General features: G+C 68.8%; 48 protein-coding genes and 8 pseudogenes (1 of these 56 running past the window's edge). 24 read left to right on the forward strand and 32 right to left on the reverse strand.

The features are described 5' to 3' along the window. Positions 1–678: 678 nt before the first annotated feature. Together AC07DS_RS30700 and AC07DS_RS30705 are read right to left on the reverse strand one after the other, a co-directional pair. On the reverse strand, positions 679–3048 hold the full coding sequence (locus AC07DS_RS30700) for a trypsin-like peptidase domain-containing protein (protein ID WP_479150527.1): 2370 nt from the start codon (positions 3046–3048) through the stop codon (positions 679–681). A gap of 17 nt (positions 3049–3065) precedes the next feature. After that, complete coding sequence (locus tag AC07DS_RS30705; protein ID WP_479150529.1) at positions 3066–3458, reverse strand: CU044_2847 family protein; 393 nt, start codon at positions 3456–3458, stop codon at positions 3066–3068. 70 nt (positions 3459–3528) lie between these two features. On the opposite strand from AC07DS_RS30705, the gene AC07DS_RS30710 reads away from it, so the two are divergent. Further along, positions 3529–5844 carry a hypothetical protein gene (locus AC07DS_RS30710; protein WP_479150531.1) on the forward strand — a complete coding sequence of 772 codons (2316 nt, stop codon included), beginning with the start codon at positions 3529–3531 and terminating at the stop codon, positions 5842–5844. Positions 5845–5980: 136 nt separating this feature from the next. Here the strand turns inward: AC07DS_RS30710 and AC07DS_RS30715 are convergent. The 4 genes and pseudogenes from AC07DS_RS30715 to AC07DS_RS30730 all read right to left on the reverse strand — a co-directional run. After that, a pseudogene (locus AC07DS_RS30715) lies at positions 5981–6079 on the reverse strand (IS21-like element helper ATPase IstB); the annotation flags it as partial. Positions 6080–6398: 319 nt separating this feature from the next. Beyond that, complete coding sequence (locus tag AC07DS_RS30720; protein WP_479150532.1) at positions 6399–9407, reverse strand: AAA family ATPase; 3009 nt, start codon at positions 9405–9407, stop codon at positions 6399–6401. Continuing rightward, complete coding sequence (locus tag AC07DS_RS30725) at positions 9407–10606, reverse strand: exonuclease SbcCD subunit D (protein ID WP_479150533.1); 1200 nt, start codon at positions 10604–10606, stop codon at positions 9407–9409. Before AC07DS_RS30725 ends, AC07DS_RS30720 begins: the two co-directional genes overlap by 1 nt. Before the next feature lie 367 nt (positions 10607–10973). Further along, complete coding sequence (locus AC07DS_RS30730; RefSeq protein ID WP_479150535.1) at positions 10974–12797, reverse strand: ATP-dependent nuclease; 1824 nt, start codon at positions 12795–12797, stop codon at positions 10974–10976. Between the two features lie 1287 nt (positions 12798–14084). Between AC07DS_RS30730 and AC07DS_RS30735 the strand changes: the two genes are divergently transcribed. From AC07DS_RS30735 to AC07DS_RS30755, 5 genes are all read left to right on the forward strand, one after another. Beyond that, entirely contained in the window at positions 14085–14702 is a 618-nt protein-coding gene (locus AC07DS_RS30735; RefSeq protein ID WP_479150536.1) for a helix-turn-helix transcriptional regulator, read from the forward strand. 115 nt (positions 14703–14817) lie between these two features. After that, on the forward strand, positions 14818–15435 hold the full coding sequence (locus tag AC07DS_RS30740; protein WP_479150537.1) for a hypothetical protein: 618 nt from the start codon (positions 14818–14820) through the stop codon (positions 15433–15435). After that, entirely contained in the window at positions 15432–16595 is a 1164-nt protein-coding gene (locus tag AC07DS_RS30745; protein ID WP_479150538.1) for an MAB_1171c family putative transporter, read from the forward strand. The genes AC07DS_RS30740 and AC07DS_RS30745 overlap by 4 nt, the downstream gene beginning before the upstream one ends. A 63-nt stretch (positions 16596–16658) precedes the next feature. After that, on the forward strand, positions 16659–17813 hold the full coding sequence (locus tag AC07DS_RS30750; RefSeq protein ID WP_479150540.1) for a DUF6545 domain-containing protein: 1155 nt from the start codon (positions 16659–16661) through the stop codon (positions 17811–17813). A gap of 32 nt (positions 17814–17845) precedes the next feature. Then, positions 17846–19294 carry an NAD(P)/FAD-dependent oxidoreductase gene (locus tag AC07DS_RS30755; RefSeq protein WP_479150541.1) on the forward strand — a complete coding sequence of 483 codons (1449 nt, stop codon included), beginning with the start codon at positions 17846–17848 and terminating at the stop codon, positions 19292–19294. 615 nt (positions 19295–19909) lie between these two features. On the opposite strand, the gene AC07DS_RS30760 is transcribed toward AC07DS_RS30755, so the two are convergent. The 6 genes and pseudogenes from AC07DS_RS30760 to AC07DS_RS30785 all read right to left on the reverse strand — a co-directional run. Continuing rightward, entirely contained in the window at positions 19910–20629 is a 720-nt protein-coding gene (locus tag AC07DS_RS30760; RefSeq protein WP_479150542.1) for a helix-turn-helix domain containing protein, read from the reverse strand. Further along, positions 20629–20976, reverse strand: a complete 348-nt coding sequence (locus AC07DS_RS30765) for a hypothetical protein (protein WP_479150543.1) — start codon at positions 20974–20976, stop codon at positions 20629–20631. The genes AC07DS_RS30760 and AC07DS_RS30765 overlap by 1 nt, the downstream gene beginning before the upstream one ends. A gap of 260 nt (positions 20977–21236) precedes the next feature. After that, positions 21237–21650: an endonuclease domain-containing protein gene (locus tag AC07DS_RS30770; protein WP_479150545.1), complete on the reverse strand. Its 414-nt coding sequence runs from the start codon at positions 21648–21650 to the stop codon at positions 21237–21239. 140 nt (positions 21651–21790) lie between these two features. Next, positions 21791–22306: a hypothetical protein gene (locus AC07DS_RS30775; RefSeq protein ID WP_479150547.1), complete on the reverse strand. Its 516-nt coding sequence runs from the start codon at positions 22304–22306 to the stop codon at positions 21791–21793. 858 nt (positions 22307–23164) lie between these two features. Further along, positions 23165–23443 carry an ATP/GTP-binding protein gene (locus AC07DS_RS30780; protein WP_479150743.1) on the reverse strand — a complete coding sequence of 93 codons (279 nt, stop codon included), beginning with the start codon at positions 23441–23443 and terminating at the stop codon, positions 23165–23167. Positions 23444–23689: 246 nt separating this feature from the next. After that, positions 23690–24229 (reverse strand): annotated as a pseudogene (locus AC07DS_RS30785) (RNA polymerase sigma factor); the annotation flags it as partial. An 811-nt stretch (positions 24230–25040) separates the two neighbouring features. Between AC07DS_RS30785 and AC07DS_RS30790 the strand changes: the two are divergent. Continuing rightward, the gene (locus AC07DS_RS30790) at positions 25041–25511 is read left to right on the forward strand and encodes a hypothetical protein (RefSeq protein WP_479150549.1); all 471 of its coding nucleotides are present in this window, start codon (positions 25041–25043) and stop codon (positions 25509–25511) included. Positions 25512–25622: 111 nt separating this feature from the next. Here AC07DS_RS30790 and AC07DS_RS30795 read toward each other — a convergent pair. Both AC07DS_RS30795 and AC07DS_RS30800 read right to left on the reverse strand, forming a co-directional pair. Then, positions 25623–25971: pseudogene (locus tag AC07DS_RS30795) on the reverse strand (IS5/IS1182 family transposase); the annotation flags it as partial. Positions 25972–26035: 64 nt separating this feature from the next. Then, the gene (locus tag AC07DS_RS30800) at positions 26036–26749 is read right to left on the reverse strand and encodes a DUF4232 domain-containing protein (protein WP_479150551.1); all 714 of its coding nucleotides are present in this window, start codon (positions 26747–26749) and stop codon (positions 26036–26038) included. 720 nt (positions 26750–27469) lie between these two features. On the opposite strand from AC07DS_RS30800, the pseudogene AC07DS_RS30805 reads away from it, so the two are divergent. After that, positions 27470–27637: pseudogene (locus tag AC07DS_RS30805) on the forward strand (WGR domain-containing protein); the annotation flags it as partial. Here the strand turns inward: AC07DS_RS30805 and AC07DS_RS30810 are convergent. Next, positions 27580–27747 carry a hypothetical protein gene (locus AC07DS_RS30810; RefSeq protein WP_479150760.1) on the reverse strand — a complete coding sequence of 56 codons (168 nt, stop codon included), beginning with the start codon at positions 27745–27747 and terminating at the stop codon, positions 27580–27582. The pseudogene AC07DS_RS30805 and the gene AC07DS_RS30810 sit on opposite strands and share 58 nt — an antisense overlap. A gap of 177 nt (positions 27748–27924) precedes the next feature. Here AC07DS_RS30810 and AC07DS_RS30815 point away from each other — a divergent pair, with 177 nt between their 5' ends. Then, positions 27925–28644 (forward strand): YoaK family protein, encoded by a 720-nt coding sequence (locus AC07DS_RS30815; RefSeq protein ID WP_479150553.1) that lies wholly within the window; start codon positions 27925–27927, stop codon positions 28642–28644. Between the two features lie 126 nt (positions 28645–28770). Here the strand turns inward: AC07DS_RS30815 and AC07DS_RS30820 are convergent. After that, a pseudogene (locus tag AC07DS_RS30820) lies at positions 28771–29037 on the reverse strand (helix-turn-helix domain-containing protein); the annotation flags it as partial. Positions 29038–29090: 53 nt separating this feature from the next. Further along, positions 29091–29699 (reverse strand): annotated as a pseudogene (locus AC07DS_RS30825) (helix-turn-helix domain-containing protein); the annotation flags it as partial. A gap of 1007 nt (positions 29700–30706) precedes the next feature. Between AC07DS_RS30825 and AC07DS_RS30830 the strand changes: the two are divergent. Next, the gene (locus AC07DS_RS30830) at positions 30707–31576 is read left to right on the forward strand and encodes a transposase (protein WP_479150555.1); all 870 of its coding nucleotides are present in this window, start codon (positions 30707–30709) and stop codon (positions 31574–31576) included. After that, positions 31573–32010, forward strand: a complete 438-nt coding sequence (locus AC07DS_RS30835; RefSeq protein ID WP_479150557.1) for a hypothetical protein — start codon at positions 31573–31575, stop codon at positions 32008–32010. The genes AC07DS_RS30830 and AC07DS_RS30835 overlap by 4 nt, the downstream gene beginning before the upstream one ends. Positions 32011–32227: 217 nt before the next feature. On the opposite strand, the gene AC07DS_RS30840 is transcribed toward AC07DS_RS30835, so the two are convergent. Next, positions 32228–32530 (reverse strand): hypothetical protein, encoded by a 303-nt coding sequence (locus tag AC07DS_RS30840; RefSeq protein ID WP_479150559.1) that lies wholly within the window; start codon positions 32528–32530, stop codon positions 32228–32230. Between the two features lie 425 nt (positions 32531–32955). Between AC07DS_RS30840 and AC07DS_RS30845 the strand changes: the two are divergent. Together AC07DS_RS30845 and AC07DS_RS30850 are read left to right on the forward strand one after the other, a co-directional pair. Continuing rightward, positions 32956–34143, forward strand: a pseudogene (locus tag AC07DS_RS30845) (IS110 family RNA-guided transposase). Further along, positions 34140–34799 carry a CHAT domain-containing protein gene (locus tag AC07DS_RS30850; RefSeq protein ID WP_479150560.1) on the forward strand — a complete coding sequence of 220 codons (660 nt, stop codon included), beginning with the start codon at positions 34140–34142 and terminating at the stop codon, positions 34797–34799. Before AC07DS_RS30845 ends, AC07DS_RS30850 begins: the two are co-directional and overlap by 4 nt. A 235-nt stretch (positions 34800–35034) precedes the next feature. Here AC07DS_RS30850 and AC07DS_RS30855 read toward each other — a convergent pair whose 3' ends face one another. The 4 genes from AC07DS_RS30855 to AC07DS_RS30870 are packed head-to-tail and all read right to left on the reverse strand — an operon-like array spanning position 35035 to position 36807. After that, on the reverse strand, positions 35035–35352 hold the full coding sequence (locus tag AC07DS_RS30855; RefSeq protein WP_479150562.1) for a hypothetical protein: 318 nt from the start codon (positions 35350–35352) through the stop codon (positions 35035–35037). Beyond that, on the reverse strand, positions 35343–35702 hold the full coding sequence (locus AC07DS_RS30860; protein WP_479150565.1) for a hypothetical protein: 360 nt from the start codon (positions 35700–35702) through the stop codon (positions 35343–35345). The genes AC07DS_RS30855 and AC07DS_RS30860 overlap by 10 nt, the downstream gene beginning before the upstream one ends. After that, on the reverse strand, positions 35699–36115 hold the full coding sequence (locus AC07DS_RS30865; RefSeq protein ID WP_479150567.1) for a hypothetical protein: 417 nt from the start codon (positions 36113–36115) through the stop codon (positions 35699–35701). The genes AC07DS_RS30860 and AC07DS_RS30865 overlap by 4 nt, the downstream gene beginning before the upstream one ends. Next, complete coding sequence (locus tag AC07DS_RS30870; protein WP_479150744.1) at positions 36112–36807, reverse strand: tyrosine-type recombinase/integrase; 696 nt, start codon at positions 36805–36807, stop codon at positions 36112–36114. Before AC07DS_RS30870 ends, AC07DS_RS30865 begins: the two co-directional genes overlap by 4 nt. Positions 36808–36830: 23 nt before the next feature. Between AC07DS_RS30870 and AC07DS_RS30875 the strand changes: the two genes are divergently transcribed. After that, the gene (locus AC07DS_RS30875) at positions 36831–37541 is read left to right on the forward strand and encodes a hypothetical protein (RefSeq protein WP_479150569.1); all 711 of its coding nucleotides are present in this window, start codon (positions 36831–36833) and stop codon (positions 37539–37541) included. A 998-nt stretch (positions 37542–38539) separates the two neighbouring features. On the opposite strand, the gene AC07DS_RS30880 is transcribed toward AC07DS_RS30875, so the two are convergent. Next, positions 38540–39127, reverse strand: coding sequence for a TetR/AcrR family transcriptional regulator (locus AC07DS_RS30880; protein WP_479150571.1), 588 nt, complete (start codon positions 39125–39127; stop codon positions 38540–38542). Between the two features lie 110 nt (positions 39128–39237). Here AC07DS_RS30880 and AC07DS_RS30885 point away from each other — a divergent pair, with 110 nt between their 5' ends. The 4 genes from AC07DS_RS30885 (at position 39238) to AC07DS_RS30900 (ending at position 43472) form a co-directional block, all read left to right on the forward strand. Beyond that, complete coding sequence (locus AC07DS_RS30885; protein WP_479150572.1) at positions 39238–40857, forward strand: CocE/NonD family hydrolase; 1620 nt, start codon at positions 39238–39240, stop codon at positions 40855–40857. A 92-nt stretch (positions 40858–40949) separates the two neighbouring features. After that, positions 40950–41186 carry a hypothetical protein gene (locus AC07DS_RS30890; protein ID WP_479150574.1) on the forward strand — a complete coding sequence of 79 codons (237 nt, stop codon included), beginning with the start codon at positions 40950–40952 and terminating at the stop codon, positions 41184–41186. A 252-nt stretch (positions 41187–41438) separates the two neighbouring features. Beyond that, positions 41439–41906, forward strand: a complete 468-nt coding sequence (locus tag AC07DS_RS30895) for a cupin domain-containing protein (protein ID WP_479150575.1) — start codon at positions 41439–41441, stop codon at positions 41904–41906. Positions 41907–41972: 66 nt separating this feature from the next. Continuing rightward, complete coding sequence (locus AC07DS_RS30900; protein ID WP_479150577.1) at positions 41973–43472, forward strand: long-chain-fatty-acid--CoA ligase; 1500 nt, start codon at positions 41973–41975, stop codon at positions 43470–43472. A 386-nt stretch (positions 43473–43858) separates the two neighbouring features. Here AC07DS_RS30900 and AC07DS_RS30905 read toward each other — a convergent pair whose 3' ends face one another. Together AC07DS_RS30905 and AC07DS_RS30910 are read right to left on the reverse strand one after the other, a co-directional pair. Next, the gene (locus AC07DS_RS30905; RefSeq protein ID WP_479150578.1) at positions 43859–44284 is read right to left on the reverse strand and encodes a hypothetical protein; all 426 of its coding nucleotides are present in this window, start codon (positions 44282–44284) and stop codon (positions 43859–43861) included. Then, positions 44285–44446: a hypothetical protein gene (locus tag AC07DS_RS30910; protein WP_479150580.1), complete on the reverse strand. Its 162-nt coding sequence runs from the start codon at positions 44444–44446 to the stop codon at positions 44285–44287. A gap of 167 nt (positions 44447–44613) precedes the next feature. Between AC07DS_RS30910 and AC07DS_RS30915 the strand changes: the two are divergent. Then, positions 44614–45709: pseudogene (locus tag AC07DS_RS30915) on the forward strand (IS630 family transposase). Here AC07DS_RS30915 and AC07DS_RS30920 read toward each other — a convergent pair. Continuing rightward, positions 45701–46372, reverse strand: a complete 672-nt coding sequence (locus AC07DS_RS30920) for a rhomboid-like protein (protein ID WP_479150582.1) — start codon at positions 46370–46372, stop codon at positions 45701–45703. The pseudogene AC07DS_RS30915 and the gene AC07DS_RS30920 overlap by 9 nt on opposite strands. A 154-nt stretch (positions 46373–46526) precedes the next feature. After that, positions 46527–46739 carry a hypothetical protein gene (locus AC07DS_RS30925; protein ID WP_479150583.1) on the reverse strand — a complete coding sequence of 71 codons (213 nt, stop codon included), beginning with the start codon at positions 46737–46739 and terminating at the stop codon, positions 46527–46529. Positions 46740–47869: 1130 nt separating this feature from the next. On the opposite strand from AC07DS_RS30925, the gene AC07DS_RS30930 reads away from it, so the two are divergent. Further along, positions 47870–48073, forward strand: coding sequence for a hypothetical protein (locus AC07DS_RS30930; RefSeq protein WP_479150585.1), 204 nt, complete (start codon positions 47870–47872; stop codon positions 48071–48073). Between the two features lie 64 nt (positions 48074–48137). Continuing rightward, positions 48138–49055: a transposase gene (locus tag AC07DS_RS30935; protein WP_479150746.1), complete on the forward strand. Its 918-nt coding sequence runs from the start codon at positions 48138–48140 to the stop codon at positions 49053–49055. 236 nt (positions 49056–49291) lie between these two features. Here AC07DS_RS30935 and AC07DS_RS30940 read toward each other — a convergent pair whose 3' ends face one another. After that, positions 49292–50089: a bestrophin-like domain gene (locus tag AC07DS_RS30940; RefSeq protein ID WP_479150586.1), complete on the reverse strand. Its 798-nt coding sequence runs from the start codon at positions 50087–50089 to the stop codon at positions 49292–49294. Between the two features lie 869 nt (positions 50090–50958). Here AC07DS_RS30940 and AC07DS_RS30945 point away from each other — a divergent pair. After that, positions 50959–51489 carry a hypothetical protein gene (locus AC07DS_RS30945; RefSeq protein WP_479150587.1) on the forward strand — a complete coding sequence of 177 codons (531 nt, stop codon included), beginning with the start codon at positions 50959–50961 and terminating at the stop codon, positions 51487–51489. Between the two features lie 162 nt (positions 51490–51651). Here the strand turns inward: AC07DS_RS30945 and AC07DS_RS30950 are convergent, their stop codons facing one another. Beyond that, a complete protein-coding gene (locus tag AC07DS_RS30950) occupies positions 51652–51888 on the reverse strand; it encodes a hypothetical protein (RefSeq protein WP_479150589.1) in 237 nt (78 codons plus the stop codon). 466 nt (positions 51889–52354) lie between these two features. Here AC07DS_RS30950 and AC07DS_RS30955 point away from each other — a divergent pair, with 466 nt between their 5' ends. Next, positions 52355–54367, forward strand: a complete 2013-nt coding sequence (locus tag AC07DS_RS30955; protein ID WP_479150591.1) for an NACHT domain-containing protein — start codon at positions 52355–52357, stop codon at positions 54365–54367. On the opposite strand, the gene AC07DS_RS30960 is transcribed toward AC07DS_RS30955, so the two are convergent. After that, entirely contained in the window at positions 54249–55388 is a 1140-nt protein-coding gene (locus tag AC07DS_RS30960; RefSeq protein WP_479150592.1) for an outer membrane protein assembly factor BamB family protein, read from the reverse strand. The two genes, AC07DS_RS30955 and AC07DS_RS30960, sit on opposite strands and share 119 nt — an antisense overlap. A 96-nt stretch (positions 55389–55484) precedes the next feature. After that, positions 55485–56534: a Tn3 family transposase gene (locus tag AC07DS_RS30965; protein ID WP_479150748.1), complete on the reverse strand. Its 1050-nt coding sequence runs from the start codon at positions 56532–56534 to the stop codon at positions 55485–55487. An 86-nt stretch (positions 56535–56620) separates the two neighbouring features. On the opposite strand from AC07DS_RS30965, the gene AC07DS_RS30970 reads away from it, so the two are divergent. Further along, positions 56621–57238: an NUDIX hydrolase gene (locus AC07DS_RS30970; protein ID WP_479150595.1), complete on the forward strand. Its 618-nt coding sequence runs from the start codon at positions 56621–56623 to the stop codon at positions 57236–57238. Positions 57239–57376: 138 nt separating this feature from the next. On the opposite strand, the gene AC07DS_RS30975 is transcribed toward AC07DS_RS30970, so the two are convergent. Next, positions 57377–57671, reverse strand: partial view of an SMI1/KNR4 family protein gene (locus tag AC07DS_RS30975; protein WP_479150597.1) — the 3' portion only. It continues 149 nt past the right edge of the window; the window shows 295 of its 444 coding nt (coding positions 150–444); its start codon lies off the right edge, out of view; it ends in the stop codon at positions 57377–57379.

A 57671-nucleotide genomic window follows, 5' to 3' on the forward strand; every position in this document is an offset into this window, starting at 1 on the left:
GGCCGCTGAGACACCAGTACGAACCGGCCACAGCCACACACCAAACTGATCACCCCACGCCAGAACACCCACCCTTAGACCAAAAACACCACTCCTGGACACCGCACTCGTCGAACTGGGAGTCGAATGGGTACAACCGGGCCAGTGACCATCACCTTGCCGCGTGTCCCCAACGTCGGCAGGGGCCGCACGACGACGATGATCGTGTGCCGGCATCACTGGTGCCGGGCTTCCGGGAACTCTGCACCCCCCTGGCGATCGGATACCTCTACGGCCTGGCCCTCTGTCTGCTCTTCGGAGACAAGATCCCGGCCAAGGCCGGGGCCGGGCAGCACCTCAGGCCGCTCTACGACGTGGCGCAGTGGCTGGGAAAGCCGGGAGCACTGGCTGCTGGCGCCTTCCTCGCCTGCCTCATGGGATGTGTGCTGGGAATCTCTGCCCAGACCCTCAACTTCGGGGTGCGGGTCATCACATCGAAGCCGCTCGTGGACAGGTTCCTAAACGTCCTCGCCATGGACTATCCGCGGCTCTACCGCTGGCTTTTCCAATGGCTAAGCGCTCTCTCAGGCTCACTGAATGAGTTCACGGCCAAGAGAATCCATCGGTACAGCGAGGAAAGGATCGCCCGCGCGCTGCGGCGGCCGCCAACAGACAAAGAGATGGGTGACCACTGCGGGCTCACCGTCCGGGGTCCGTCAACTCCAGCCCCTTGTGGCAGAGTTGGGCAACAGGAGCGGCAGCGACCCTCGCCGCCGCCCACTCCGGCCAGCCGGGGGCCGTCGGCAGGTCCGGGGAGCGCCGGGTTGGGGGCACGCCCGGCTTCGCCTTGCGGGCCCAGCGTTCCAGCGCACGCACGGCGGCCCGCGCCAGCTCCGGCGGCACCGGTGCCGCCTCCGCCGCCAGCTTGGTGATCATCACCGCCGCCTGATTGCGACGCCGCGTGGACCAGGCGCCGAGCTCGTCGGCTATCAGGCGGGGAGCGGTCGTCAGCAGATGGGCCGCCCGGAAGAGGGCGTAGGACTCCCTGTCGCGCTTCATGCAGTCCTCGGCGACCTGCCGTACCGTCCTGCTGTCCACGGGCGTTGCACTCGCCCACCGGCATGCGGCGAAGTAGTCGACGAGCAGCTCATGGCTGAAGGGCTGGTTGTCGGGCGCATCGGGGGCCAGCAGTCCCGCCTGGCGCAGGTGCGTACGCACGTCCTCGACCCGTGAATCGTCCTCGGGCTGCCCCGCCTGCCGCGACGGGATCTGACGGATCAGCTCGTCCAGGCTCGGCCGCAGTCCCGACTGTGGCTCGCGCAGCTCGCCCGCATGGGCCTCGAGAATCCGGCGGAGGTCCTCGCTGGGGAGGGGGGCAGTGCCCTGCTGTGCTTCCGCCCCGGCCAGCAGGATCCCTGTCAGCCGTTCAAAGAGCTGGAAACGGCCGCCCTGCAGTCCATGCGCGCCACTTGTCACAAACACCGCACACAGGACCACGCAGAACATCGGCCGCATCGCCAGTTCCGAGAGGCCAAGGCGTTCGAGCTCGTCGAGGAACGCGTCGACCTCGGCGACGGCATCGACGCCGAACGCGGCGAGTGATTTCTCGGCCAGCTCACGACGCACCTGACCACTGAGCCGGCACAGCCGCAGATTCTCCAGGCTCGCCTTCCCGATGTCCTTGATCCGGAACGGGTCGCGGCTCGTCACCACCAGCGTGAACTGCGCGGAGTTGGCAAATAGGGCCAGCGCCCGCTGCACCTGCGTGCGGCGCATCCTGTTGGCCACCTCGTCCACACCGTCGATCAGCACCAGCCACTTCCTGGCCGGGTACGGTGGCTTCCCGAAGACCTCCGGCGCAGGCAGCACCTGGTCGAACTCCACCTCGCCTGCGCACCGGCTGGCAGCCGAGCTCAGGTCCCAGCTGACGGCGTACGAGAGCCAGCGAAAGGGATTCCAGGGATCGTTGCCGATGGCCTCGGCCAGGAGCGATGCCGGGGCGTACACCGGTACGTAGTCCCCGACCGCGCCGTCGAGCCACTCCTGCGCCCAGTCGCGGGCGACCGTGCGCAGCAGAGTCGACTTTCCGGTGCCCGCCTCGCCCACAATGTGTGCGCCCGGCAGCAAGGCCCTCGCATCCACCGGCCGGCAGCCAGCGCCGCCGTCCTCCGCGTCGTGGCCCGGCTTGGCGCGGACGGGAACGCGCAGGCCGGACGCCGGCAGTGGGCCGCCGGAACCTCGTCCGTCGCTGAGCATCGTGTGCAAGGCGTCCACGGGGCCGAGTTGTGCGGTGGCCTCGCGCAGCAGGGTCAGATATCCGGTCCGCGTCGGCCCGGCCTGGCGCCAGTTGCCCTCCTGCAACTGCTCGTCGGACAGCAGCGCGAGCCAGTCGTCGAGCGGGCCGTAGCCCGTCCGCTGCTCCCGGCCGATCAGCGCAAAGGTGTCCCACACGACATTCGCAGGCACCAGACGCGCCTCATAGTCCGCCGTGGGGGCCGTCTTGCGCTGTTTGGCGCGTACGACTCCGATGACACAGCCGGAGTCCTCGTCGATCACCGGCGAGCCGCTGGCCCCGGCCCACAGCTCCGAGCCGCCCACCTTGAGAAGCTCGGCCCCGCTCTTGTGCCAGGAGGAGCCGACTATTTCCAGGGTGAAGCTGTCGCCGCCGGAGTAGTCATGGCGGGGGTGCCCGTACACGTACAGCTTCTGGCCGTCGCGCGGGCGGTCGGAGCCTCGGGACAGTGCCACGCACGGCTGGTCGCGCAGTGGCCCGCCAGTCACCCGCAGCAGCGCCAGATCGGGTCCGCGCCCGTCGTCGAACGGTCTGACGTCGATGTCGTCCACGCAGAAGGCGAGCGGGACCTCCTCCGTGCCCCGGCGCCAGATGCCTTCCACGTTCTGCGCGGCACGGTTGCCGGGCAGTACGACATGGGCGCAGGTCAGGACGAGGCCGGGGCCGACGAAGAAGCCGGTGCCGTGCTCCTTCGCACCCGCCCGGGAGCTGTGCAGGGACACGGTCGTGCCGTTGAGTGTCGACTTGAGGCGCTCCCACGCCTGTGCCGGGTCCATCGCGCCGCCCGGCGAGCTCAGTTGTCGCCGCCGGAGCCGTCCGGCAGTTGCACCTGCTGTGCCGTCCAGTCCCACTCCATCGTGACCGTCAGGTTCGCGTCCACGGAACCCTTGGTGATCAGAGCGACCAGACCGCTGGTCTCGACACCGACCTGACAGCCGAACTGAACGGTGAGGCGATGGGGTCTGGCCCGGCGCAGCGCGCTCGTGACGCTCTGTGCGAAGGTTCCGAGCGCCTCGGTGACCTCGTCGAGGTCGAAGGTGAGGAGGCCGATCTCCTCGTCGACCGGCTCGTCCTCCTGGCCTTCGGGTTCCGCCGACGCCTGCCGGGGCGCGACATTGACCGCCTGCAGCATCAGCCGCGTCCCGTCCGGGAGTTCGACTGCTGTCAGGACTTCCTCACCGGCCATCAGGTCCCCCCTACCCGCACTCCGTTCCTGTGCGGCAGAGTAGCGGTCACCAGGGGGCCGAGGGGGGACAGTGAGCGAAGCGTGGGGCGGGATCCGTCGGCGGGGCGCCTTCGAGCCCATGACCCTCGAGCTGATCGTCCCCGGTACCCAGCCGGCCTCTCCGGAGCAGTTGCTCGGGGAACCCCGGACGATCCAGATCGGCGGCGACCGCAGGACCCGGCTGCACCGGCGTGCCGACGACGTCGACGCCGAGCAGCATCCCGACGACTACCGGGGCCGCCCCATCTCGGAGACGTACACCTGGGGTTCGGGGCCGGGGGACGCTCCGGCACGCGGGCTGTGGCTTCTCCTGCTGCCTCTTTTGCTGGTCAATCTGGCTGCCTGGATGGGGCCCCCGGCCGACGGCACCCAGGGCCACCGGTCGCGCGCCGCCCGGAATTACGCGGTGCTGATGCGGCTGCTCGCGGCGGCCCTCACCGTGCACATGGTCGTTGCCATCGCGGAGATCGCCATGGATCTGGCGGTGTGGCAGTGCGCGGCGACCGGCGGGGCCTGTGCGGAGGAGAACACCTGGCTGCTGTTCATCAGCCCGGCGAACGGCAGTTGGTGGGGGAGGCCGGGGCCTTCGCTCGCGCTGGGCGCGATCGTTCCGCTGTCCGTCATCGCGCTGCTGACCCGGCTGAGCCAGCGCACCTGGGCGCGGACCGAGGCGCTGCGGCCCGCGGTCTCCGCCTCCGGGGCCTTCGACGGAGATGACGCAGATGCCTTTGGCCCGGCACTCTCCCGGCCGGGGTTCTGGTACGGCCGCAGGCAGGTCTCGCGGCTGCGCTCCGCGCACACCACTCTGGCACTCTCCACCGTGTCCCTGTTGCTGCTGACCGCGTTCCTCGGCTCCCGCCGGGAGCATGACGGCGCCCTGGTTGCGGGCTTCGAGTGGGCTCTGGGCGCTCTGGTGCTGCTGACTGCCGCCGCCGCGGTCTCGGAGGTCGTCAGAGCGGGCCGCAGCGAGCGCAGGGTCGACGAGAGGCGGAGCCGGATCGCGGCGTACTCCCCGCTTGTCTCGATGGGACTGCTCGTCCTCATCCTGGCCGACGCCTTCCTGGCGCGGCCGGGGTGGCGGGCCTCCGGCCGGCTCCCTGGTGTCGAGGAGTTGTTCGTCGGGCTTCTCGTGGTCGAAATGGCCCTGGTTGTGGGGCTCTTCGCCTGCTGTGCGCCTCGCAGTGCGAGGGTTGTGCACCTCCGGATGGTGCTGCGGGGATTCGGTGGGCCGGTCGTGGCCCTGATCACCTGCTGGCTGGCCACCGTCTGGTCGGCGGGTGCGGCCGCCATGGCCGCGGACGTCCTGGACGGAGGCCGCACCCCGGGTACGGGCTCCGTCGCGGGGCCGCCGCCGCTCGTCCGTATCGGGGCCTGGGGCGCGGTGCTGGTGGTGTACCTGGCTGTCGTGTTCGCCGTGGTGGTCAGCGTCAGACATGCACGCAGGGTCCGGCATCTGCGGTTCGTGGTCGAGCAGGAGTATGTGGGCGAAGCTCCGGATCAGCTGCGCAGCGACGAGATCGCCCGGGCCCACAGCTCGGCGGCCCTGACCGAGATCGTTCCGGTGCTGCTGGCGACAGCCGGAGTCGTGGCGTCCTTGCACCTCGCGGTGATGGCGGCCGGCGTATCGGACGCCTTCGCCCGCAGCGCGGTCGGCGAAGCCGTCGATGTGCTCACCGGGCTGGGAACCTGGTTCGGCCCGATCATCGAAATCCTCCTGGTCCTGGCCGGGTGGACGGCGTACGCATGGCCCGCTGCCCGTCGCTCGGTCGGGCTGCTGTGGGACCTCAGCACATTCTGGCCGCGCGCCGCTCATCCGTTCGGTCCGCCCTGTCTCGCGGAGCGGGCCGTGCCCGATCTGCAGTGGCGCATGCTGACCTGGATGCACAGCACCGGCGGGCGCGTGCTGCTGTCCGGTCACGGGCAGGGCTCGGTCCTCGCGGCAGCCGCCGTGTTCCAGCTGGAGCCGAAGTACCGCCATCGCATCACGCTCTTCTCCTACGGGTCCCCTCTGGCGCGGATCTACGGACGCTACTTCCCCGCCTATTTCGGACCGGCCCAACTGCACTGGATGGAACGGGAGGTGGGCGCCTGGAGAAATCTGTGGCGGCGTACCGACCCCATCGGCGGTCCGATCGCGCTGAATTCTGAATTCGCGGTAGTGGACAGCAGTCCCTTGCGCGACCCGATCGCCTTCGGCCGCACTCCCGAGCACCCGCTGTACGCGCCCATCCTCCGCCACGAGGACTACCAGGCGGACCCGGTGTTCGACGCGGACCGCGGCATGCTGCTCGCCAGGCTCGCTCCGCACGTGCCGCCCACGAGAACGGCTGACCCGCAACTGCCGTGACAGGAGGCTGCGAAAGAAATGATGGTCGGCGTGAGAATGACATGGCCCTTCGCCCCTCATGCCAGCAACGAGTGAGCACCACCAGTCAGCGGCAACGACCAGGTCACCGCGCCTGCGCCACTGATGCTCAGACGACGTCGATGTTGGGGTTGGCGTCGAAGCCGAAGGCCCCCAAGGACTTCTCGCGGGGCAAGCCGACTGCCTTGATCCGCCGTTCCGAACGGCGACGGGCCTGCTTTGAGTCCGCGGCGCCACTCGGCGCTCTTGGGGGCCAGGACCCGAAGTGCGAGAGCAGGTCCAGGGTCGGCAGGACCACCAGGACCCGACCGCGGGGAGCGATGCGGACCGTGGTGCGGGCGGCGATCAATGATTTGCCAGTGCCACAGGCGATCACGCTCGCGCGTGACTGCCGGCCGAGGATGCGGGTGGCCGCGGTGACGGCGTCCTTTGGGTGGAGCCGTGGCTCGATGTCGGAGGCCATGGAGGTGTACCGCTCCGTGGGGGTGGGCTGGGTGCTCCAGGAGGGCGGGAGCCCCGCCCTCTCGGAGTGCAGGTTATTCGGCTGCTTCGGTCAGGTGGGCGAGGGTGGAGCCGGTGGGGCCTTTTCGGACGTGGAGGCGTTGGGTGATGCGGCGGCGCAGTTCGGGGACGTGGCTGATGACGCCGACGGTGCGGTCGTGGGCGCGCAGGGAGTCCAGGACGTCGAGGACGTTGTGGAGGGTGTCGTCGTCGAGGGTGCCGAAGCCTTCGTCGATGAAGAGGGTGTCCAGCGGGTTGCCGCCGGCTTCGTGGGTGACGACGTCGGCCAGGCCGAGGGCGAGGGACAGGGAGGCGAAGAAGGATTCGCCGCCGGAGAGGGTGTCGGTCTTGCGGGGGCGGCCGGTCCAGGAGTCGGTGATTTCCAGGCCGAGGCCGGAGCGGGCGCCGTGGGCGGCTTGGTGGTCGGAGTGGCGGAGGGTGTAGCGGCCTTCGGACATCAGGCTCAGGCGGGTGTTGGCAGCGGTGACGACCTGTTCGAGGCGGGCGGCCAGGACGTAGGCCTCCAGTTGCATGCGGACCCGGGTGCCGGAGGCGTTGCCGGTGGCCAGGTCGGCGAGGTGGCGGGCGGTGCTGTGGGCCTGTTCGAGTGCCTCCAGGCGCTCGGCGACTCCGGCCAAAGTGGTGGTGAGGCCAGCGAGTTGGGTGGTGCGGGCCCGGGCGGTACTGGCGGTGGTGACCGCTTGCGCGTGCTGGTCGTCTGCTGCGGCGCGCAGGGCTGCCGCAGCTTCGACGTCGGCGGCCGGCTGTGCGGCTGCTTCCTGCAGGACGGGGTCGTCGAGGACGGCTTGGTGGGAGGCACGGGCCTCGCGCCATTGGTTGATCTCTTCCTCGAGGTCGCTCAGGTCCTGCTCGCCGAGCACGGCCTGTTCGGCGGCAGCGAGCGTGTCGAAGCCCTGGGATGTGGCGGCGTCGGCGGCTTCGCTGGTGCGGGAGTGCAGGGCCTGGGTGGCGGTGGTGGCGGTGCGGGATGCCTCGGCTGCCTGCTCGAGGTGGTCAGCGGTGCGGGTGAGGTCGTCGATGCGGGCCGCCAGGGTGGGGGCGGTGCCGCGGGCGGCGTCGAGTTTCCCGGTGAGCTCTGCGTGCCGCTGGGACAGGGTGTCGTAGCCGGCGTTGCGGGCGGACAGGCCGGCGGTGGCGACACTGTCCTGCTCGGTCATGGCGGTGTGTTCGCGGTCCAGGGCGAGGAGTTCCTCCTCGACGGTCCTGCGATCGGCGGCACGCTGGAGGGCGTCGGCCAACTGGGCGGCGAGTGACTCGTGTTCGGTCTTGAGGCCGGCCAGCGGGGTGTCGCCGGCTTCGCCGGTGGCGCCGGCGGCGTTCTCGCGAAGCTGCTGCAGCTCGGCCGTGATCGCGTCGCGCTGGTGCTGAGCGCGCTGGTGGGTCTCCTCGGCGGCTTGTTCGTCCTCGCGGGTGGGTTGCCCGTCGGGAGCCTGGGCGGGAGCCGGGTGGGAGCACGAGCCGCAAACCGGGCACGGCGCGCCGTCGGTGAGGGCGGCGGCGAGTTCGGCGGCCATGCCCTCGGTGCGTCGGCGGCGGATGCCGATGTGGGCCTCGGCGGCCTGTTCGGTTTCTTTCCGTGCGGCGGCCAGGCGCTGCTCGGCGGTGGTGATCTGTGCAAGGTGGGCATCGCGGCGTTCGGCGGCCGCCACGCGGCCGTTCAGGGTTTCCAGCCGGGTCTGGTGGCGACGGCTTTCTTCCTCGGCCTCGCGGGCGGCCTCCCGGCGGGTCTCCAGGGCGGCGTGCCGGGTGGTCTCCTGCTCGAGCCAGTCGCGGGCGGTGCGTTGCTGGACGGTGAAGTCCTGCCGTTCGGCGTCGATCCGCTTCAGTTCGGCGGTGAGTTGGCGCAGGGTGGCTTCCTCGGGAAGCAGGGTGTTCAGCACGGCGATGTCGTCGCGCATGCGTTGCCCGGCCGTGGCGAGGTCGGTGGCCTGAAGCGTGGCGTGCTCGGGGAGCAGCCGGGTGCGGGCGGTGCTTTCGGTGTCCTGGGCGTGGGTGTGGGTGGCCCGGGCGGTGCTGGCGGCGTGCAGGAGCGGTGCCAGTTGCTGGGCGCGCCGGGCTTGTTCCCGGCGTCGGCCAAGGGCTTGTTGGTGGGGGCTCTGCTCGTCGAGCCGGTCCAGCTGTTCGCGGGCGGTGGTGTGGGTGGTCTGCCGCCGGTGGAGTTCGCGGGTGGCGGCTTCCAGGTCCTGGTGGGTGCGCTGGTTCTGCTTTGCCGTCTCGGCGTCGGCCTGGGCTGTGAGGGCGTCGGCCTGGCCGGCCTGGATGAGGTCCTTGGCCCAGGTCAGGGCGGGGCCGGTCAGGGCGTGCGCGGCGTCGGGGGTGGGGGCGTCGTACTGGGATTTCAGGTCCGGGCCGGCGGCCTGGTGGATGCGGGCCGCCAGGTGCAGCACCTCGTCGCGAGCGGCGTCGCGGTTCTTCTGGGTGGTGCGGCTGTGGTCGTTCAGCCAGCGTTCGATGAAGGCGTACCGGTCGGTGTGGAAGAGCTTGCCGAGGAGTTCGCGGCGCTGGGGCGCGGCGGCGTAGAGGAACTTGGTGAACTCGTTCTGGGGCAGGAGGACCACCTGGCAGAACTGGGTACGGCTCATGCCGAGCAGGTCTTTGATCTCCTTGCCGGCTTCTTGGTGGGATTTGCTGGAGGGTTCCCAGTGGCTCTGCCCCGGGGAATCGGAGGTCCACCGGCTGAGCCGGGTCTCGGCCTTCTGGACGGTGTCGCCCGTGCCGTTCTTCTTGGGGCGCGTCTGCTGGGGGACGCGGTCGATGAGCAGCCGGTGGCCGGCGATGGTGACGTCCAGGGTGACCTGGGTGAGCAGGTCGGCCGGGGCATGGTGGCTGCGCAGCATCAGGTCGCGGTCTACCGGGGGTTCGCCGTACAGGGCGAAGCAGATGGCGGTGAACAGGGTGCTCTTGCCGGCGCCGGTGTCGCCGTGCAGGAGGAACAGGCCGTCGGCGCAGAGAGTGTCGAAGTCGACGGTGTGGGTGCCGGCGAAGGGGCCGAATGCCTGCAGGGTGAGGTGGTGCAGGCGCATCAGACGGTTTCCTTGTGCAGTTCGTTCACGCGGGCGGCGTCGACGGCCTTCTGGAGCAGGGCGTGTTCGTCGGGGGTAGGGGCGGTGCCGCGCATGTCGGTGATGAAGTCGCCGGCGATGTCGAGTTCGCTGCGGCCGCGGAGGCGTTCGGTGTAGGTGGGGGTGTCGGTGGCCTGGGCGGGGATGAAGACACGCTGGTGCTTGAGGCTGAGTGTGTGGGGGAAGCGACGGCGCAGCCGGGCCATGGCCTCGAAGGGCAGGGCCGCATCGGTGAGCGTGACCTCGAGCCAGGCGTCCTTCAGCGCTTCGTGGGCGGGGTGGGTGAGGAGGTCTTCGAGGAGGCCTTCGATGCGTCCCAGGCGGTGGGGGGTTGGGCAGGGCAGATGCCTCAGGGCGGGGGCCGTGCCGGAGGAGGTGAGGTCGGCCAGGGTGAAGGACTTGGTGTGGGCGGCCTCGGAGAAGGAGTAGGCCAGCGGGGAGCCGCTGTAGTGGACTCGGTCGGTGACCTTCTGGGGGCCGTGGAGGTGGCCGAGGGCGGCGTAGTCGATGCCGTCGAAGACATCCGCGCCGACGTGGGCGACACCGCCGACGCTGAGGTCGCGTTCGCTGTCGGACTCCTGCGCCTGCTCTTCCCCGCTCTGGCCGGTGCCGGGGGTGACGAAGGCGTGGGCGATGACCACCGAGCGGGTTCCGGCCGGCTGGTGGCGTGTGAGGTCAGCGTGGATCCTGTCCAGGGCTGCGGTCAGCACCGCGTGGTGGGAGGTGGCCTCCGCCTCCAGCTGGGTGCGGACCATCGACGGCTCGAGGTAGGGGATGCCGTACACGGCGACCGGGCCCTGGGCGTCGTTGAGGAGGACCGGGACGTCGCAGGTGGCCGGATCGGTGCGCAGATGGATCCCGGCGCGGGCGAAGAGGCCGGATCCGACACCGAGACGGTGGGCCGAGTCGTGGTTTCCGCTGATCATGATGATCGGCACGTCGAGGTCGGCGAGCTGGTGCAGGGCGCGGTTGAACAGGCGCACAGCGTCCAGACTGGGGATGGCCCGGTCGTAGATGTCGCCGGCCACGAGGATGGCGTCGACGTTCTCGGTGCGAGCTGTGTCGACCAGGTGGTCGAGGAAGGCACGCTGGGCGGGCAAAAGATCTTCTCCGTGGAACCGGCGGCCCAGGTGCCAGTCCGAGGTGTGCAAGAACCGCATGAGCACAGACCGTAACCACTGTGGGGACAGCTGCGGGCGGTTTTACTGATAAAGGGTGCCTCGGGTGGGAGTGCGGCGGCAGGTGGTGAATGGTTCCTGTGGCCGTGGCTGCGTGCGGGGCGGCGCCACCGGGTGATTGTCAGTGGCAGGGGGCAGGATGTGCGGTGGGGGAAGGAGGATGTGATGTCGTTATCGCGTTCTGCCAGCAGTGGATCCATGGCGGCGCCGAGCGGTTGCCGCTGGTGCGGGATCGAGGCACGGGGTCACGGTCGACAGCATGTGGCGGGGGTGGGATGGCATGCGTGGACGGCTCCGACGCTGCAACAGCGCAAAGAGCGCATGCTGCAGCGCCGCGCCGGGCGAACTGTCAGGAAGCCAGGGCCTGGATGTCCCTGAAGACGTCCCTCAGCTGTGACGGGACGTCCTCGGCCCTGGTGAGGGTGGTCACCAGCGAGTAGAGCATGTCGTCCTTGCCGTCGGGGCTCGTCCGCTCGGCACCCTCTTTGATCATGGTCAGAACGCTGCCGCTGAACTTGCCGCCGCGGTGCGCGGTGAAGTCTTCGGCGGTCCACGGCCTGTCTTCGGGACGCGGCCAGTGAGTGTTGGCGGCCGCGGCCCACTGGGGGTCGGTGAAGAGTTCCTCGAGTTCGTTGAGGCCGTCCGCCTCGCCTACGTAGGTGACCTGGGTGGCGAGGTCGAGTCCGCTCCGGATGAGCCGTTCGGTCTTGAAGTGCTTGTTGGTGCGGCTGTCGGCGTCGACCATCAGCATGACCGTGCGGCGGTTCTTGACGAGGTAGCCGGCCAGGTGGAGGGCTCCTTCGTTGTTGCCGCAGGCCCACAGGGCGATGCCGGCCGCCTGGAGGGAGAGGCCCTGGGAGAGGCGGAACAGGAGCGGCAGGCACTGCTGTTCTGTGGGTCCTTCGACGGCGAGGAAGCAGCGTTCGTGCAGCAGGACGGAGTTGCGCAGCCCCACGGCGGCGGCGATCTGCCCGAGGTGGAAGTCGACGCCGTCGTGGGATGTGTCCGTCAGGCGCTCGACGACGGTGCGGCCCCTGTCACTGAGGCGGAGGTGGACGACATCGGCGATGTCGACACCGTCGATGAGGTTCATGGAGTGGGTGGCGACCACCACGCTGACGTGGGGCAGGGCGCACTGCTTGCGGATGATGTCCATCACGGTGCGCTGGTGCCGGTAGTCGAGGTGGGTGTCGGGCTCGTCGTAGACGACGATGGTCTGTGTCGGCTCCTGCTCGTCCGCTTCCCCTTCGGCGGCGAGCTCGCTGTGCTCGAGCAGGTCACTGGTCCACTCCCACACGGCGAGTGCGATCCGGCGGTTGCTTCCCTGGCCTGAGCGTGTGAGGTCGACTGGTTCACCGTCGGCTTTGGAGACCTCCAGCGGAGCGCGTTTGAAGCCCCCCTTGAAGGACACCTCCGGCTTGACCTGTACGCCGACGAACTCGCGGCAGTGCCGGCGGATGTGCTGGCACAGGGAGTCGGCTTCCTTCTCCAGACGCTGGGTGATCTCTGCCTCGATCTCCCGTACGCGTCCCTGCAGGGCCTCGTCGTCCAGGTACGTCTCGTAGCAGCTGTTCAAGGCGGTGCGTACCGCGTCGTCCGGGCTCTCGTCCTTGCCGCCGAACTGCAGCAGCCGGGGCAGCCGCTCCTGGAGCTCCTTCGGAAGTGCCTGCCACTGCTCCACTTTCGGCGCTGTGACCGCGTAGGCGGTGACGGCCTGCAGGAGGTCATCCTTCAGAGGGCCGGCAGGGGTCAGGGAGAACTCGGCCACCAGCTCCGCGAGTTGGCCCTTCAGCAGCCTGCCCGCGTCGTGCAGTCGGCTGTCGGCCGGGCGGAAACCGTGGTACTCCCATCGGGCCGTCTGGCCCTCTTCAGCGATACGGCGGATCCGTACGGCCTGTGGCAGGTCGGCGACTTCCTGCTCGTAGGCGTCAAGCGTGAAGACGCCCTCCGCCCATGTCTGGGAGCAGCGGCCTGCCGGGGCGTCTGCCGCCTGCTGGTAGGTGCGGTCCTCATCCGTCAGACGATGGCGCCCCAGGAGGAAGGCCAGTGCTGTCAGTACGGCACTCTTTCCGCCGTCGTTACGGCCGGCCAGGATCGTCGGGCTGCTGACGGGGATGTCCTCCACGTGCGCCAGGGAACGGAAGCCGCGCGCGGAGAAACGAGTGAGGTACACGGTCGAGCTGCTCCGAATCTCCCTCTCCGGGGAGGGCGTGACGTGGGAGTGATACCGGTACGGGTGGGACAGACGAGCACCCGGAACGGACCGTAATCCTAGAGGCACGGCCGGCAACGGCCGGACGGTTCACGCCAATTGCCACCCCTGTGCACCCTCGCGCCCCACTGTGCCCTCCGGCTGCTTGGGGGCACCAGCCGGGCGGAGGGTCCGGAGCAGGTCATCGGAGTGCCGGCAGAGTCCCCATGGGGCGAGCGGTCCGGCCGCCGTCAGCTGATCCGGCAGGCCTGGGGGGCCGGGCGCGAGGCCACAGACCTGCGCCTGCCGGTCGGGGTCACGCCGGCCCTTGCCGGACGTGCCGGCCCGCATGCAGAGCCCGGTCTGCAGCCCGGCGCCGGCCCCGCCGTGCCGGCGCCTGGCCGAGCAGGGTCGGGGATGTCAGGCGAGCGGCGCACCGAGGGGATTGAAGGTTGCCGGCAGGCCGCCGACAGGCGACCGGCGATCGCGCCTTCCGGGAACTGCACCAGCCGGTCACCCACCCGGCTCGCTTCGCGCATCGGAGCACGGATCTGCGCCCCGCTCGCGCGCAGGTTCCGTGGATCGGTCAGGCTTTCGGGAACGGCGTTCTGGGCCACTGCCGGCCTGCGGGACCTGGATCTGTGCGGCCCCGCCGACCAGTCGACCACCGTCTGTCCGGGGCCGTCAGGCCGGCGCGGTGGCATCGAGGGGTACCCCTGGGTGTGCTGCGGCCATCCGTTCAGGATGGGACTCTCCCCCGGCTGCTGCCGACCCGGCGCCGAGGAGTTGCAGGGGCTCGGACATTGCACCACCTCTCAGTGGTATCGGTGCGGACCGTCCTGGCATCCGCCGAACGGCGGCACGTCGACGTCTTTGGCCGAGTCCGGCGGGGCGAGCAGGGGTGCGTGCCGGGGTGAGGACTCGGTATGACGTCCGATGCGCGGTCGCTGCACGGCCCCTCCCCGGGTTCGACTCGCGCCGGTGGCCGTCCGGGAGTTCGGGCAGTACGCGTTCGCCCAAGCCGCCGGCTCTCGGGCTCGCCCGCCCGCGCGGGTGTCACCGGGTAAGGCTCGGCTGCGAACCCGGTTGCGCGAACGGCCGATTGGATCACCCTGCGTGGTGATCCCGCTATCCGATGCCATAGCATGCCAACTTCGCCTGCGAACATGTGCAGAAGACCCTGACATTGCCGAACGGCCGAGGGCTGATGCCGATACCCTCGCGTCAGTCCCTCCCCTGATCAAAGCGACGCGCCCAGGAGAATGCCCGGTGGCAGCAGCTGACGCCTACGCAAGACTGGCCGGAACCCTGGAGCGCATCCGACATGCCTGCGGACGCTCCGATTTGTTCAACGTGCTCGACACCAGGGACCTTTCGTTCGAGACAGGGATCCCCGAGTCCGTCGTACGGAGCCTGCTCGCAGGGGGCAGGGCCGATGCGGTCTCGGTGCCGGACCGCGTCCGGCAGCGGCTCGACTTCCTGCGCGAGAGCCGGCGGCGCGGCGACGGAAAGAAGTACACCCTTGAGGAGACGGCCGCTGCTGCAGGCGTCACCCGTCAGACGATGAGCGAGTGGCGCAGGAAGGGCATGCCGAGCCTGGAGTCCGCCGACCGGCTGCGCCGCTTCTTCTGCCTGCCGCCCGGGTTCTTCTTCGCGGATGAGCCGGAGGCGCTCGACGAAGCGCTCCAACGGCATCTGCAGGAGTTCGAATCGCGATCCGACCCGCTCGCGCAGCTTCGCACGCCCGAGATCCTCCGGCTGGCCGCGCGTGGGCTCCTCTCGCCCACGGGGGTGCAGGCGATGGCTCAGTGGGCGGAGGCCGTCACCCGGCCCGACACCCCCGGTGCCGGCAGCGACGGCCAGGACCAAGAGCGGCATGTGCCGTGAACCTTGAGTCCGCCGGGGCACTGGGCCCTGCTCAGCCGCCTCGGTCGTGTGTCCCGCTTCGGGGCCTGGCCAAGGTCCGCGGCTGCATACCCCCGTCGACCCGCGAGGACGGACGATGACTCCTCTTCTGGCCAGGCTTCGCCGGTGGCAGAGGCTACGCAAGCGCGACCGGGAGATGCATCAGTTCGCCGAGACGCTCATCGGTCCCGTTCGAGAGAGGCTGAGCGGTACCGGCGCGGGCGACGCCGGGTCAGCCGGGGAGCCACGGTTAGATCCTGAAGCCCTGTTCGAGGCCTTGGTCGAGTCTGCCAGACAGTGGCGCGGCGATCGCAGGCTCGAAGTGCACAGAGTGCACATCCCCCGCGAGTTCAAAGCCACGGGGATGTGGCTGGAGCGTGCGGAGAGGGACGACGTCATCGTTGAGCAGGGCACCGAGATCTGGCATCAAGCGCAGATCCTCGGCCACGAGTTGTGGCACATACGGCAACAGGACGGCTTCACGCCCGAGCAGTTGGCGGCCGGAGCCTGTGGTGCCGTGGGTTCAGGGCATCTGCACGGCGCGCAGCCCGCCGCTGCGCGCTCTCGTTTCGACGAGGACCCCGAGAAGGAAGCCGAGCTGTTCGGGATTCGGGTCGGGCAGGAGATGCGGGCGCTGATGGAGCGGGACCTGATCAGTGGCGAGACGGCCCGCCGCATCGCTGATGCTCTCAACTACCGGGGGAGCCGGAAATGAGCGGGACGATCAACTACGTGAGCTGCGCTCTGCTGTGGATCGGGCTCCTGGCGAAGCTGCCGGACCTGATCCGGCACTGGAGCGAGCTCTCCCTCCGCGCCATCAACGCAGTGTTGGCGTTTGCGTCGCTGTGCTTCCTGTTCGGGGCGCCCAGTTCGGTCGGGGTGATCAACCGGGTGAGCGGCGTGTCCAACCTGGCCGCCCCGCTGACCTACGCTTCGATCACTGCGTACAGTGCAGCGCTGTTGATTCTGATCGCATGCTGGCGCGGCGGCCCCTCCGTGCGCCGGACGATTCGGATGTGGATCTACGGTTACGCAGCTGTTCTTGCCGGAATCGCAGTCCTGTTCGCCGCGGGGGACGCTGCGCAGGAGCGACGCACCGACTTTGACACCTACTATGCGACGACGCCCTGGATCTTCGAAATGGTGGTTCTGTACCTGGTCGCGCATTTGACGGCTGTGACGGTCAGTGCGGTCTGGTCGCTGCGCTGGGCCTTCGAAGCGGAGGTTCGAAGGCGGCTGTGGCTGCGGTCCAGTTTGCTGACGATCGGCGCCGGCACGGTCATCAGCGCCGGGTACAGCATCTCCAAGCTGGTGGCTGTGGTCGCGCGGTGGTCCGGTCGGGACTGGACGGTTCTCGGAACGTCCGTCCCGCCCCTGTGCGCCGGCCTGGGCGCGCTCCTGACCGTCGTCGGGGTCCTGCTCCCGATGGCGGGTCACCACCTTTCGGCGTGGCGTGCCTTCTTCCGTCTGGCGTCCCTTGATGCCGTGCTGGATCCGGTGCTCACGGATCGGGCACTGCGTCTCGAGCGGCCACGCTCCCCGTTCCTGTGGGGCACCTGGCGGCAGAGCACCATCCTCAACGGCCTCCACGCGATCGAGACGCTCTTCGACAAGCGGCTCTTCGACGAAGTTCACGACACGGAGCTGGAGAGGACGGGCGACTGGGAGAGGTCCACTTCTGCTGCGTGGGCCGCCACCATCGCGGCGGCCGCGAAGCGAAGCACCCAGCCCGTCCTCGAACCGGCCGAGGCGTCACATCGGCTTTCGCACCCGCGAGACTTCGAGTCCTTGGTCCTGATCGCGGATGCCGTGAAGCGATCCGGGCGCGAGGCACGCGCGGTCGTGGGCGGCCCTGCCAGGGCCGGGTCGGTCTGACCCCGCACGGACGCGACTGCACCAATCCCCCACTGTCCGAGGACCTGAACGGAGTCCCGCAAAATGAGTCTTGTCGTGTATATGGCGGCTTTCCTCTTGGCCCTGGCTGCCATGCTGCTTCGCCGGTCACGCACGACTCCCCGCTCACCGCTGGCCGTCGCCACCCGGGCCACCGCGTTCATCGCGGCCCTCTGTTTCGTCTGGTCCGCTCCGGTGACGCTCGCCGCGGTCAACCACGCCACGGGTATCGCCAACGTGGGCGCCCCGCTGACCTACGGCTCGATTTCTGCCTTCAGCTGCTCCTTGATCATCCTGCTGATCCACTGGAGAGGCGGACCGCGAGAGCAGATGCGCAGCATGGTCCGGATGACCGTAGCCGTCTACGGGACGCTCATCATCGCCATCATCACGCTGTTCAGCCTCGCGGATGCGCATACGGAGCGGCTCAGGGACCTGGACACCTACTATGCCAATACCCCGTACATGAGAGAGATGATCATTCTCTACCTCACGGGTCATCTGGCGAGCACCATCGTCCTCAGCGGTGTCTGCCTGAAATGGGCCCGCGACGAGGTCACGGGCCTTCTCCGCGCGGGCCTCCGGCTGATTCTGGCAGGCCTGCTGATCGACACCCTCGGATTCACCCTCACCAAGGTCACCGCAGTGGTGGCGCGCTGGCTCGGCTACAACCTGGACGCCCTGTCGACCACCGTCGCACCTCCTGCCGCTGCCCTGGGCGCCCTGATCTACTCCGCCGGGTTCGTCCTTCCGCGTCTCGCATCCGCCGCCGCCGCGGAGAGGCAGAGCCTGGCAACCCACCGCGCGCTCAAGCCCCTGTGGTCGGCGGTGAAGGACGTGGCAACGGCGCCGAAGGCGGAGCCGGCCTGGTGGCAGCTCTGGTGGCAACTGCCGAGCAGCCGGCTCTATCTGCTCGAGGCAAACATCCGTGATGCCCTGCTGCAGCTGACGGCGCACTTCGACCAGCAGGTCGGTCACACAACGTACGCGGCCGCCGTGGAGCGCGGCGAGCTGCAGGAAAGAGCGCGCACCGCCTCGGAGCAGGCGATGATCATGGATGGCATACGCCGCGTATCGGGCAGGGCCGACGGCCCCGCCGATCCGCCGGAGGAATTCCGCATCACCATCGATCTCGTCGAGCTGGCGAACGCTGTACGCCGCCTTCACGGGGCAGCACCAAAGCAGGTGAGCACCCCGTGAAGTCGTCTCATGACCGCTACAAGGAGAGCCAGTTGTCGCACAGAGCTGTCGTGATCGGAGCAGGCGTAGCCGGGCTTCTGGCCGCAGCGGCGTTGTCCCTCGCCGACCCCTCGCTGCACGTCCATCTGCTCGAGAAGGACGAACTCGCACAAGGCCCCGAGAACCGCCGCGGAGTCCCCCAGGGCCGGCATGCCCACCTGCTCATGGCCGGCGGCCTGTCCGCCATGGAGGCCCTGCTTCCGGTGAGCGTGCGGGAGCGCCTGCTGCAGGCAGGGGCACACGAGATCGCGCTGGGCAACGGAATGCTGGCCCTCACCCCCGACAGCGGGTGGTTCCACCGATGGAGGTGGAACGGCCCCCACGTGATCACCTGCACGCGTGCTCTGCTGGACTGGGTCCTGCGCCAGGCCCTGCTCGACTCGCGAAGCAACATCTCAATCCATCAGGCCACGGTGGAAGGGCTCCTCGGCGACGCCCGGCGCGTCCGCGGAGTCCGCATCAGCGGGGCGGCAGAGAAGAGTCCGGGTCCCGAGCTGGAAGCGGACATCGTCATCGACGCCAGCGGCCGGGGCTCGGGCAGCCTGAAGTGGCTTGACGACATAGGCATCAGCGGCATCGAAGAGAGGAAGATCGACACCGGCCTCACCAACGCGACCCGGATCTACCGCACACCAGCGGGTGCCGAGTCGTTCCCGCTGACCCTGGTGCAGGCGAACCCCTACAACGGCCAGCCCGGCCGGAGCGCCATGATGCTCCCGATCGAAGGCAACCGGTGGATGGTCAGCGCGGGCGGATCCCGAGGCGGTGAACCTCCCAGGGACCCCAAGGGTTTTCTCGAGTACACCCTCAACCTGCCGCACCCGATCGTCGGACACCTCATCCTTGGCGCGGAACCCCTCACCGATGTGGTGGTCAGCCGCGGCCGCAGCACCAGCAACGCTCGCCGGTACTTCGAGAACTCGACGCAGTGGCCCGAGCGGTTCATCACGCTCGGCGACGCGCTGGCAACCTTCAACCCCGCCTACGGGCAGGGCATGTCGGTGGCAGCACTCGGCGCCCAGGTCCTGGCCCGGGAACTGCAGAAGAGCAGCCTCACCAGCCCAGGCCTGTCCCGACGCGTTCTTCGGGGCACGGCACGCCACGTCGACACGGCCTGGGCTGCGGCTGTCGGAACGGACATCCTGTACCCGGGTGTGCTCGGTGCGGAGCCGCGGCTCACCGACCGGATGGCTGCCAGGTACACGCGCCGGCTGACCAAGGCCGCAACGGGATCCTTCGATGCAGCGGCAGCTCTGTGGGACGTCACCAGCCTCAAGGCTCCTGCGACACGAGTACTGCGGCCCAAGGCCCTCCTGGCGGCCCTCAACGGGCCTCTCCTCCCACCGACGGCCGAGCCTCCCATGACGCCTTCGGAGCGGGAGGTACTCAACCGGCTCCGAAAGGCCTCCGCCGGGTCAAGCACTTCCGAGGCCCGCCGGTAGTCGTCTCCCGCCCCGACACACCCCTGCCCCTGCCCTTGCCCCTGCCCGTGCCCGTGCCGGGGCAGCATGGTCGGGTCAGGGGCGGGTGCACGGGCTGCCCGCCTCCGGCCTCACCGGTCATCCCGGGCTGCACACGGCGACGACGGCTGGGTTCCTCACCGCAGCGACCGCACGAGCGGCGCGCCCCCGGCGTCATGCCCACGCCGGATGCCCGACGCAGCATCTCACCGGCGCTCGTACGGGGGGAGGAGGGGAGGGAAGGGGAGGGGAGGGGCAGACCGCCCGCAACCCCACCGGGCCGGGCCCGGACCGACCCGACGCCGTCTTCCTCCACAACCCCGAACACAGCCACGACGCAACCGGGACGGCCTGGTCGACGAGCTGCGCGCAGCATGCGCGGTCCTCGAAGAGAACGCGTGCACCGGGAGGATGTCCGCCTCTGGCGTGGCCACGTGGAGCGGCTTCACCGAGGCCGCGTTCACCGTGCCGCCGCTGAACCGTCCGGCCCGCGAGGCGGCCACAAGCAGCGAGCACCACCCGCGCGTCCTCCAGCTGCCCGTCAGCCGGGGAGCCGGCGTGGAGCACGCCGTCGGCCACCGCTCGCCGCTGCGGTCGTCAGCGGGTGCGCCAGGTGCGGACTTCGAGGTGGAGGATCTGGGCGTCGGGACGAATACGTCCGGTTTCCACGAGCCACTGGTGCACGGCGGCGGTGACGTCCCCGGCGGCGGCATCAACGCGGCGGGCGAAGTCGGCGGCGTCGAAGCCGCCGGTCCGGGCGGAGCCGTAGGAGCGTTCTTCGGTGTGGTCGGCACGTTGGATGACGTCGCGGCGGATGCCGGGTGAGTCGGTGCGGCTGCCGGAGGGGTGCAGGTAGCCGGTCCTGGCGAGGCGCACGGTGAACGCCAGACGCAGTCCCAGGCGGGCTGCTTCGGCGATCAAAGGACGCAGGCGGGCGGAGCCGGAAGCGATGGCTTGGTGGCCGACACGGCCGGTGCCCGAACCGGTGGGGGTGATCAGAACGGCTTTGCCGCGTACGCGGGCGCGAGCACCGGAGGCGGTGGTGCGGCGGGTGATGTGGCGGCCGGCGACGGCGGCGAGTTCGGGCACGTCGGTGATGCCGCCTGCCTCGACGGCGGTGAGGACCTCGCGCAGCGCGGGGACGAAGGCCGCGCCTTTCTTCTTGGTGTAGAACTGCGAGACCAGGGAGGGGTCCCGGTCGATGATGTGGGCGATGTCGCGTTTGGTGCAGCCGGCGGCCCGGAGCCGATCGGCGAGGCGGGCCGCCTCGTTCAACGTCGGCCGGCTTGCGGCCCTGCTTCGGCGGCGGGGTGGCATCAGGCCTCCTGGCTCGTGGTGAGAGCGGCCCGTCCGGCGTCCCGCCGGGTGAGGAGTTCCTCCTCGCTCGTGGGGGCGGGCAGGGGGCCGGGCAGGTGGCCGCGCAGGAGGTAGTCACCGGGCTGGTGGTGGTAGGGCCAGTTCTGGGGCTGGGTGAGGTAGAGGGCGTCGGTGCGGAACGCGATCACCGTGCCGGGCGGCGTGTGCAGGGCACCGACGCAGGTGTCGTCGTCGCGGTGGCGTTGGGTGAGCAGGGCGGCGCGTGCGCCGGACCAGATGGCTGCAGCCCATTCCGCCAGATCCTGTTGAGGCCTGGCCCTGAGCAGGCCCGGCCCGGCAAGCGGCACCCGTGCCAGCCTGCCGAACGGCGAGTCTGCGTGCGCGAGGATCGAGCGCGGCCAGATCGGCTGTGGACGTGAGGACTCAAGCAGACGTAGTCATCGCCATGGTCGCGCAGGGACTGCCGCGATCCCATCCGGCCCTCCACCTCGGCCATCAGGTCCCCTTCCTCGTTCATCACATGCGACAGGATGCGCTCAGCCCCACCAGCGGTGAACCGTAGGACCGCGGTATTCCGTCGCCGCCCGGGGCAGCTGACCCTGCACTCTTATCCCCTGCTGGTCGCGCTCACCGATACGCACCCATGCATCGGCCTCTCACCGTCCTGACCGCCGTGTTCGCGATGCAGATGGCGACGCAACGCAGCAGTGCGGTGATGCGCCGGCAAGATGCGTGAGGAGCGGTACCCATCGCAGCGCAGCAGGTGCTGAACGCTGCCGTACCGGGCCAGGAATTCCTTGCCCTGCCCCGCCATGGTGTTGCAGCTGACGCACAGAGGGCCACGGACAAGGCCGTGCTCGTGACAGTGATCCCAGGCGGCAGCGGGCCGGGGCGGATCGCACACCGCGCACAGGAAGTCTTCAGCCTCCGGCCCCCTTTCCCGAACGCGGGCATAGGCAACACCCGTCAACCCCTGACGGTAGGCGCGCAAACCAGCGGCCGCGCAAACGGAGCACAGCACCTTCCAACCGCCCGTAGTCGGCGTGCGCCAGGAAGAGTCCTTCGTATGGGCGCCGCAGCCACTGCAGGCCTGGACGGCAGCACGCAGCCTCGGCTCGTTCTCCTCCCATCGGTCGAGGACGACCGCGAGAGTGCGGGGAATCAGCCAGGTCTCATCACTCCACCCCAGCGTGGGAACGGGCAGGGTACACGCGATGGAGTAGCGGCTGTAGCGCTGGAGCAGACCATCCGGAGTGAGGCCGCAGGGCAAAGCCCAACCGGTGGCACCGCCCCGGCAGAAGGGCGGCCGCAGGGGCAACCGTGCTCCTTACGCTCGGCATCGGCTGCAAAGCGGATCACGCGCAGGATCTCTGCGCGCCAACCGACGGCGCCCGGATCCGTATCCATCTGGATCAGGCCGTCCGGCCGCGGGTCGATGAGGTCGTCAAAATCCCAGGGCAGAATAGCGGCCGCGCGTCCCGCACTGCGGACCTCCGGTTCGTTGAACTGCCACCGGTTGCGGTGCTTGTAGACCCGCACCCCGGCATCGCCGAAGTGGACGTAGTCGTGCTCGGTGAACGCTTGCGCGTGATGTGTTCCGGCGCCATCGGGATGGGACAGTCGCTCATCTCGTCGGTCAAACAGCGCACGGCCGGCTTCCGGCTGATCATTCGTCATCCTCAACACTCTGGGAGCCCCCGTCTTGCACCGGTCTCCCCGTCATCTCGTCGATGTGCACAGCGGCGGCCGAGCGAGCCCATGAGTGGCGAGCGGGCGGATGACGCCGCAATTGACAGACCAAGACCGTGGTAGAGGCTCGGCACCGACAGGGCAGGTGCCGCAGCGCATGGGCCTGATGCACCCTGACACGGCCGGCGTGCCGAACACGTCTCGAACCTAAAACGAGCTCCTGCAGAGCGCGATCCTTTCGGTCATCCGCTCCCATATGCTGCTCAGGACGCAACGCGCGTAAATCGCGGCCGCCGGCCATCCGTCCTTGCTGCCGACCGCTGCCGGCAGGCCAGCCGCGTATCGGCATTCGCAGCGCCGTTTACGCAGGTTGGAGCACTCTCTCATCTGGCCGCGTGCACGCCCGGGACAGCCTCCACGAACAAGAGACGGGGCACTGCAGAGACAGGGACCGACAACACGCCCACAACCGGCGCGGCAACAATGACGCAAGGACTCGGCCCCCCCCCCGGTTACCAGGCCAGACACTCCACACACCACCGGACGGGTGCGCCAGGACGCACCCATCAACCTCACCTCATCCCTCATGTGGTACGAGCTGCCCAAGTTTCCATGCCCGTGCCGCAACCACGGCAGGATGCACAAGGGCAGCCACGTGGCAGAGGTGACCGCAGCGGCTGGATCGAGCAACCCACCCGCGCTGTCCGGGATCCATGAGCGGGGAACGGCGGCGAACACCCATGGGGTGCCGGAGGGCGGCACACAGACCGCTCCGCCCTCCGGTCACCACCGGACGATCTACGCCCTGGGCCAATCCGGCCCCTCCACTGACGGAGTAGCCCGCGATCACCTCGCCCGCGCGCTGCGCCGGTCCCGTGCGCCCCAGCACGCCTTGTGCCAGTGCCGCCGATCCTCCACATCGAGGAGCGTGGGCCGTACCACCACATGCGGGACGCCGGCGGGGATCCCCTGGTCGCAACCGGGACAGCGGTACAGCTTCTTCCCCTCGGCGCCTGCCACTTGCCGCACGGTCCATTCCTCGCCCTGCCAGACCACCGACGACTCCTCGCCGGCCGGCTCGGCGCCCGGCTCGGCGGCCCGCCTGCCGCGGAGCCGACTCATCATCTTCTGCGAGACCCAGTACCACGGGTACAGCGACGTATAGGCCAGCCACGCCAGCGATACGCCGCCCACGACCGCCCCGAGGGTCTCCGGCCACCCCCAGTGGGCCAGCCAATTCTCCATCTGCGCCGCCAGATCACCGCCCGCGGCAGGCTCGATGGGCAGTGTGCCGGTCCGCACCCATGCCGCCGTGAAGGCGGCAAGCACCACTCCCACAAGAGCTCCGAGAGTCACTCGCAGTGTTTTGACGGCGCGGGAGACGTGGGTGGCGACGGTCCCCGGCGCCGCACCCATCACGTCGGCCGTCTCCGTCTGGGTCAGTCCCAGCGCCTTGTTGCACCACACCGACCTGCGCTGTTGGGGCGGCAGCGCAGTGAGCGCTGCGTCGAGGTCCAGGCGCAGGTCGGCCGCGGCGCAAGCGTCGACGGCGCCGGCGGCTGTCTCCAGCTGCACGTCCGCGTCCAATGACGCGTACCCCTGGCCGCCGCGGTAGCGCCGCGCCGCATGCCCGACCTCGTTCTTGATGGCCTTGAAGACGTAGGGGCGCAGCCACTCGATCGGCTCGGGGCAGGCCAACACGCTCGTGAGGGCGTTGTGCACGACGTCCTCGGGATCCGCCCACGACGGCGGAACCCCAAAGTTACGCAGCCAGGCGCGGGCGCGGGCCACCATCTGCCCGCGCCGCTCGGCGACCAGGGCCGCGAGCGCCTGGGCACGCTGGGCCCTTTGCTGTTCATCCACGCCGCCCCCGCCTCGCCGCGCGGCGCCCGCCCGCCCCCTCACCCGCATCCCGCCGGGCACGCACCAACTCGGCCCTGCCCGCCGCCCGGATACGGAAGGCGATGCTCTGCAGCACGCTGCTCAAACCCGGCGCACACACGACCACCAGGAACACGACGACGGCGCCAACGCCCGTACCCTCCACGCAAAACCCCTCCAGTCTGCGGCCTCGAGCGCCTCACCGTGAAGCAGCGGCCCTACCCACACTGACAGTCGACCGACCCCCGAATTCTTGACACCACAGCCAAGATTCCTTTCAACAACACTCAGAAACCACGAGACAGACGCGGATCCTGCCCTTCGCCAGTACACGTCCAGCACGGCGAAGGACCGCTTCGCGAGGTGGGCTGCGCAGGTACGGCCCTTCGGCGCATCCTGCCGCTCCAAGGGCCCGCCGCCGGGGGCAGGACGCGCTGGTCGTGCATGCTCCCCGGGCGGTACTGCAACTGCTACCGGCATGCAAGCCCAGCCACAGCGCGAGACGCCCACAGCTGCGGCACCGGCCCGTACCCGCCCGCGGCCGGCTCGGGACCGTCCCACTGAGTCAACCCCGCCCGGCACCATTGCCCGTCGGCGAACAGCCGCCTGGCAACCCACGCCAGGCTGCTGCCAACCCAGCCGAGACCCCCCGGGGGCTTGACGTGAACGGACAACCCAACACCCGCCCATCGGATCTGATCGGCCGGGCCGACCGGTCCAAGAGCGAACTCACGAGACCGGACAACACGCGAGCAACGGCGCCCTGACTCGGCTTCAGCCTCTCTCACTGTTCGTGGGATGCGCGGGAGAGAATAGGGCCTTCGACCTGGAGGGGGATGGGATGAGTTACGACCTGCAAGCAGTGATCGCCAAAGCAGAGGTGTTGCGGGGTGCGGCACGGGATCTGCCGGCCTCACAGCTGGCGTCGATCGGTCAGGGCCTGTCGCTGATGCCGATGACGGCCGCCCTGGTCGATTCCGTCACCGACGGCAGCGGTGCAGGCGCCCTGGGGTTCCGGCGATTGCCCAACGGGTTCGAGAAGGTCCTCGCTAGCTGGTCAGCTGGTGGGCCGGTGGCCTACCTGGAAGCGGAGTACTTCGGCGGAGTGGGCGAGCAGCGGGCTGCCGTGTGGGACGACGGCACCATCGTGCTGGGACCACTACATGTGGAAGAGGGCCAACCCCACCCGCCGGCCGGCAGCCCGATCTCCCAAGCACTGCGACGACTGGGGGTCGTGGCAAACGCCGACGAAGACGAATTCTCAGCCGCTGGACTGGACCAGCATCGATACAACACGGCTTGGATCGCCTGAAACCCCACAGACCGCGGGACCATCCGAACACCCACACCAAGCGGGCGTCGCGGTACTGCCGCGGGCCCACCGCGGCAGACAGACACCCCTGGCCGACCCCACTCTCCCCCGGCGCGATCCGATGGCACGCAAGTTCTTGAACCGGCTGATGGTCCGCCCGACTTCATTGCGGCGCCGGGAGACCGCCATGTCGAACCCGGTGGGGCGGCCACCCCGGCTGCCACGGCGCCGACGGCCGGCCCACTGGTCTCCCGACTCAGGAATCGTGTCCTTGAACTGGCACCTACGCAGACGACCCTGGTTAAGGCGTGACGAGTACGCCTCATCGCCCCGACAGAGTCGGGCCGGATGCGCGGTCACCCACCAGCCGGCCGCGACACCCGGACCTCCCCCACACGAGACCCGTCTGCGATGCCCCCCACCGGCCGGGCGTGATCACAAACCCGGGCGGGCGGCACCCGTTCAACAGCCGCCATCAGCCGGCACGACGGAAGGCGGTACCGCGCACAGGGCCGGACGGGCCGTCAGAAGTCGTACGGCTTCTGCGTGCTCCAGTTCAACACGTCAGCCTCGTTCCAGCTGAACTGCGACTTGTCACCCTTGACGTCGACGGAGTAGAACGGGCCGTCGTGACCGTCCGCGCCACGCAGTGCGATGGCGAACGAGTGCGCCGTCTGGTTCTTCGAACCGTAGTCGAAGAGATTCACCGCGCTGTATACCTTGCCTCCGGACCTCAGTGTGATGTGCTGGCCACCGCCCGGGTTGTCCTTCTTCGAGTGCGGCAGCGCGGGACCATCGACGTCCTCGCCGAGCTTCACAGCCGGATACGAGGTCACCCAACACGGCGTGGAGCCCTCGTTCGACGCGGTCACCAGCAGATGGTCGCCCTGCTGACCGGCGAACCGGTGCACCGCAGTCACCAACATCTCGTCACCGCGGCACTGCTCGACGCCGGCCGTCGCGCCCCGGCCCGCGGCCTTGCCCGCCCCACCCGGAGCGGACGCCGTACGCACCCCCGCCCTGGCCTCACCACCACTGCCCACCCGCTCCGCGCTCCCCTTACCGGCTCCACCGGACGCGGACCGGCCCTGCGCGCTACTGGTGGCGTGATCGCCGCCCGCCGCCTTCGAGGCACCCCCGGCGCCACCACAGGCAGTCAGACCCACCGCCAGCGCAGCGGTGACGGCAGCCAGCGAGGCTAAACGGGCAGAACGGCGGGCACCATACGTCGTCATCATCAAAACTCCCCCATGATCGGTCAGGACACGGCCCCCCTGCCCCCGCAAGGTGACCGACCGTATCCACTGCTTCACTCCACCCCATCAGATGACGCCAGAACCACACCCGTTCCCCAGAAATGTCCGCATCCCGTAACAACACAACCCGACGCAGACACACACCAACACCGACACCCCAACCCCGCCGGCCAAGTCCCGGCACGCCAGGCCACCCACACCCTGGCCGACCAGACGACACCCGAGCAGCGCAAGCGGCGCGAGCGGCGCGAGCGGCTCGTGCTGCCGCCGCGCAGCCGCCCCGAACCGTCCGGGGCGTGGGCAAGCCGCCGCCGAGCAGCCCGCCCACCAAAAGCCAGCCGGCGACCGGCTCTTCCACACCCATACCGAACCCGCACACACGATCCGACACACGGACGCACAGCCCGGCACCCGAAGCAACCGCACGGCCCGCCACTCCCCCATCCAACGGCGCGAACCGATCCGGCTCCGCAGCGAACCCGATGACGTCAGCTCCCATCCGGTGGTGCGCACCGTGATACGAGAGCACACGGGGATGCAGTCGGGCAGGGTGTGGGCCAGCGCGTCCCGAACCCAGAGCCGGCGACCACCTGCCGACGGCAGGGCAGATGCCGCTCGGACCGCTTGCCAGCGGCTCCCCCTACGGTCTGATCAACGGGACCTGCCGCAAAGGCCGCAGGTCTGCCTGCAGAGGGGTCTGCCATGTCCACCCGGTCCACGGTGTCGACGACGTATCTGGAGCTGTCACAGGAAGGCGGCGGCGCGCACAAGCTCTACGAGATCACCGTGGACGGCACGGTGGTGACGGTTCGCTACGGGCGGATCAGTGCCACCGGGCAGACGCAGGTGTCGACCTTCGCCACGACGCAGGGGCCGACGGGGCCGGGGTCGTCGGCACCCGCTGCCTCCGCAGGCTCGACCCGCAGGATGTCGTGGGACGTCGCGGGGGTGGCACGAAGCTGGGGGTGGACAGCAAGCACCAGGAATGAGAAACCTCGTACTTCCAGGATAGTTTTCGCGGGGAGTGGACTCCCTTTCGGTAAATCCATTTCAGCCCGCCAGGCCCCCCGCCATACGTCCCCCGACCAGCGGACCGGGCGGCTGACACGGTCGTCCACCGACGAGGAAAGGCGATTGGCCGAGGCATGCTGTAAGGCATGGCCACGATCCATCGCCGCCCCGATACGCTGACCGTCGGGGTGTTGCTTGCAGTAGTCGGTGGGTTTCTGGACGCGTACACGTTCGTCCGGCACAACGTCTTCGCCAACCTGCAGTCGGGCAACGTGCTGCTGTTCTGCGTGGAGGCCACCGCCCGGCACTGGCACCGAGCAATCCTGCTGCTCATCCCCATCGTGGCCTTCAGCATCGGCGTACTCCTGGTGGAAGTCCTCGGCCTCCCCCGCATGGAACGGCGCGTGCGCCGCCCGCTGCGGCTCGTACTGACGATTCAGATCGCCCTGCTGGCGGCGATCGCCGCAGTGCCTGATGACGCGCCGGAACAGGTGACGACGGTAACGGTGGCATTCGTGGCCGCACTACAGTTCTCGACGTTCACCACCCTGCGCGGCACTCCCTACACCACGCTGGCGGAAAGCGGGAACCTGCAAAAGGGCATCGCCGCCGCTCACACATGGATGTCTGCCAGAGAACCGGCGGCCAAGCGGCGCGCCGCGCAGTACGCGACCATCATCGCAGCGTTCGCGGTCGGTGCGGTCACCGGCGCAATCCTCACCCGCCTGGTCGGCGCTCCCGCGGTCGGCGTGGCCGCCGGCCTGCTCACCGGCGTACTCGCGATACTGATCCGGGAGACACGACAGTTGCAACACCCCGGGACGGACACGGACCCGCCAGCACCCACGCCCCCCGCCGCCCACTGATCTCCACCGACCACGGCCCCACTCTTCACACACCAACGGCAAACGATCGCACCCGGCCCATACCGGCTACCACCACCGCTACTCCCACACCGGCACGATGGCCATGCTCGGCGACGCGCCCACCACCTGGCCGAGCTTGATGGGGCGGGTGGTGGCCGTCTGGATGACGAAGTCCTCGTCGTCAGGGGTGAGCAGGCTGGGACGGCCTCCCGCCCATTGAGGGTCCAGACAGGCCAGGCCGATCTCGTTGAACCGGTGGATCACGTCCCGCACCGTGTCCTCGTCGGCCTGGACCAGCTGAGCAATCACCGGGACACGGTTCCCGCCGGCGGACGCGAGCAGCATCATCGCCCGCCGATAGCGCACCGAACTTGTACTTCCCCGGCGCACCATCTGTTGCAGCTTCTGCCTCTCCTGGTCGGTCAGTCTGCGCACCCGCACAGGCCCTGCTTCTGCCAGCAGGAGCCGACGGTGGGGCGGATGCCCAGCGGCCCGAACTCGTCGAAGGCGAACGTGCGGTCCGGACGCTTGTTGCCCGCGTACTCGATCCGTTCCAGCTTGGCGTCGAATGCCGGGTCCGGGGATTCCTTCCAGGTCTTCGTCCGCTGGAAGGTGATCCCCCGGCGGGCCAGTAAGCACCGCAGGGCCTCGCGGCCGATCCGAACGGGCCGGGCCATGTTCCTGCGCAGGTGATCGACCAGTTTGCGGACCGACCAGCGGGTGAAGGGCTTGCCCAGCACCGTGGGCAGGGTGGTGGCCGTCTGGATGACGAAGTCCTCGTCGTCACTGCTCAGCAGGCGGGGACGGCCTCCCGCCCACTGAGGGTTCAGGCATGCGAGCCTGATCTCGTTGAAGCGGTGGATCACGTCCCGGACGGTGTCTTCGTCCGCCTGGACCAGACGCGCGATCACCGGGACCGTGCTGCCGCCGGCCGAGGCCAGCAGCATCATCGCCCGCCGAAACCGCACCCAGCTGGTACTGCCCCGCCGCACAGTCTGCTGGAGCTTCTGCCCCTCCTGCTCCGTCAGCCTCCGGACCCTGACCGGTGGCGCCATCTCGCCCCCTGCTGGTTGGACTTCCAACCAGCACAACGAGCAACCCGGTGAACCTATGCGGTCACAGCACTAGCTGTTGCAGCATCCCACGGGCGCCTCTCGCGCGACGATGGTCCAGCGGTGCCAGCCCAGTCGCTGTGAGCACTTCTCCAGTGGCGGGCCCGCGTCACCAGTCGGACAATGGAGTTCCGTTCAGCGTAGATGAGGGCTTACGACTATGCCCGGTTGCCCACCACTCGTCTCCGCGATTCACCCTTCAGTCTGGGCACAGTCTGCCGCTTCTTCCGTTCAGCTCAGCAGCCCGGCATAGCTCTGCATGGAGGTGTTTCCGTGATGACGAAATCTAGCGAGCAGCAAGCTTCAACGGGGCTCCGCTCCCGAACCATGTGGGATGTGTACTGCCCGGAGGAAGACCTCAACGTCGTCATGTTGTTCCCAAGCGAACATGCCGCCAACCAGGCCGCGGCCGAACACAACGCTCAGTTCGCTCCAGCACACACGGCTGGGGCGGTGGTGCACACGCCTAGCGACGAGGACCCGCCGCACCTTACTGAGGCTCAGCGCGAAGCGTTCAAGGAGAACGCTGCCGCCCTCGATAAGGCCGAGGAGCAACTCCGGATGGCCCAACAGAAGGCCCGTGCGAGGTTGAAGGCAGTGGGCATCAATGATGGCCCCTACGATGACGATGGAACCTCGTGCTTGAGGTGCGGATGTCCGGCGTATGTGACGACACCCCACCGCCCTCACGCCTCTTGCCGGAGAGAATTCTGTGGGCACACCTATGACAGCCATCATTGGTGATAGAGCTCGTCCGGTGAACCTCGAGTCTGTTCTGCTTTGCCACCGAGTCCTTTCATGGCGGAGACCCGCCGTGGGTCGCGGAGTGGAGAACCTCAGGCGGGGGCCACTGTGGTGACGGTGCCCAGCCGCACCTGATGCGCACAACGGCTACGGCGCCGGCTAGGCAGTTTCGTTTGGATCAGCTAGTCGTTGGTCCGGGTGTGCCGTTGAGTGACGCGCAGTGGGCGCGGATCGAGCCGTTGCTCCCGGACCGGACGCCCAAGCGGGGTGGTCGCTGGCGTGATCACCGGGAGGTGATCGACGCGATCGCCTTCAAGTTCCAGACCGGCACCCAGTGGGTGCATCTGCCGGGGAAGTACGGCAACTGGCGGGGCGTCTACAACCGACTGCGGATGCGGGGCCGTGAACTGCGCCGCAAGCTGACCCCCAACTACACCATCGGCTGCAAGCGCATCCTGTTCTCCAACCATTACTACCCGGCCCTAACCCGCCCGAATGTGGACGTGCACGCCTACGCCGTCCGCACGGTCAACGGCACCACCGTGCTCGGCGCCGACGGCAGCAGCGCCGAAGTGGACGCGATCATCCTCGGCACGGGCTTTCACATCCTCGACATGCCCCTGTCGAACCTCATCCACGACGGCGCCGGACGTTCCCTCGCCGACCGCTGGCAGGGCTCCCCCGAGGCGTACCTCGGCACAGTCACCTCCGGGTTCCCCAACGCGTTTCTGCTTCTCGGTCCCGGCCTGGGCACCGGACACAGCTCCGCGTTCACCATCCTCGAAGCGCAGCTCGATCTCGCCTTCCGCGCGATCCTCTCAGCGCGCGCCGAGGGGTGGGCGTCGGTCGAGGTACGCCGCGACGTGCAGACCGCCTACAACGCCGAACTGCAGGCCGCCCTTGCGGGCACCGTCTACTACACCGGAGGATGCCGGAGCTACTACCTCGACGCCAACGGACGCAACAGCTTCAGCTGGCCTTGGTCCACCGGCCGGCTCCGCACGCAGGTGGCCCGCTTCGACGCCCGCGACTTCACCGTCATCCACCCCACCGACCGGCAGGAGCTCAGCGCATGAGATTCCCCGCCATCGACATGCGCGGCGCCGACATCCCCGTCACCGGCGCCGCACACGGCATCGACTCACCACCGCGAAGGCGTACGCCCCCGGGTGCCCACGTCATGCTCGGCGACCTCGACGGCGGCCTGGCCGGGCAGGCCGCCTACAGCAGGGACGATCCCCTGCTTCGCAACCCGGCCAATTGGTTCGCTTTCGGAAGAAAGGAGGCAGACAGGCACCACCCACTGGGTGGGCCAGGAGAACTAGCGACAGTGGAATGCATGAGCCCGCCAGTACGTCGTCTCGGCTGGCTCACAGCCGTTACCGGCCTGCTGCCTGTCGCCGCCGCAGTGATCTTGGCGGCCGTCGGTCAAGCCGAAGCTGCGGCGGTTGTTGCCGTCACCGGCAGTGCTGTCACCGGCACTCAGGTGACCGTGAACATCCGTCGGTGACCACTGAAGGGTTCGGAGGGCGTTGATCGCCTCCGAACCCTTCGCGTCAAGAACAACTGCACCGGTGATCAAGGCGAGCAAACTTCAGTGGCAAACGGTCAAGGTTCAGTGTCAGAGGGCATGTCCGTTTGTCGCGTGTCAGCGGAGTTTGACTAGTCTCACCGAAGTTTGATCGCCTCGTGGGAGGCCATTCCGAGGTTCAATGTTCGGCGAAGCCTCAGGGGCGACGCTCCCCGGCCCGTGCGGCGGCCGCCGCCTCCAGCAGGGTCCAGCCGTCGACCTCCACCAGCCGCCGCTCCCCCGGTTGCCACCCACGGGCCAGCGCCACGTCGAGCAGGGCCCGGACAGCGCCCGGCTCGTGCAAGTTCAGGTCCGCGCCCTGGGTGAAGCCCACGTCCCCGGAGCCGAAGGGGGCGCCGCCCGGAACGTACCGGCCAGGCCCGCCGACAAAGACAATGCGCAGCGGGCCGCCGCTTCCTGCTGGCTGCGGGGACAGGGTGAGAATTTGGCAGCAGTCCACGGAACGACCATCGTGGTCCCCTCGGTGGCTGTGTCGCATAGTCCACATGTACACGCGCCCGTCGACGACCAGTCGGCGGGGCTTCTTCGAACGGTGAGGCACCCAGCCGAGAGTACGCGGCCTGATCCACAAGACACATCGAATGTCGTCAATCTCCGCGGCCGTCCTCACCCTGGAGCGGCAGCGCTGAAAGAGCTCCCTACGTTGTTCTGCGGGAGGCGGTGAGCCCTTCGTATGGTTCATCCACCCAGGGGGACCGGGTGTGGTTCAAAGAGCTCTGCCGTGTGTGGCTTGCACTGATTGGCCGCCCGGTGCCCCACGACGACTCAGCTGCCAATTAGGAATTGCGAAAGATCGCTCTGTAGGGAATCGACAGCGACGTCGTCCGTGGGAGGCATCAGCAGCACACCGCACGGAGGGACCACATGGCAGCGATCTGGGCCGGCATCGACGCAGGAAAGACCCACCACCACTGCGTCGCGACCGACGACAGCGGCCACCGGCTGCTGTCACGCCGCATCGCCAACGACGAGCCCGAACTACTCCAACTCCTCACCGACGTCCTGGCTCTCGGCGAGCACGTGACCTGGGGTATTGATCTGGCCGACGGCGGGGCCGCCCTGGCCATCGCGATCCTCCTCAACCACGACCAGCCGGTGCACTACGTCTCCGGCCGGGCCATCCACCGTGCCTCCGAGACCTACCGCGGCGAGGGCAAAACAGACGCCAAGGATGCCGCCGTCATCGCCGACCAGGCCCGCATCCGCCGCGACCTGCATCTCTTACACGCCGACGACGACACCGTCACCGACCTCAAGATCCTCACCGGTCGGCGCATGGACCTGGTCGCCGACCGCACCCGCACGGTTAACCGTCTCCGAGCCCAGCTAACCGGTGTTTTCCCCGGCCTGGAACGGGCGTTGGATGTGACCAACACGGGCCCGCTCACCTTGCTGACCGGTTACCAGACCCCCGGCGCCCTGCGCCGGATCAGCTAGCGGCTTGCGACATGGCTGCGCAACCGTCACGTCGTCCGCCCCGACCGGCTCGCCGAGATCGCCGTCCACGCCGCCGAACGCCAGCACACCAGCCTGCCCGGCGAGAAACTGACCGCCCAGCTGGTGCACACGCTGGCCAAGGAGGTGATGGCCCTCAACCAGAAGATCGCCGAGCTCGACAAGGACATCAAGGCCCGGTTTCGCGACCACCACACCTTCCACGTGATCACCAGCATGCCCGGCCTGGGCATCATCCTCGGAGCTGAGTTCCTGGCCGCCACCGGCGGCGACATGACAGTCTTCGGCACCGCTGACCGCCTCGCCGGCTTCGGCGGCGTCGCCCCGGTACCCCGCGACTCCGGGAAGATCAGCGGCAACCTGCGCCAGCCCCAGCGATACAACCGCCGCCTCCAACGCGTCTTCTACACCTCCGCACTGTTCAGCATCCGGCACTGCGACGAGTCGCGCCGGTTCTACGATCGCAAACGCGCCGAGGGCAAACGGCATACCCAGGCCGTCCTCGCGCTCGCACGCCGCCGCGTGAACGTCCTCTGGGCTCTACTACGCGACGACCGGTGCTACCAGCTGTCGCCGCCCAGTGCCCTCGCAGCTTGACAGACCGCATTAGGAATCAGTTGCTCAGGCCCCCCACCCCGGACCTGCCGGAGGAGCTGCGCGGCGCAGAATTGCGGCACATCCCCATGGAGGCCGCGCGCCTGGCCGAGCTGCTGCCCAGCCCTCTGACGCTCAGCGGCCCGCAGCAGGGCGCGCCGGCGCAGGACCCGCCAACGCGGGAACGCGTCCTCGCGGAGATGTCGGCCTGCACGATCGCCCACTTCGCCTGCCACGGCGTCAGCGACGCCGACAACCCCTCGAACAGCCGTCTTCTGCTGCACGACCACCGGGATCATCCGCTCACCGTCGCGGCCCTGGCTCCGGTCGACTTCCACACGGCACGCCTGGCTTATCTGTCGGCGTGCAACACCTCGGCCAACCACGCCGTCGACCTGCTGGACGAGGCGATCCACCTGGCCGGGGCCATGCAGCTGGCCGGCTACCCGCACGTGATCGGCACCTTGTGGCCCATCGACGACGAAATCGCCGTCGACGTCGCCACTGGGTTCTACACCGCGCTGCGGGGCGCGGCCGGCGACCTGAACGTCGACGACGCCGCGATCGCCCTGCACCAGACTCTCAGAACACTTATTGAGGAGCAGAAGATTCACGCGACACCGTGGCTGTGGGCGCCCTACATCCATGCAGGGGCCTGACTGCGGCGGTGCTCGCCTTGAGGGTCACCGCATGGCCTCCTACGCTGGCCGGCGGATTCGCCGCCGGAAGGGCTGTCCGCCGCGCGCGCCTTGTGGGCTGGCGGTATCCAGGTGGGCAGTGCGTTCGCCTTGTGTGCCGAGTCGGGTGTCGACGCCGCGCTCAAGCAGCGACTGCTCGAACGGGCACGTGCGGGCAGCCGGGGGCTTGGTCAGAGGTCGGTCGGCCGCAGGCTTTTCACGGACCGGTCGGTTTGCGGGCGGTCGCGGTTGTCCGGGTTGGTTCCGGAGCATCTGCGGCGATCAGCCGGCTGTTCTCGACCATCAACCGCTGGTTGACGTTGCGGAGTGCCTGCATGGCGGTCTCTGCTTGGCGGCTGGCTGCGAGTGCTGCGTCTCGTTGCTCGCGCAGTTCCTCCAGCTGAGTGTCCCGCGGCGAGCGGGCGTCCAGGCCGTCGCGGAGGTGGGCGCCCAGTTCGTGGGCGCGGAGCGCGCGCAGCTCGTTCTGGACTTCGTGAAGCGTCCGTTGCAGGTCGGCGTTCTGCTCTAGAAGCATGCGGTTCTCGATTTCGAGGGCCGCCTCCTTGCGGGCGGTCGCTGCTGCCGCCGCCCGCGGCCCGTCCTGGGCGAGGTGGGCGCGGACGGTCTCGGCTTCCGCTTGAGGTCGCGGTGGCGTTGGAGGTACTGCGGGTTGACGGCGGCCCGCCGGGTGATCTGCGCGTCGGAGAGGGCCTGGCGGCTCTTGCGCATTGCGGCCAGGACGTTGAGGACCCGCTGTCGGCACTGTTCGCTGTCGGCACGGCGCCGCCTGACGGCGGCCGCCCTGCCGGCATCGAGGACCTCGACCCGACCGGCGGGGATCGTCGCCTGGTCTGGCTGCTTGCGCGGGGCGGCCGGGCGCGTCATCCGGTCGTCCTTTCGATGACGATCGGGGCGACGGTCGGCTGGTCCAGGCCCTGCCGTCCGGCCAGCACTGCCGCTACTGGGATGACGGTGAGGAACCGGTCCCTGGTGTGGAGCCAGGACTCCACCGTGGTCCGTTCCTCGCGGGTGAGGGAGCCGATGTCGGCTTCGCATTTGCCGACGAGTTCGTCGATCTGCTGGATCTCTCGGCGCAGCAGCTCCAGGTTCGCTGCGCTCAAGAGGCCCGCGGTGAGCACGCTGCCGTAGGCGCTCTCCAGTGCGGCGAGCTGCTCCGCCTTCCCGGCGCGTAGTTGGCGCAGTTCGGGCAGGTGGGTGAAGTCGGTGGTGTAGAAGGTGCAGGAGAAGCAGCGGTTGTACACCGGGCAGCCGTGCCCGTCGGCGCGGACGTTGTTCATCTCGTTGCAGCGTCCCGCGGGGACGGGCACCGAGCCGACGCCCGCGCGGAGCCGTCGGCAAGGTCGTCGTCGGGGTTGCGGGCGCGGACCCGGCCGCCGGTGAGGTCGAACTGGTAATTGGCGGCGATGGCGCGCACCGCTTCCACCCGCCGGGGGTGCGAGGGCCGGTAGTAGACCTGCGTGGTGGAGGGGTCCTGGTGGGCCATGAGGACTTGCAGGATGTCGAGCGGGACGCCGGCGTCGGCGCGGAGCTGGGCGTAGGTGTGCCGGAAGGCGTAGGGGAACACCCGTGCCGGGTCGAAGGGCTTCCCGTGTTCGTCGGTCACGGCGAGCTGGTCGAGCCAGGTCTCCAGCCAGTAGCCGATCGTGCCGCTGTCGAACGGCCGCTCGCCGAGCGCGTTGGCACGGGAGCGGCGAGGGGTGGGGAACAGCACCATGCGCGTGGAGCGGGGCCGGCCGTCTTCGTGGAACCAGTGCGGGGATTCGCGCCGCAGGTGGTCCTGCTGGCGGGTGATGACCTCGGCGTCGCTGGGATGGAGCGGGAGTTTGTGCCGTCGGCGAACCTTCTGCATCCAGTACGCGAGGAAGGGGTAGGACCGGCGGCGCACTGTCCCGTCCGGGTCCTCCACGTCGATGTCGTGCCACTCCAGGCAGTCGCCCCGACGCCACCGGCACCTGCAACTCCGTGGAATGGGCCGGCCTGCTGTGTAAGACCGTGCCCGCTTCCGCCATCACCGGCGGCGGCAGCAGCCCCACGGAAGCGGTCACCACCGTCTACACCTACAGCCGCTGGGGGCAGCTCGCCACGAAGGCGGAGACCGCTAATAACGTGACCCGGACGACCACGATCACGACGGACGGCGCCGGCCGGCCGACCAAGAGTCCAATCACCGGCGGCACCGGCGAGGACACCCCCGCCATCACCCTCACCTACAACGAGGACAACGGTCAGATCGCCAAGCAGACCTCGAACGGCCAGAGCAACAACTACACCTACGATGCTCTGGGGCGCCTGACCACGTACGACGACGGTGCCGGCAACACCACCACCACGACGTACGACATCCTCAACCGGCCGGTGAAGAGTACCGACTCGGTGCCGTCCACCGTCACTTACACGTACAACAGCGCGGGCCGGGTGAAGACCGTGACCGACTCGGTCGCCGGCACCTTCACCGCCTCCTACGACGCCGACGGCACCCTCACCTCCGAGGCCCTGCCGGGCAGCTACACCCTGACCGTCAGGACCGACCCGTCCGGCCAGCAGACGGGCCGGGCCTACACCACCTCCGACGGCGCCACGGTCGCCTCCGACACCGCGCCTCACAGGCCGGCAGCGTCACCGTCGCGTCGGGCACAGCCTGCGAGGCCGACGCAGCCGCAGCCGCAGCCGCAGCGGCTGAAGGAACGAATCAGAGTCGTCTGAGCTGGGAAACAGCAAAATTCCTGCGACAGAGCCACATCTGGTCAGCCACGCTTGCTCCGTGGCGGCATCTCCCTACGACCGGTTGGTCACAGATCACCAGTATGTTCAGCGCGTCAGGCAGCAGCGCCTCAGCGCCCTGTTGCCAGTCATTGGGGCAGTTTCAGCTCGCTGGCACAGCGACACCTGGTGGAAGAGCCAGGGCCAGGCCTACAGGCCGTGGGCTCTCGCCGAGGTTGCTCGCGTCAGCCTTGCCTACGGAAACGAGCACCGCGGAGACGGTAGCTGCACGGAAGACGATCTGCAGCGCATGCTCGCTGCATACGCAGCGTTGACGGATCCCATGGTCCGTGACAAGGCCAGCGCCGAGTCCGTGCGCAGGTGAACCGCCTGCTCCCCGGCCTGTCGTGGAAGGTCGAGCCCGACCGGCTTATGACCATCCCCGGGGTCGACGAGGACAAGGTTGCCGACTCGTGATCCGGGCGCGCCCCCTGGCGTCGGACCTGACACGCCCCGCGACCATGTTCGATCTCGCACTCACCTACCACGCGGACGGAACGCACGCCATCATGGGTCAACCGACACAATCCGCCGGCCTGCAGCTACGTCCAGTCCGTGTGGATGCCGTTCCCGCGGCTTTGAAGATCTTTTTCCCGGCCCAGGTCAGCGCGCTTCCCCGGAGCTGGCAGCGGTCACAGGGAACGATCGTGGGGACCGCGCCCTGGCCAAGCACCAGGAACCTGACTCCCTGACCTTTGATCCCGCGACTGTTCACGAGTCAGACTTGTGAATGGTCACGAGATCCCGTCCGATCGTTCTGATCGGGCGGGATCTCATTCTGGGAGCTGGTCCCTCGAATGAACAGCCACCTTGCCGAAGGTCCTGAAGGGTTTCTCCACCAGCGCCGTCTGTCCTTGTCGAGCACGACCGTGAATCCGGTCGCCGGCCTGATCCGGGTGAAGGCTCATCAGCCTCCAGCCGGCGCCGAGCATTTGGGCGGGTCATGGCAGGGGGTCGGCGAGGTAGTGCTGGATGGTGGGGGTGAGGAGGTCCGCGACGGCGTCGGTGGGGAGGGCGGCGATGTCGCCGACCTGCCAGATGTAGCGGTTCATGACCATGCCGTCGATCTGGGTGGCGATGAGGCTGGCACGCAGGGTGCGTTCGGCGTCGGGCAGGCTGTGGGAGACGACGGCCAGGACGAGTTCGGAGAACAACTCGCGCAGGCGTTGCAGGGCGGTGGGTTCCTGGGCAGCGGTGAGGATGATCGACCGCAGGACCTCGGCGGAGGCGGGGTCTTCCCACAGCTGCAGGGTGGCCTGCATGAACGCGCGTCCTCGCTCGTGCAGGGGCTGTTCCGCGGCGGCGGCCACGGCCACGCTGAACGCCTCGGGGGGTTGCATGACCGCTTCGAGCAGCCCGGTCTTGGTGCGGAAGTAGTAGTGCACCAGACCGGGGTCCACGCCGGCGTCCTGAGCGACCGCCCGCAGTGAGGTCGCGGCGTAGCCGCGGGAGGCGAAGCATCTGCGGGCGGCGGCGATGATCTTGTCCGCCTGCTCTCCGCGTTCCCCTCGGGGGCCTCGTCCAGTCACACCGCATCACCTTCCACGCCAGTCGAGAGAGGACTTCCCTTGCCGCTCACGGCAGTTTCATCATACGCTGAAACTAGTTTCCACATGCGAGGAAATTAGGAGTTGGTGTCATGCGCGCGCTCAAAGATGAGTGGATCACGGCGTCCGACGGTGTCCGGATCTGCGCCGATGTGTACCTGCCCGACGGGGACGGCCCGTTCCCGGCGCTGTACGCGGTGGCGCCGTACCCGAAGGACCTGCTGCACCTGCCGGCGGTGCCGGTGTTCCGGTTCATCGAGACCGGCCCGCTCGACTACTGGACCGGCCACGGCTACGCGGTCGTGGTCGGCGACCAGCGCGGCACCGGCAGGTCCGAGGGCGAGTTCGAACTGTTCGGGCCCGCCGAGCAGCGCGACCTCTACGACACCATCGAGTGGATCGCCGCCCGGCCCTGGTCGACCGGGAAGATCTCGATGATCGGGGAGAGCGCCTACAGCGTGAACCAGTGGCTGGCCGCCGCGCAGCGCCCGCCGCACCTGACCTGCGCGCTGGTCTACAACGGCTTCACGAACCTCTATCACGACGCGATCTACCACGGCGGGGTCTACTCCATGGGCTTCCTCAGCTTCTGGTCGACCGACAACATCCGCGCCAGCGCGACCATTGGCGGCGGCACCCCGCCCCGGCCCGGCGGCATCACCGCCGACATCATCGGCATGGCCCTGGACCGGCCCGTCTACGACGACTGGTGGGACCAGCGAGCGGTGAAGGTGGAGGACATCGACGTCCCGGTCCTCAACATCGCCTGGTGGCACAACATCGGCATGCACCTGCGCGGTCAGCTCGACGGCTACGAGCGGCTCAGGGGCACCGACAAGCGCCTGGTCGTGCTGGCTGGCACCGACAGCCAGGAGCGCTACTACCTCGACAGCCAGGAGCGCTACTACCAACCCGAGTTCCTCGACACCTACATCCGCCCCTGGTACGACCACTGGCTCAAGGACGTCGACAACGGGGTCATGGACGGCCCACCGGTCCGCATCGAGGTCGCCAACGCCGGAGGCCGGCTGCGCGAGGAATCCGAGTGGCCGCCCCGGCGCGCCACGGCGAACACGTTCTACCTGAGCCCCGAACCCGCAGGCGCCGTCCACTCACTCAACGACGGCAGCCTCACCACCACTCCGCCCACACGGCCACCGGGACGACCGACCGTCTACGACTACCCCAACCCCGAGTGGACGGTGGGCACCACCGTCATCACCGACGGTATCCCACAGCCCACCCGCGGCATCCTCACCTTCACCACCCCACCCCTGGAACACGACACCGAGGTCACCGGGAAGATCACCCTCGTGCTGTACGCGGAGACCGACCAGAGCGACACCGATTTCCACGTCAAGGTCTCCGAGCAGAAGGCCGTTCCGAAGCTCAAGCAGATCCTCATGCGCAAGGTCGCCAAGAACGTACCGCCGCCTTCCGCGATGGTCACCCGCGGCTGGCTGAAGGCCTCCCACCGCACCCACCCGCCCCAGCCGATCGAGCCCGGGACCGTCGTCCGCTACGAGATCGAGGTCTGGCCGACCTCCTACCTGTTCCGCAAGGGCAGCCGCATCCGCCTGGAGATCGCCAACGGCGACTCCCCGGTCGCCGACGGCCTGTTCCACCACTACTACGGCCACCAGGTGGGCCGCGACCTCATCCACCACGACGCCGACCACCCCTCCCACCTCATCCTGCCCCTCATCCACTGACCCACGCACCCGACGGAGCAGCCACCGTGGCCGCCATCTCGCCCTCACCGAGACCGTCCGTCCCTCGGCCCACGGGTGCCCCGAGCCGGCTGGTGCGCTCCACTGCCACCTGTGTCGGCCTCGTCGTGAACCTCCTGTACATGCTCGTCCTCACCGACGTCGCCGGGTATCACCTGAAGACGCCCACGGAGTTCGGCCTGCGGGTCCACTCCATCCTGATCAGCCTGGTGAGCGCCTCCTCCGTCGTCCCGCCCCTGCTCGGCTGGAGCTGCTGGAGCGGTTCGTCCCACGAGGGGCCACCGTCATCTGGACCGTGCTCGCGGTCCTGACGCTCGTCGGCGGCTTCCCTGCAACAGGACGGGAATCACCGTGGCCGACGGGCTCCTGCTGGCCCTGACGCACCTGATCGTCGGCGCCGTCGTGATCCCCACCTTCGTGATCACCTCAATGCGCCGATCCTGACGCACGACCCGAGCCGACGAGCGCACGGCTCGTCCTACCCGGACCCATTGCGGTGCATCCCCGCGAGTCGCCGCCCGCACCAGTCAGACGTCCCGCACCGCAACCATCTGGAGACTGCCATGACCATGGCCTACCTCGCCAACCGCCACCAGCAGCAGACCCTTGAATGGCTCGACGGGGGACTGTTCACGGTCCTGCTCGACAGTCAGGCCACCCAAGGCCAGCTCACCGTCGGACGGTTCGACATCGCCAAGGACGAGGCCCCGCCCTTCCACCTCCACACCCGCGAGGACGAGGTGTTCCTCCTTCTCAAGGGCGAGGCGCTCGTGTGGGTCGGCGACGAACGCCACGAACTGTCCGAGGGCGGCATCGTCTACCTGCCCCGCAACATTCCCCACGGGTACCGCATCACCTCCGACCGCGCAGACCTCCTCCTGATGACCACCCCCGCGGGCATCGAGGAGATGTTCCGGCACGCCGGACGCGACATCACCACCCCCCGCCCCGACGGATTCGAGATCACCAAGGACAAGCTCGCCGAAGCCGCCGCCCTGCGCGGCAACCTCATCCTCGGACCGCCCCGCTGACCGTTTCACCCTCCCCTCCACACCCACTCGATGCACCACCGTTCAGCCAGACCCCTAGGAACCACGATGACTAATGTCGCCACCCTGCTGACAGGCTCCGCGTCGGCCCATGGTGACCGGATTGCAGTGCGGCACGAGAGCACCACACTGACCTACACCCAACTCGACGATCTGAGCGCACGCACCGCCGCGCTGCTGCAGGCCCGTGGCATCCGCCCGGGTGACCGGGTGGCCTTGATCATGGCCAACGTGCCGCCCTTCCCCGTCGCCTACTACGGCATCCTGCGCGCAGGCGCCGTCGTCGTGCCGATGAACCCGCTGCTCAAGGCCCGCGAGATTGCCTTCACCCTGCGCGACTGCGGCGCCCGGATGGTGCTGGCCTCGCCGATGTCGGCGACTGAGGCCGCCGTGGCGGCCAGCGCCGCCGGGACCGACTGCCTGGTCGTCGACCCGGCCGGCTTCGACGCACGGCTCGAGCGCATCCCGCCGCTGCCTGGCGTCGTCGACGCGGCGGACACCGACCTGGCGGTGATCCTCTACACCTCGGGTACCACCGGTAGGCCCAAGGGCGCCGAGCTGATGCACCGCAACCTCCTCAGCAACACCGCCACCGCCGCCGAGACGCTGTTCCACGTCGCCCCCGGCGACGTGCTCTTCGGCGGCCTGCCCCTGTTCCACGCTTTCGGCCAGACCTGCTGCCTCAACACGGCCGTGGCCGCGGGAGCCACACTGACCCTCCTCACCCGGTTCGATCCAGCGGCGGCGCTGGAGACCATCCGCCGGGACGCCGTCACCGTCTTCTTCGGCGTGCCGACGATGTACACGGCACTCCTGCACGCCGAGATTCCCGACGGCTTCGACACCACCCGCCTGCGCCTGGCCGTCTCCGGCGGCGCGTCGCTTCCGGTCGAGGTGCTGCGCGCCTTCGAGAAGCGCTTCGACGTCGACCTGCTCGAGGGCTACGGCCTGTCCGAGACCTCCCCGGTCGCCGCCTTCAACCCGCCGGACCACCCCCGCAAGCCAGGCTCCGTCGGCCTGCCCGTGCGCGGCGTCGAACTACGCCTGGTCAGCGAGGACGGGACGACGGCCGGGCCCGGCGAGGTCGGCGAGATCGCAGTCCGCGGCGAGAACGTGATGGCCGGCTACCACAACCGGCCGCAGGCCACCGCGGATGCGATCCGCGACGGCTGGTTCCACACCGGCGACCTCGCCCGGGTCGACGACGACGGCTACTACTTCATCGTCGACCGCACGAAGGACCTGATCATCCGCGGCGGGTACAACGTCTACCCGCGCGAGGTCGAGGAGGTCCTGTACACGCACCCGGCAGTCGCCGAGGCCGCCGTCGTCGGCGTACCGGACCCACTGCTGGGACAGGAGGTCGCAGCAGTGGTCCTCCTCAAGCCCGAGGCGCTCGCCACCGCCGAGGAGATCCGCGACCACGTCAAGGCACAGGTGGCCGCCTACAAGTACCCACGGGTGGTCACGCTCACCGACACCCTCCCCAAGGGGCCGACCGGCAAGATCCTAAAGCGCGAAATCGTCATCACCCCGCTCGCGTCCTGACCCGGATCCGCCTGCGCATGCGGCACCGACCACCGGTTGGTGCGCTCCTTCGTCGCCTCTCCGGTCCGGCGATGCCCGCCCCCAGTCGAACGACCGTCAGCGGTCCACGCTGATCCCATCGATGGAAGGAATCGTTAACACAGCCACACCCGGCCTGCCCAGCGAGCTGGAGTCCGTGTCGAGTAACGAGAGCCTGGCCAACCTGCTCAAGGAGGAGCGGCGGTTCGCTCGGCCTGCCCGTCACACCCCAGGCCCGTCCAGGGACGCAGAGCTCGCCGCACTGCGCACCTCGATCACCCGCACCGAACCGTTCGGCCCCGCGTGGGGGTGCTGTCGCGCCTTGGGACGTGCGGGGATGCCGCTGAACCCCCGTCTGTGATCCGGTGCTACAGCCCGCCGGCCCCCCTTCTGAGACATCCTGCCGGGCTCGTGCGGGTGGTCCTGTCGCGTTGTGGTTGCTGGTGGTGGTCCGGGTGGCCGTCAGGCCGACGCGGGGGCACACGCCGGTGGAGGACGGTCTGGCGGTGGCCGGCCCGCTGCTCGGCAAGGGCCGGGTTGGTGGCGGCTGGCCAGGTTGCGATGAGGTGCGCGGTCTTCGCCTCCAGATCGGGGTCGCGCCAGGAGCCCTGCAACCCGACCAGGACAGGCAGGTGGAAGTACCCCTTGGTCCGCTGTTCGACGCGCACCAGGTCCGGAGCATTGTGCCGCTCGCTCTTCTTGACGACCTCCACGTCGATGATGTCCGCCCAGTCGAAGTTCTGGCCGAACCGGAGCACGCTCCGCCACGACAGCGACGTTTCGTCAAAGCTCACTCATGCGAAGCCCGCGGCGATGAACCCGCCGGTGAAGAAGAGCCCGAGCAGCACGACGAACGGCCCGCCGACCGTCGTGCCCGGGGACACCGGTCCCGGGGCGGTCAGCACACGGAACGCGATGAAGGCCGCACCGGCCAAGAAGAGAGCGCGAAGAGCCACTGACGCCGCTGCTGCGCGGGCCAGAGCCGGTAGGTCGCTCTGTTGTTCACCGGCCGATTCTTACAGCAGCGGCGATGGCTGAACTGCCCATACTGACTTCGGCTCGTCAGGGTGGGATTTCCTGCAGTCCCTGACGGGCTTGATGCGGTGGCTGTATCCGGTTGCGTGTGAGAGCGGATGGGGGCGGGCTGACCGCCGCGGGACGCCTGCGCCGGGCGACGGTGCAGATGCAGGCGACCGAGTTGTTCGAGCAGAAGGTCAAGCCGCTGGAGGTGGCACGGCGTCTGCGGGTGAGTCCGAAGTCGGTCTACCCGTGGCACCAGTTGTGGCGGGACGGCGGGGTCGAGGCACTGGCCTCCCGCGGTCCGAACGGATCGCGGTGTCGTCTGTCGCCGCGCTGCTTGGAGAACCTCGCCGCCCATCTGGAGCGGGTCCGGCCGCGCACGGCTGGGCGGAGGACCAGGTGTGGAGGGCCGTGCGGGTGGCCACCCTGATCGGCCGGAAGTTCCACGTCTCCCACAGCGTCTCGGGTGCCACGAAGCTGATGCACCGGCTCGGCTTCAGCCCGCAAGTCCCCGCGCGGCGGGTCGCCGAACGGGACGGGCAGGCCGTCATCACCCGGCAGGAGGCGACCTGGGCGGAGGTGGAAAAGCCCGGGCGGCCTGCGGGCGCTACATCTGCTTCGAGCACGAGGCAGACTTCACCCGCCGACCGCCCAAGGGCCGCACCCCTGTCGTGACCGTCAGCGCCCGCCGCTCGGGACGCCTGTACGCCTGTCCGTAGCGGGACTGATCGCCATTCGGCCCGGCTCCCGCACCCGCACCCGCCTGTGCCAGCCTGCGCCCCCACCCCGCGGGCCGCGGCCGGCGCCGCAGCGTGGGCGAGCGTGACGTCGTCGCACTCGTCGACGACGTCCACCAGTTCGCCAAGGCCTTCTCTGTCAGCCTTGGGTGAAAATCCGAGGCGCCGATCGTGCTGGTCTGGGACCCCCTGAACACCCACCTCTCGCACGCCATGCCCGAGTTGATCGCCAAGGCCTGGCGGACGGTGTTCCTGCTTCCCGCCTACTCGCCCGACCTCAACTCCGTGGAGTTGGTCTGGGCACACGTCAAGCGCAGTCTGGTCGGTCTCGCCGTGGTCGCCCTCGACCGACTCGAAGCCCTCGTCCGCAACCGCCTCAAGCGCCTGCAGTACCGGCCCGACGTCCTCAACGGCTTCATGGCCGGCACCGGCCTGACCCTCGAAGCCCCAACCTCACCCTGACGAGCCGAGGTCAGTAGGGGCCGTGAGGGAGCCACCGGATCCCTCGGTCATGAGTGCGACTGCCGCTTTGTTGAGGCCGAGGAGCGGGGCTGTCGCGAGGCCGATGGCAACGGCACACAGGTGGCCGATGGTGGTGAAGTCGGGTAGGGCTCCGTACCAGGTGGCTGTGGACAGTAGGTAGCCGATGCCGGAGAGTAGCCACAGCGGCCGCAGTGGCCTGGGCAGGCGACCGGTGATGGCGGCCATGGTGGCCACGGCGCCGTAGCTGACGCCGAAGTCGAAGTCGTGCCGCTCTGCCGGGGCGTAGTGGTGCGCGGATATGCCGTACAGGATGACGGGGACGGTCAGCAGGGTTGCCGTGATGTGGCCTGCGGCGAAGGTGGCCAGTGCCCGCCAGGTTCCGTGGGTGCGCTCGATCAGGCCCATGCAGCAGCCGATGCCGATACCGACGGTCAGGATGCCGTCCGCGTTCAGCAGCGGCGTTGCGGAGAACAGCGCGCTGCCCAGCAGCGACTGCAGGGGGTGGTGGGCGAGGTTGTCCAGGTTCGTGCTGACGGAGAGCAGGAGGTGCAGCGCCTGGTCGTGCGGGAGCAGGCGCGTGGTGATCCAGTATGTGGTCACCAGGATGAGGAGGTAGCTGACGGTGGCGGGGCAGCGGCGCAAGGTCGGTAGCCACCCCGGTATTTGGAAGTGGGCACGCGCCGTCTGTACCGGCGAGGCCGGAGCAGCCGAGGTGTCTTTGTCGGCAGCGGATTGCTGGGCTGCAGGGGAGTGTGTGGTCGGCATGGACTGGCTGGCTCCGGATGGTCGAGCGTCATCACTGGCAGGGATGCAGGAGGGCGTAGTAGGTCAGCGGGGCACCCAACCGGCGACTCAGATGCAGGCTCGCGCTGTTCGCCTTGGCGGCGAGGGTGTTGAGCGGTGTATGGCGGCGCGCCGGGATTTCGCCGGCCACGAGGTGCCCCGTGGGCTTGAGCGGCGGCCGCACCCTGGTGCAGGTCGGGCCGGGCCCGGTGGAGCACGGTGGCATCGCGCCGCACCGGCGTGACCAGGTCGAGGAACCCGCTGTGCTCCGCCTTTCAGACGGCCTCGGTGAGGGCCGTGTAGCAGCGGTCGTGGCCTTCGGCCGCGTCCTGCGGCTCCATGGTCGGGAGCCGCAGGACGCGGGGGTGTTCCGCTCCCATGGAAGTCGGACAGACGACACGCTTATGTCCAGGGTGCGGTCAGGCTGCCCATGGGAAGTCGTGGACCAGGACGCTGATCTGTGGGCCGTTGGTGGGGTCACCGGCGACCGAATTCTGCTTCGCGGGGTTGTTAATGGACCCGCAGCCACCGCGTCACCCGGTGGGAGCACCGCCAGCCCACACCGCTGCCAGCAGGCGGGCCGTCCCGGCGCGCAACCATGGCACCGCGGGCGACCCGCTACCAGCTCTTGCGAACATCAGCGATTCCATTTCTGATCGATGTACAGGCCGACGACGAGCCGGCCGGAAATCCTCACCGCGCACGCGTGACAGAACCTCGAAGACGGCACACCAGCACCGGAAGACCCCGGGCCGGAAGGTGGCATCGGGCGGTTGTCCCGCCCCAACGAGCTGCCTGCGACACGTTCCGTGAGGGCCATCACGCACCCGCCCCGAAGACACCGGCCACCACGGCCGGCGACACCATCCACCTCCGGCAAGCGGGGAAGTCGCCGCTGCCCGCCACGGCCGTGTTGTCAGGCCAGCGCCTGTCCGGCGGTGGCGGTCCGGGCGCGGCCGGCGTCGCGGCCGGAGGGGATGAATGGGACCGCGAAACCCGAAGTCTGGACGGTGATCAGTGGCATGACCGCGGCATGGGCCTAGCCGACGATGAGCGCGCAACCGATCGCCGCACCTGGACCCGGCGGCCCAGATGCCGGGTCCGCCCGCCGCGATACCGGCCACCACTGATAGCACTCCTAATTTCCTCATATGATGAAACTATTTTCAGCATATGAGGAAACTGCTGTGGAGGGCAAGGGGCGGACCTGGCGTGGAAGGTGATGTGGCGTGACCGGGTGGGGCTCCCGAGGGGAACGCGGTGAGCAGGCGGACGAAATCACCGCCGCCGCGCGCAGATCCGTCGCCACCCGCGGCAACGCCGCGACCTCAGCGGTCGGTCGCCCGCGATGCCGGCATGGACTCCGGTCTGGTGCACTACTGCTTCCGCACCAAGACCCGGCTGTTGGAAGCGGTCATGCAATCCCCCGAGGCGTTCGGCGCGGCCGTGGCCGCCGCCGCGCAACAGCCCCTGCACGAGCGAGGACGAGCGTTCGTGTGGGCCACCCTGCAGCTGTGGGAAGACGCCGCCTCCGCCGAGACCCGCGCGCCTCGCCAGTAACGAGTTGGTGCGTGATAGCGGGTGAGGCGTCGTGCCTGGCCGGTGGCATGATCCGTCTGTAGCGATCACGGTCAATCGGGCGGTGCTGGCGCATCGGCTGTTCACGGGGCTCTCTCGGCGTCATCTCGCGTGCCTGGTCGAGGAGTTGGCGGTGCCGTGGCAAGCCGGAGTTGAGGGACGTCGCCATGCTGCACGAGGTGGAGCCAGGAAGCGGGCCGCGGGAGCCGGCGCCCGCCACCAGCTGGTCTTCGTCGACCGGCTGGTGGCCACGCTGATCCATCTGCGGCACGACCTGCCGCACTCGGTGCTGGGGCTGTTGTTCGGCGTCGACCGCTCCACCATCACCCGTGCGATCACAGAGATACGCACGCTCCTGGCCGAGCGGGGGTGCGCGGTCCCCGACCGTCCCGGCCTGCGATTGCGGACTCTGGCGGACGTGTTCGCCTACGCCCAGGCCGAAGGCGTTGAGCTGCGCCTGGATGCCACCGAGATCCAGGTACGCCGACCCCGGGCCGGCCGCGGCGGACGGCGGGCGTTCGTTTCCGGGAAGAAGAAACAGAACACCATGAAGGCCACCGTCATCGCTGACCGGCGGGACCGCACGTTATGGACCGACACCCTGCGGCCTGGTCGTATGCACGATGCCACGGCCGCCCGCAACGAAGGTATCGCCGTCTGCTTCCAGCACTTCCCCAACGTCGAAGTCCTCCTGGACGACGGCTACCTCGGCCTGAGCCGCGACCACCGCGGGCAAGCGATCACACCTCCAAGAAAGCCGCGTCCGGGAGCACTGCCCGGCAGAGTCCAGCAGTGGGAACGCGACCGACACGGGCACTCCTCCGACCGCATCACCGTCGAACACGCCCTCACCGACCACAAACGCTGGAAGCAACTGACCCGCTGGACCCACCGCCGCGACCGACTGCCAGACACCTACCTCGCCATCGCCAGCCTCGTCTCCGACCGCACCGCCAACATCTGAAAGCGGCCGTGAGCAAGGCAAACACACCTCACCCGCTATCACGCACCAACTCGTTAAAGCCGGGAACGAGGGCACGCGCTGAAGATGGCGAGGGCCCTCGCCCTGCCTGCTGCTCGTTGTCAGGAGTCGTCTGGTCGTTCCTAGAGACGGCACTGCTGCGATCCTTACGCAAGGGGACCGCGGCCGCGGAGGCGCGTTTGCAGGACAGCAGTGAGCAGATGTGTCCGTTGGCCCGCCTACGACCCGCTGCGGAAGAAGCCGGACCCCAGATCCCCGACGATGGCGTCGAGTGGATGTCCACTCACGATGAACGGTCCGCTCCATGGCGCACTCAGCGCGAAGAGCAGTGCCAGGCTGAGCCCGACCACGCTCCCAATGCCCGTGATGAGCAGAGACGTTCGCAGGCTGCTGCGGAAGGTCAGTGCCCCCGCGTTCACGATCAGGGCCAGTCCGCTGACCACAAGTGTGATGACGTAGAGCGCGGGAACGTCCCGAGCGGCGGCCGCAACACGAGCACGCCGACTGCTGGTGAGGCCGTCCAGGGAAACCAGCAACTCCGTACTCGTCGGGGATCCCAGCTCGGGCCGAGCCGCCTCGGTGCGCACGTTCCGCTCCAGCTTGGCGATGGCGCGAGCAGTGGATGGATCGTCACCGGACGCCGCTGCCGGGCCCTTCCACTCCCTGACTCGTGTGGTCTGCAGATAGTCCCGCAGTGCCATCTGGATCGGCTCCGACTGGACCCGCGGACTTGTCGCCGACCACGCCAGGCGGGATGCTGCGGCTGCCTCGTCGCTCACCAAGCCCTCCGCAGCGCGCAGGTAGCTGGCCTCGCTGGCCAGCGAGAGGGCCGCAAAGATCGCGAAGGCGGCGCCGAGTGTGGGCATCAAGGGCATGGCGATCTGCGGTACCCGTTCCTGCTCCCCGGCCGGTACCAGCGCCCGGACGCCGACCCGCGCCAGGGCCGCGACCAGCAGAGCGAGCAAGAGCCAGCCCACGACCAGCACCACAGCCGGCAGCGAGGTCAACCAGTCCACCACATCACCTACATCGTGTTCCCACGAGCGTCACATGTCCCCCGCGGCCTGGAGCTCCTCCTCGATCACCTGCAGCCAAGTTGCATGATCACAGGTCGAAGCCCTCCACGCTTGCGCCACCCGGCACGTCACCTCGTTGCTTCGACCGAACAGCCGAATACGCCAGCACGAGCGGCATCGACGATGACCGGCCGACGCCACCGGAAGTGCTTGCGCATCCTGGCCGCCGGCACCGAGACCCAACTGTCCGTGACCGCGACTGCCAGCCTTCCCGGGGACGACACCAGCAGACAGGCAAGCCGATAGTCGTACGATCAAGGGCTGTTGCCAGCAACAACTGCGCCGAACCATGCCCGGCACCAACCCGACCCGACCCGACCAGTGACGCGAACGCTGCCTGGTTCGCGTTCCTCAAATCCACAGCCGGTCGGTTCCACGCCGACTGGGAACGTACGTCTGAGTCCCAGAGGAGCTGAAAAGCCTCACAGTCTCCGTCTCCCATGACGACCCGAACCCGGTGTCCCTGAACGTCGGCTCGTTCGTCGTTGACGAGCCGATCGTCACAACTGGCATACCTCCGCTGCTGATGCCGTTCCCTTCTCGAACTGAAGCGGGTCAGGTAGAGGCTTGCGTGTGGCGCCGTGACCTGCCGCCGGTGGTCCGGCCAGGGGCGCTCTGGTGAGTGCTCTGTGCCGGGCGCGCCAAGTGCGGGAAGGACGCCCGATCGTCGCCGCGCATGCGAGGCACGAAGACCAGGAAGCGCAGCACCGCCGCGCCGCCCAGAGCAAGAACGGCGAGCGCACCGTAGACCTTGGTCGCGGGCGGCAGGACTTTGTCGGCGACGGCCGCCAGGCGCGAGGAAAGTGCCGTTGCCGGCGGGCAACAGTGGCGCCTTGCCGTCCGCACGGCCGATCTCGCTCGCGACCGAAGCGTCGGCGGCATCCAGGTTCTTGACGGAAGGGGTGATCCCTGCGTCGGACCCACCGCACGCGTCCGCCGGTCCCGACACCGCCGTCGACGAAAATCGGCTGGAAGAGCTGATCCTCGAGGCTCAGACTGCCCCGCCGGTTGAACTGCCTGCCCTGGTGAACCGGTGCGCCTCGGCCCTTGGCCTGGGCATCGCGCAGATCTACCTCGTTGACCTGCAACAACGGTTGCTCATCCCGCTCGACGAGGCCTTGGATCCGCTGCCGGTGGGCCGCTCGTCGGCCGGCTGGCGCGCCCGCAGCACCGGTGATGCGGGACTGTGCCGGACCTGGCTGTACCCGTGCGCCACCTTGCGCGGTCCTCACGCGCGTCGCCAGCTGCCGCAACGACGAGGCGGTCACCGCGCTGAGCCGCAGTCCGCCGGTCCAGCTGCGCGGGTCTGGCAGCAGGCGACGACAGACGTGCACACGTGACCCGTGCCCGGCACCTGCCGCCCCGCGGGTCCGGAGGCGCCTCGCCCGTGGCGAGCGCACGCCGTAGGTGGCAGAACGACACCTTCGGCCCCACAAGCGCCGAAGTTTCGCGCTGTGCATGCCGAAGTCCTTCCCATGTGGGCGAACGGCACATCAACGAGGTCAACGAAGCTCGGCGCTGTCAATGACCTGGCGGGGCAGTGACAGGCTCCTTGGCGCGATGGACAGCTCCCGGTTGACGGTGTCGGCGTCCATCTCGTCCGCCCGCGCCGCCGCCAGCTCGGCCAGCACTTCCGGCAGCGCCGGATCGTCGATCGCGGCGACGGGGAAGACGGGCGCTTCGCGCCCCGGCGGGCCGGGCCGGTCGGCGCCGCCTCGCCGGTGAGCATCCACCCCCACGTCGTCAGCGAGATCCGGTAGATCCGCGCGGAGGACTTCGCGATGCCCGCGCCTGTGAGGTACCGCTCGACCGCCGCGGTGTACAACGAGGGCGGGGCGGACAGCGGCACCACCCGGGCGCGCGGCAGCCGCAACGCGCCCCCAGTCCCGAGTTCGGTCACCGGTTCGATCGTCATGCCTGTCCCGCCCTTCCAGCGCTGCCGCAGTAAATGCGTACACCCCGCCCCGAAGCGGAATCACCGCCACCGCTACCCACTGCCTCGTTGGCGCCAGGCCGCCATCCAACCGCGAGCCCCACGGAGCCAATTATGCAATGTTTTGACAATTGCATGCATTATGTGACTAGTTGGGTTGTCCAGCCCGGCCGGCTGCCAGGATGAAGCGCATGGCGAGACTTGGGGAACCTCGTGGCCGACGAACGCTCGTGATCGGATGCACGTTCGGTTTTGTGGCGAGTACGGCGTGGATGGTCTTTCAGCTGGTCCACGGCGGACTGACTGGTGTGGATGTCGTCGGCATTGCCTCTCCTCCGACAATACTGGCTCTTTTCGGGCTGCTGTCGGTGCTTCCGGGGGATACGGAAGAGCAGGCGAAGACGTGGGCGGACACGCTGGCAAGCCGGGTGATGAAGTCCGAAGCGGCCCAGTCGCGCCGTCTGCTGGGCCGTGATGTCAAGCGCATCAACCTGGTGTATGGGCTGGTCCGCGAGGTGCGGGACGTCGAGTCCGCCCCGGCTTGCGGGAGCCTGGACGCTTCGGGGGTGCTGGACATCGTGTCGTACTACTGCGCGGTGAGCCCACGGCGGCTGGTGGTGACGGGGGCGGCGGGTGCGGGAAAGACGGTGCTGACCCTCCGGTTGACGCTGGGTCTGCTCAAGGTGCGTCGGCCGGGCGATCCCGTACCGGTGAGGTTCTCGCTGTCCGATTGGGACGCCGAGAAGGAGGAGTTCCGCGAGTTTGTCGTGCGGCAGTTGATGCTCATCCACCAATGTGCGCGGCAGAGGGCTGAGGCACTGTTCGACGGGCATCTGGTCCTGCCGGTTCTGGACGGTCTCGATGAGATGGGCCCGACGCTCGCGGGATCCGGTGGTTTGGCCAGTACCCTCGCTCCGCGCGCCTGCAAGGCTCTGGAGAAGCTGAACGACGAACAGCAGGACGACGATGCAGCACCTCTGATCCTGACATGCCGAAGCAGCCACTACGACGCTCTGATCCGTGAGGGGCGGCTGTGGGATGCCGCCCGGATCAGCATCGCCCCGGTGTCTGCTACCCAGGCGTGCGCCTACCTCACGGCACGTTTCTCGGACGGTGGCGTCCGAGTGCAGTCCCGCTGGCGGCGCGTCGTGGACGAACTCCAGGCTCGGCCCCAGGGGCCGCTGGCCCAGGCGCTGTCGACGCCATGGCGGTTAACCCTGGCGGCCACCGTGTACGGCAGCAGCGGCGTCGGTGATCCCGGCGAACTCGTAGACCTGGGGGGACTGTCCGCAGTCAGCGAGCATCTGCTCGCACGCTACGTGAGTGCTGCCACCCGGTTGACGCCTGGCCGTGGCTACACGGCACCGGAAGTCCACCGCTGGCTGCACCGTCTCGCCCGCGGCCTGGAGCGTCAGGCCGACTCTCCTCATACGGATCTGGTGCTCCACGACCTGTGGCGGACCGCCCGGCGTTGGCAGGTACTCCTGGCCGATGGCGCTCTGACGGGTCTTCTGGCCTGTCTTCTGCTGCCCCTGTGCCTGATGGTGTCCAGTCCCCAGGCGCTGTTCGCATTGATTGGGGCGGGCGTGTTGTTCTGCGCCTTCGCGGCGGTCCTGAGCGTCGTGGGCCTGCCTGCCCGAGTCGACTGGACAAATCTGAGGTCCCCACTGAAGGTGCTGCGGCTCGTGGCTGAGATTGCGCTCGGGCTCTCCAGCGGCCTCGGGGGAGCACTCGCCGCCGCGCTCCTGGGCGTCGGGATTCCCGTGCTGGGCCAGGCCATTGGCATCCGCCCCGGATTCGACTCCCAGTACGTTGTGCCCCGCGCCCTGGTCTTCGGCCTCGCTGCCGGCCTCGCCTTCGGCCTCGTCAGCGGCATCCGCAATGCGATCGCCAGCGAGCCGACATCCTCGGCAGATCCGCGCCTGCCCGTCCGCGAGGACATCGTCTTCGGAGCGGCAGTGGGACTCGGCAGCGGGGCCGTGGGAGGGCTGGTGGCGGCGACGACTTTCGGGATCAGCGAAGGTTTCGTCTACGGTCTGTGCGGGGGCCTCCTGGCGGGTTTCGCCTCTGCCTTCGCCGCCGGAACAGCAGGCGGCCGGGTGGGGCTGCGCTACCTCGCCTTCCTGCTCTGCTCGGTCGGGCAGCTGCCGTTGAGACTGGGCCCGTTCATGGACTGGGCCTACGGCGCTGGGCTGATGCGGTTGTCGGGGTCGGCCTACCAGTTCCGCCACGGCGAGTTGCAGAGGTGGCTGGCTGACCACCCCTACCCGGTGGACGGCTCGTGAACACGCGACGGCCCGTCGCGAGGTCCAGCGCGTAGACCGTGCCGTTGCGGTCCGACACGAACAGGACCTTGCCGAGGACGGCTGGAGCCGGACCCCAGTCCCTCTGGCCCGCCCTGCTGCTCCACCGTTTCTTGCCCGTGGCCGCGTCGAGGGCGAAGAGGCTGTGCCATCCGGCGACGTAGACGGTGCCCTGGTCCAGGGTTGCGACGCCGTTGATGCCGTCGTCGTCGGGGTTTTTCCGGACCCACCGAGTGGTTCCGTCGACCGCGTCGAGGGCGTACAGATCCCCCGTCTCGTTGGTGGCGTAGAGGGTGCCGTTCGCCACGGTGAGGACGGAGTAGTCACGGGTACGCGTCCAGCGGAGCGCGCCCGACGCCGCATCCAGCGCTGACACCTGGGCGCCCGGGAAGTGTGCGCTGCCAACGAAAACGTGCCCTCCGACGGCTGCGACCGTGTCCACGTTCCCGTCGAAGGAATGGGTCCAGCGCACCTTGCCGTTGGCCGCATCCAGGGCATAAACCGAATCGTCGTTGCTGCCCACGTAGACCGTACCGCCGACGATCGATGGTGAGGACTCGACCCGATCACCGACGGTACGCCTCCAGCGGACAGTGCCCGTGGCGGCGTCCAGTGCGTAGATCGTGTGGTCGTCGCTGGCGACGTACACCATGCCGCCCTTCACGGCCGGTGAGGACAGGATCGCGCCGCCTGTCACATGCGTCCAGCGCACCTTGCCGGTGGACGCTGCGAAGGCATAGACCTTCCCGTCCTCACTGCCGACATACACGCTTCTGTACGCGACCGCGGGGGCCGCGGCCACCAGGCCGCCCGTAGCCCGCGACCACCGAACTGCCCCGCTCGCCGCGTCCAGGCAGCGCACGGTGCGATCCCGTGTCCCAAGGTAGACGCGCCCCTCGCTCACCACTGGGCCGCCCCACATGCCGTGGTCGCCCGAGCGCAGGGATTCCAGATACCCGGCCACAGCATGCAGGGTGATCCAGTAGAAGACTCCTACACTCACGCTCACAGCCACAATCGCCACGTAAAGCAACGTGTTGACGCGGGAACGACCCCGCCGGAACTCCTGACCAGACGTGCGGCTCAACATTTCCCCCGCCTAAACTCCCGGACCACGACCCTCGGCCACTGCCCATTTCATTAGTCTGGCAGGGATGCAGGGTTCGGAGTCCCCCAGTGCGCGTACCAGACCCCCATCCGGCAAGCCCGAGTCCCCGCCCAGCGGGCCCACAAGCAGCCACGTGTCGGTGTCACACCACACGAGATGCTGGCGCGGCCCGGCCCTGGGCAGGTAGCGGAGCAGGATCATGCCTTCTCCGCGGCGGGCCGGGGGGGCTTCGCCGTCCGCGGCCCGGGGCCCGGGAACGGCCGCCGCGGCGAGGTTGAGGCGGGCGTCCATGTCAAGGTTCACGTCACCATAGGGCCGGACGTGGGACCAGAACAGTGGGGTCAGACCGCGCCGGTCGGCAGGGGTGAGGAGGCCCGCCCATTCCGGTTCGCCGAGGATGTCCTGGAGCATCAGGGTGCTCACGTGGAGAATCCGCAGGCACAGGACGAACATCTCCTGCTCGTCCCGCCGGTTCGAGGCGATCTCCCTGCCCTTGCCGTACGCGATCACTGAGTTGGCTCCGTTGGAGGACTCCATGGCGTTCAGGCCCTCCTCGATCTCCCGCTGAAGGTCACACAGCCGCAGATAGCGGGCCACAAAGATGGTCTTCTGCGTGCGGCCGACCTCCAGCATGGCCGCGTACGTTGGGTGGGAGGCGTTGCGGGTGAAGCGGCGCAGGATCGCCTCGGTGGACGCGGTCCGCGTGCGGATCGCCGTGGCGTGCTTGATCATCTGGTCACATTGCTGGGCGATCAGTTCCCAGCGGATGGGGCGGGTCAGCGCCGGAGCGAGCCGCGGGTAGGCATCCGGCTCGCCAGCCACCGGCCGGTACAGCTTCACCTTGTTGATCCGCTTGATCCGCGGTGGCAGGTCGAAGTGCAGGAGCCGGGTGATGCCGAACCCGATTTCCGACTGGCCGTGGCTGTCTGTGTAGTTGGCCTCGACGTCCATGGTGGTGCCGTGCCGCATCGCGCCCTCGACCATCGCGGCAACCTCGGATGCAGTGGAGTTGATCACCTGCCGACGGTCACGCAATTCCATGGCTGTGGGCACGTACTTCTCCAGCTGCCCGCAGTGGATGGCGTCGGCAGAGCACGGTTGTCAGTGGCTCCTGCGAGCATGCACGGATGACCTCAACTGACCACCTGCTCACCACCCCTGACGAGCAGCCGCGTGCCCGCCTTCTCGAGCTGGTCGGTGCCATCGAACCGTGGGACGACCTGGAGCGCACCCATCTGGAGTCCGCCACGCAGTGGATCGCCGGCGGAGCCCCGCTCTACCGGGTACGCAAACCGGATGTTCCGGCGATGCATCTGGTGAGCTACTTCGTCGTCCGCGACGACACGGGCGGGCAGGTGCTGCTCGTCGCGCACCGCAAGGCGGGCCTGTGGCTGCCGGCCGGAGGACACGTCGAGCCGGGTGAGGACCCGTGGGCCTCGGTGGTCCGCGAATGCCATGAGGAGCTGGGCATCGAGGCCGTGGCATCGCCGGTCACCGGCGAGAGTCCCCTCTTCCTGACCGTCACCCGAACGCAGGGGCAGAGCGCGCACACAGACGTCTCGTTCTGGTACCTCCTCCATGCCGACGCACACACCATCACCTCTTACGACCAAGGCGAGTTCAACGCAATCCGGTGGCTCACGGACGAGCAGGTGCTCGAGGAGCCGGCTGAGCTGCTCGACCCCCACATGCACCGCTTCACCCGCAAGCTGCAACACGCCCGGACCAATGGGTATCGCGGGTAGCCTCCTCCGGCTGTCCAAGGTGCCCGCGACCCCGCCACGCCCGGGAACCGACACCGGCACCGCTCACGTCCGCCGTCCCCCATGCGGAGCCGTGACCGCGAGGGTGCGCAGTGGCGTGACCGCCCTTCCCCCGGACTCTTACAGAGCGATCCGTCCGGTCAGCCGCCATTCGAGGTACTTGGCCAGGTTCGGAGCCACCCAGGTGCGGCTGTCGTCCTCGTGGTTCCAGGCGAAGACATCGGGCCGGTGGAGCCCGGGGAGGAGCGCGAAGAGGTCTCCGTTTCCCGCGTCCGCGAAGAAGAGCAGCGGATCGAAGGGCATGTAGAGCGTGGCGAGCTCCTCGTCCCCGCGAAGGATGGTGTTCTCGGAGGCGATCCGCTCGGCCGACCAGATGAGACCTTCCCCGTACTCGCCCTCGATGCCGTTGCTCTCC

This window comes from Streptomyces sp. NPDC044064, assembly GCF_056434245.1.

Coding starts and splice junctions, on each gene's coding strand:
- AC07DS_RS30700 (WP_479150527.1), bottom strand. CDS start 3,048: ATGGACCCGGCACAGGCGTGGGAGCGCCTCAAGTCGACACTCAACGGC.
- AC07DS_RS30705 (WP_479150529.1), bottom strand. CDS start 3,458: ATGGCCGGTGAGGAAGTCCTGACAGCAGTCGAACTCCCGGACGGGACG.
- AC07DS_RS30720 (WP_479150532.1), bottom strand. CDS start 9,407: ATGCGCCTGCACCACCTCACCCTGCAGGCATTCGGCCCCTTCGCCGGC.
- AC07DS_RS30725 (WP_479150533.1), bottom strand. CDS start 10,606: ATGCGGTTCTTGCACACCTCGGACTGGCACCTGGGCCGCCGGTTCCAC.
- AC07DS_RS30740 (WP_479150537.1), top strand. CDS start 14,818: ATGACTCCTCTTCTGGCCAGGCTTCGCCGGTGGCAGAGGCTACGCAAG.
- AC07DS_RS30745 (WP_479150538.1), top strand. CDS start 15,432: ATGAGCGGGACGATCAACTACGTGAGCTGCGCTCTGCTGTGGATCGGG.
- AC07DS_RS30750 (WP_479150540.1), top strand. CDS start 16,659: ATGAGTCTTGTCGTGTATATGGCGGCTTTCCTCTTGGCCCTGGCTGCC.
- AC07DS_RS30760 (WP_479150542.1), bottom strand. CDS start 20,629: ATGCCACCCCGCCGCCGAAGCAGGGCCGCAAGCCGGCCGACGTTGAAC.
- AC07DS_RS30775 (WP_479150547.1), bottom strand. CDS start 22,306: ATGACGAATGATCAGCCGGAAGCCGGCCGTGCGCTGTTTGACCGACGA.
- AC07DS_RS30780 (WP_479150743.1), bottom strand. CDS start 23,443: ATGATGAGTCGGCTCCGCGGCAGGCGGGCCGCCGAGCCGGGCGCCGAG.
- AC07DS_RS30790 (WP_479150549.1), top strand. CDS start 25,041: ATGAGTTACGACCTGCAAGCAGTGATCGCCAAAGCAGAGGTGTTGCGG.
- AC07DS_RS30800 (WP_479150551.1), bottom strand. CDS start 26,749: ATGATGACGACGTATGGTGCCCGCCGTTCTGCCCGTTTAGCCTCGCTG.
- AC07DS_RS30815 (WP_479150553.1), top strand. CDS start 27,925: ATGGCCACGATCCATCGCCGCCCCGATACGCTGACCGTCGGGGTGTTG.
- AC07DS_RS30835 (WP_479150557.1), top strand. CDS start 31,573: ATGAGATTCCCCGCCATCGACATGCGCGGCGCCGACATCCCCGTCACC.
- AC07DS_RS30855 (WP_479150562.1), bottom strand. CDS start 35,352: ATGCTTCTAGAGCAGAACGCCGACCTGCAACGGACGCTTCACGAAGTC.
- AC07DS_RS30860 (WP_479150565.1), bottom strand. CDS start 35,702: ATGACGCGCCCGGCCGCCCCGCGCAAGCAGCCAGACCAGGCGACGATC.
- AC07DS_RS30865 (WP_479150567.1), bottom strand. CDS start 36,115: ATGAACAACGTCCGCGCCGACGGGCACGGCTGCCCGGTGTACAACCGC.
- AC07DS_RS30885 (WP_479150572.1), top strand. CDS start 39,238: ATGCGCGCGCTCAAAGATGAGTGGATCACGGCGTCCGACGGTGTCCGG.
- AC07DS_RS30895 (WP_479150575.1), top strand. CDS start 41,439: ATGACCATGGCCTACCTCGCCAACCGCCACCAGCAGCAGACCCTTGAA.
- AC07DS_RS30900 (WP_479150577.1), top strand. CDS start 41,973: ATGACTAATGTCGCCACCCTGCTGACAGGCTCCGCGTCGGCCCATGGT.
- AC07DS_RS30925 (WP_479150583.1), bottom strand. CDS start 46,739: ATGCCACCGTGCTCCACCGGGCCCGGCCCGACCTGCACCAGGGTGCGG.
- AC07DS_RS30930 (WP_479150585.1), top strand. CDS start 47,870: ATGGACTCCGGTCTGGTGCACTACTGCTTCCGCACCAAGACCCGGCTG.
- AC07DS_RS30955 (WP_479150591.1), top strand. CDS start 52,355: ATGGTCTTTCAGCTGGTCCACGGCGGACTGACTGGTGTGGATGTCGTC.
- AC07DS_RS30965 (WP_479150748.1), bottom strand. CDS start 56,534: ATGGAATTGCGTGACCGTCGGCAGGTGATCAACTCCACTGCATCCGAG.
- AC07DS_RS30970 (WP_479150595.1), top strand. CDS start 56,621: ATGACCTCAACTGACCACCTGCTCACCACCCCTGACGAGCAGCCGCGT.